This is a genomic window from Paenibacillus sp. FSL H7-689, assembly GCF_000517905.1.
In the GTDB taxonomy this organism is placed as follows: domain Bacteria; phylum Bacillota; class Bacilli; order Paenibacillales; family Paenibacillaceae; genus Paenibacillus; species Paenibacillus amylolyticus.
Window position 1 is genome coordinate 173015 of the sequence record NZ_ASPU01000015.1, and the last position, 57671, is coordinate 230685.

Below are 57671 nucleotides of genomic sequence, written 5' to 3' on the forward strand. Positions count from 1 at the left end.
ATCAACAAATTATTGTACCCACTGATCTCAAAGCCAAAATCGATAACAAAGACAGCTTTTTTGTTTATTTCTTTGCTTCCGATTGCTCGCACTGCCGTGCAACAACACCTCAGTTGATGCCGCTGGTTGACAGTGAAGGTATTGAGCTTCCGCAGTTCAATCTGCGTGAATTCGAAGCAGGATGGACCGATTACAATATCGAGTTCACGCCTACACTCGTCTATTATGAGGCTGGTGTCGAGAAAGACCGTATGGTTGGTGGACTGAAAGAGAATGGCAGTGACCAAGGCTACACACTGGATGATTACAAACAATTTTTCCAAAAATATAAAGGCAGTGCCGCTCCTTCGGCAAGCTAACTGATAGATCCGTTTCCACAAGTATCTACAAACAGGCTCTTGTATCACCAGACACTGTTCTGTTGAAGGACAGGCTGTGCCACCTGCAATCATTCATCTGAATATGAGGCAACATTCAAAAACACCCCGATCGTTCCCTTTACAGGAATCGTCGGGGTGTTTCATATACATGGAACTTCATATCCATGGGATGCTCATTTGAATGTTAACGCTGATTACGGTTCAACTTTTACTCTGATCCATCGCCTTCATCTTCTCTTCGTATATTCGCCCTCTGGTAGGACTCCGGCGCTGCGGAATATTTGGTTTTAGCTCAAGCGATCTTCTAGATATCTCTTGTTCTAAGACCTCATCAACAATTCGTATGGACAAATCCCTATAAGTCACAGACTGAGCGTCAGGCTCAGACAGTTGCTTCACGATTGCCTTTACTTCCTGTACCAAAATCCCAAGCTCAATGCCCAGAGTCGTAGCAGGATAAGGTTCCAGAAGATCAAGTGAGCTCTGTAACATCATCGTTCCTCCGCGGAGATTGCCATTCCTGAAGTGGTATAAACCAACTGCAATTTGCAACAACCCTTTATAGAGAGAATCCCGGTTACGTTCAAGCCACAATTCTTCCAACACCTCATGGCACTCGAAATAATCCTGATCCCGATTGAAGTAGATTAAATAGTCAACGTACAGTGGCTCATAGATGCTCATCCGGGTTTTCGCCCTTTCTGGCGTTGTTCAGAAGTTTCTTCACGTCATCCAGCAAGTCTTTGAGCCCTTCCATATCATGCCGTTCCCAGTAATCGTTAAATCGCTTCTGTGCTTCAATTGCTTCACTGACAAGGTGGTAGAAGTATAATTGATGAATGATATTCAATGTTCTTGACACGATATTGGAATCATCCTCAAATGCCTTCTGCGCCTCCAAAATCTGTAGACGAATAGCAGACATCTCGTTGTCCAGTATAAACGCGGCCTCAGCCGTTTTTTTCAGCCTGGTTCTCATCTCATCAGGTAACCCTTCCCGAAACTTGTAACTCAGCGAATGTTCAATGGTAGCCCAGAAGTTCATGGCAAGTGTCCGGATCTGTATCTCGGCCAAAACTTTCTTTTGTCCCAGAGCCGTCTGAACGGGATACTCAATAATCATATGGAAGCTACGATAGCCGCTCTCTTTGAAATTCGTAATGTAATCTTTCTCAATGAGTACCGTGAGATCCTTACGACCTCGAATATACTCGGCAACCCGACGGATATCATCCACGAACTGGCACATAATGCGGATACCTGCAATATCCTCAATGCCTGTTTCCACGTCATCAAGCGACACATTCAGTCGTCTGGATTTCTCCAGAATACTGGATATTTTTTTGACACGACCGGTAACGAATTCAATCGGGGCATACTCTTCCCGTTTCTTCAGTTCCGCTCGCATTGTCTTAAACTTGACTTTCAATTCCTCTACCGCTTGTTCATAAGGAAGTAAAAATGTACCCCAGTCTCTACCGTCCATGCTTATGCCTCCTGTCTCTATAGCGTCCCCTGTTCTATTCCATTATACATGATGTTTGGTGGGGGGAAGAGTCCCGAACCATTTTACGCTCTTCCCATGCTTCTATATTTTCATTCCGGGGATTCACATTCCTTCTTAACGATGCTCCGCACCAACCGCTTCGGAGATATGACGATAACCGTCCTTGCGCAGCAACTCACGCAGTCCGGCATGAATGCGCCGATTCACCTCAGGTCCTTCATAGATCAATGCTGTATATATTTCGACCAAGCTTGCTCCGGCTTTAATTTTCTCGTATGCATCCTCACTTGTGAAAATGCCACCTGAACCGATAATCGGAAGTTTGCCTTCGGTCTGGCGATAGATCTGGCGAATAATCTCCGTCGAACGATCACGTAGAGGTTTACCGCTCAGACCGCCTGTTTCCTTCGCATGTTGGTGGGAAAGTCCTGTACGACTGATGGTTGTGTTCGTTGCAATAATACCAGCAACACCGCTGTCTGCAATTGTGCGAACCATATATTCAAGTTCCTGATCATTCACATCCGGTGCAATCTTCACCAGAACGGATTTGGTCGCTCCGCCCGCTCGTGCATGCTGCACGTTCATCTCGTTCATAACCGCAGCGAGCAGTTCCTTCAATTCATTCCCATGTTGCAGATTACGCAAATCCGGTGTATTTGGTGAACTGATATTAACCACGAACAGATCAGCATAATCGTATAGTGCCTGAATGCACTTCGAATAGTCCAAGTGAGCTTCCTCATTAGAAGTTGCCTTATTCTTGCCGATGTTAACAGCCACTGGAATACGCCGATCCTGTAGACGTGCCAATTCACCTGCCATGGCTTCCGCACCAAGATTGTTAAAGCCCATTCGGTTCACCAACGCCTCATCTGGAGGCAAACGGAACAGCCGTGGTTGATCGTTACCTGGTTGTGCAAGTGGTGTCACGGTTCCCACTTCCATGAATCCAAATCCGATGGAAGAAAAGCCCGTTACGGCCTGCCCGTTTTTGTCCAGACCCGCAGCCAGACCAACAGGTGTAGGGAAATGACACCCAAACATGTCAACAGCCAGATCAGACGTTTCCCGAACGCCGTACATCACACGCAGTCCGGAAGGAACCGGACGGATGCTACCCACGCCACTAAGGCCGCCAATAATCAGATGATGGGCCTGTTCAGGGTCCATTTTGAACAACAAAGGTTTAGCAAGACTTCTGTATAACAAATCACTCACTCCGTTCTGGTCCGGTACGCCAAAAAGCCGTTGTCCGTCTTTTCATATGTAAAAAAACACTCTACTCACAAGTTTATCTGTTTCTTATTAAAAAGGAAAGTAGTTTGCGCATAGACAGCACAAATCGAATAATACAAAATGCTCACAAGAAATCCACCCGCCCACTGGAAATGACGAGTTGAATTCTTTACAATGAGAGCATGGTTACTCTACACCAGTTCTATTCCAAATAAGGAGGAATAACTCATGGCTCCCAAACGTAAACCACCTGCATTACAGCAAAAGAAAGAAGAAGTGAATCGCAAAGCCATTGCATGGACAGCAGCCAGTGTAGGCGGCTTGATCATCATCATTGGTGCTCTTATCATTATTGCCAACATGTAGATGATTCAGGCTGAATCCATCTGATTCTACATATCAAACAGATCAATTCAGCCAGTGATACGTTTTGTTCGGATTATTCTGCTTTGGAACAAGCGTATGCTGATAACGCTGCTTTGCTTCTGGAACAAGCGTCAGATCTGGCAGTACATCTTCTCCAATGCGTACCGGAGTGCCTTGCGGAGCAAGAGCGAATAACTCTTCTACATCTCCTGTGCGCATTCTCACACATCCAAGGGACTCATCCAGTCCGATACTGTCTGGCTCGTTGGTCCCGTGGATGGCATAATTCGTATTCGAGAGCTGCATACCTCTGCTTCCGAACTCCCCGTTCGAGCGCCCATTCGGATTGACCACTTTATCTGTAATGACAAATGAACCCTCCGGTGTTCGATCACCGCCAAGTCCCACATCATACATACGAATAATGGTATCCCCACTGATTAATGCAAGTTTATGTTTATCCTTATCAATGACAATCTCCAGCGGTTCCTGCAAAAAAGGCAGACCTCCCAGCGTATCTGCAAAAGCGGCATTTTTGCTTTGAGACGAATTCGAAGTCGTTGAACCATTCTCTTTACCACTCGAATCGTTCTTTCCTTCCTGTACCTTTCCTTGATGCAAAGCTAGCAGCTTCGGAAACATCTCGGTCATCCCTGACGCAGTCTCTCCCAGAATATTGTTCGGAAATGGCTGAGCCATTTGCGTTACACTCTTGGGCCAAGCGTCATTTTTTTTGCGATAGGCAACGATTGCACTTGATAATGATGCAGCTGCTTCCTGCTTGGCGGTCCACGCCAAGGCCATCTTTTTAATTTTCGGTGTAATTTCAGGAGGTTCACAGTTACATTGCTTGGCATCATAACTCTGTGCAGTTAATTTCCCGCTTGTATTGGTTTGTACTATGTATTTCACAGGCATATTTCGCTTCCATAAAGACCAGTCATCTGAGGTTTGCATACCCAGTACAGCAGAGGTCTCTACTTTTGGGCCAGACCCGGACCAGGCAGCTGCGAGCGCAGCCTCGCCATGATTACCTCCACCAAATGCCGCAGCAGTGAACACATTGCTTGGCGCAATGGATGCAGTTCCAACCTGTTTATCCGCTTCTACAGGCGCTTCGATGTCATCTGTGGATTCCAGTGCTGCTGACAGTGCGTCGGCCGCTTCCCGACTGAAACCCGGAGCGTCCGCAGGTGGCAGACCCGCCAGCACAAGCAGCATGAGCAACGTAAGCCACATTTTGCGTCTACGTTGTTTTTTCTCTTTTTGCTCAGACATTTCCACCAGTTTATCCTGATAGTCTACCCAGATGTCCGCAGGAGCTTTACTGCGTTCAAATGCCTCATAAACCTCGCCCGCTTGCTGAAAACAATAATTGGCTTTGGCCTCCTGTCCTTCGCCCAAGTACTCCTTTCCGAGCAAGTACCAAGCCATTTTATTCTCGGGATGTTTCTTGACATATGTTCTTAGATGAGTATTTTGCATCCGATCCTCCACTATTTCGCCTTTTTCCGTATATCATTATATATCGGCATAACCAGGCGTTGAATCCATAGGACTTGAGTACCCGGTGGAAAAAAAGGGGGTTCGACAATGTTCGTCCTTGATCCATAGTCAGATAATCACAGTTAAATGAATGCAAAAAAAGCACCTTCCTTTGTCGTTAAGACAAAAGAAAGTGCTCTATGTTCATGTGAGAAATACTTAGCCTTCTTTATTGAAAGGCTCGTCCGCTACTTTGATTGAATCTGTAGGGCAGCCATCGCATGCATCCTGCATATCGTCAAACAAGTCGTCTGGAATAGCCTTGACACCATGGTTAGCATCGCCGTCAAAGATAACTTCAGCCAAACCTTCATCATCATAATCGTAGATGTCTGGAGCTGTTGCTCCACAAGCGCCACATGCGATACATGTGTCTTTTTCAACCCAAGTATATTTACTCATTTACATTCTCTCCTCCTAAAATTCAAAACGTACAGTGTTTTTATCTAGAAACATATTAATACAAAGTAAGGATAATTACAAACATTTTGCAACCACAAGTCTCTATTATCCCTTATTTAATCAAGACTTTGCAAGTTATCTTTTTGCAGGGAAGTACCGCGCACTTTATGATTACGAAGCATCACGGAAGGATCGTCTCCAAGCATGCCTGCGGTCACAACAGCATTCTCACCAAATTTATCACGTAACTGATCCATAATCCGAATCAGATTGTCCTTCTTGGGCTTCTGCTCATATTCGAACAAGTCCATCTGTACAGCGGATTCTTCTCTTGGAATCAGGTTTTGAAGTGTCACACCCAGCATGCGTACAGGTTTGCCACTACCCCAATGCTTATCAAATAGTTTACAGGCCTCACGGTAAATGACCGTTGCATCCTCCGTAGGAACTTCCATTAGACGTGATCGGGTGATTGTCTTCATATCCGGTGTCCGGATTGTAATCTGAATACCCTGGCTGAACATTTCGTGCTTGCGCAACCTTCTGGCTACCTGGTCACTTATATTGAGGAACACCCGATGAATCTCATTCATATCCGATACATCCGCCGGTAAAGTGGTTGTATGCCCAATGGATTTATTGGCCTCACGTTCCGCGTGAACTGCGGAATGGTTAATGCCATTTGCGGAATTTTTGAGCCATGCTCCATTAACTCCAAATAGTTCGGTCAACATGTTCTCATCCGACTTGGCCAATTGACCAATCGTTTCAATGCCCAGTTTTTTCAACTTTTCGGCCGTTTTTTTGCCAATGCCAAACATCTCGTTGCATGGTCTGTGCCAAAGAATCCGGGGTACATCCCTCATGCGTAAAATGGAGATACCGTTCGGTTTTTTCAGATCCGAAGCCATTTTCGCCAGTAATTTGTTGGGTGCAATGCCAATGGAACATGGCAGCCCCAATTCATCCTTGATTCTACGCTGAATACTCTCCGCAATCTCCATTGGATTCCCGAATTGCCTTGAACCTGTAATATCAAGATAACATTCATCAATGGATGTCGCCTCAAGTTGAGGGGTATAACTATACGCAATCTGCATGAACGCTCTTGAATATTGACGATATAAATGGAAATCAGGACGAATCACAATGAGATCAGGACACTTTTTCATGGCTTGGTGGACAACCATACCTGTTGAGATGCCTCGATTACGAGCGGCATATGAGCAGGTTACAATTACACCCTTTCGCAGTTCACTGCTGCCCGCAACGGCCGTTGCTTTTCCTCTATATAAATCTGGTTCCTCGGCTTCATGTACAGAGCAGTAGAAAGCATTCATATCGACATGCAGAATCACCCGTCCGGCTGCAGGGTAATATTGATCCACATTTGCTGGAGGATTGCCGTCTGAAGACATCATGAACCCCGCCCTTTCTTGCACACTAATTAATGAAACGAATTTCTTTCTTCTATAGTATATCAAACCCGTTATGTTAATTCAGTCATGAGCATTTATTTTCTGCGAGATCTGATCAGAGACCGAATAATTAACCAGCCTACACTCACAAAAAGTATCAAAGTGATCAGAGCAATAATCGTATTTTCCCATAAAAAAGTCAAAATCGCCCCTCCTTTTCTTCAATATATTCCAATTAAAACTCAATAATAGATTATAACATACATCCGGATTATGATTAACATCCTTCTTTTTTCTCTAAAATCCGTTAATTGTTACTTGAAACTGCGATTTCTATGTAGCATTTGGCTATAATGGTGCTATAATAATTAATTATACAAATTGACGACTTTAGGACAAATCAGCGCACCCAGTTTAACACAGTGTAGCGTTGCCGAATCGAAGGATTCGTCCACTAACGTACTTAACAGCTTTTCCTAACTTACAATCCAAACTTTTAAAAGAGCGCTTTATCTCAAAGGAGGATCTTCATGTCAAAGGCCATTTCCATCTTCGATACGACTTTACGTGACGGCACACAAGGGGAGGGTGTCAGCTTATCGGCAGACGACAAACTCAAAATTGCCAAGAAGCTTGATGACCTGGGTGTCCATTATATTGAAGGCGGAATTCCCGGCAGCAACACCAAGGACATTGAGTTTTTCAAAAGAGTCAAGGAATTGAACCTGAACGCAAAGGTTGTTGCTTTTGGCAGTACCCGCCGAAAAGGCAGCGTTGCTAGTGAAGACGCCAACCTGAAGCGCATAATCGAATCTGGTGCTCAGGCTGCAACTTTGGTCGGTAAATCATGGGACTTCCATGTGCATACCGCTTTGCAGACTACATTGGAAGAAAACTTGTCCATGATCTATGATTCCATCGCCTATCTGAAACAGAATGGTATGGAAGTGATCTTTGATGCAGAACACTTCTTTGACGGATTCAAACATAATCCAGAGTATGCTCAAGCGGTCTTGACCAAGGCCCACGAAGCTGGAGCGGACTGGCTCGTTATGTGTGATACCAACGGCGGGACGATGCCAAACGAGGTACACGAGATCGTATCCACACTGCATAGAAGCCTGCCTCACGCACATCTCGGGATCCATACACATAATGATTGTGAACTGGCTGTGGCCAACACACTCAGCGCTGTACAAGCTGGAGCCCGTCAGGTTCAAGGAACGATGAACGGTTATGGAGAGCGTTGCGGTAACGCCAATCTGGCGTCCATCATTCCGAATTTGCAACTGAAGCTTGGCTATGAATGTGTTACGGAAGATTCAATGAGACAACTTACAAACGTGGCTCGTTATGTCAGCGAAATTGCTAATGTGAATATGCCAATTAATCAACCTTATGTTGGTAATGCTGCTTTTGCTCACAAAGGTGGCATTCACGTCTCTGCCATCCTGCGAGATTCCCGTACTTATGAACACATCGTGCCTGAACTGGTCGGCAACAAACAGCGTGTGCTGGTTTCAGAGCTTGCTGGACAGAGCAACATTGTGTCCAAAGCACAGGAATTGGGTCTTGAGTTCGATCCAAGCAGTGCCAATTCACGTCAGATTATTGAGAAAATCAAAGATCTGGAGCATCAGGGTTACCAGTTCGAAGGTGCAGATGCCTCGCTCGAATTGTTAATTCGTGAAGCGAATGGTGACATGAAAGAATTGTTCACTTTCGAATCATTCAAAATGCTTGTAGAGAAAACGGCAGGAAAATCCGTTGTTTCTGAAGCTTTTGTCAAACTTAATGTGGCTGGAACAAGTGTCTATACCGCTGCTGAAGGAAACGGTCCGGTTAATGCACTCGATAACGCGCTTCGGAAAGCGTTGGTACAATACTTCCCTTCACTTGCCAACATGCACCTGTCAGACTACAAAGTACGTGTACTGGATGAGAAGGATGCCACAGCTGCCAAAGTGCGTGTACTGATCGAATCCAAAAACACCGAAAACACATGGAACACTGTTGGTGTATCCGAGAACGTGATTGAAGCAAGTTGGGAAGCTCTCGTGCACAGTTTCCGCTACGCGTTACTTCAAGAAAAATTGCAGGATGAGCCGGGTACACTCCCTATTCCTGCTCATGGGATAAGCAACCACTAAAGTGCATGTTCAAAAAAGCGTTTTTTGAACAACCTCTTAACGCTTATTTCCCGGAAAATATAAAGAAGCCTCTGTACCCATGATTCATGGATGCAAAGGCTTCTTTGTTTACATGAAAATTAATTCGCAATTAACTTTTTAATCTTACGTTCCAACTCTTTCTCGGGTAATATGCCCAGAACAATCTCCTGTATAACTCCTCTGGAGTCAATCAGAACATTCGTTGGAAAAGCCACCCCATTGTATTGAGCATACACAGTCCCCTTCTCATCCAAGGGAATAGGGAATGTCAGTTGGTACTCATCCACAAAAGCTTTGGCATCCTTGAGTTTATCGTATGACGTTACATTAACCCCATACATGTCAAGCTTATCCTTGTATTTCGCAGACATTCTGTTCAGCTCTGGAGCTTCCTGCTTACACGGCTCACACCAGGATGCCCAGAAACTGACAAACGTGGCCTTATCTTTGGCACCGCCCACACTGTACGTCTTCCCATCCATTGCTGTCAGAGAAAAAGCAGGCGCCAGGAGACCCGCACGAGGTCCCGTCTCTGTAGGCATGGGTTCTTCCTGCTTAAAGACGGCTGCAATGCCGTCACCCGCATTCTGGGCCAGTGCAATACCAACCAGCAAGACAACACCAAGGAGTATGTATATGTTTCGTTTCATAACCCGCCACCCTTTTATATAATTAGCATATTGAAACTGAAACCGTAATTTCTGCACATGCTAAGTGTTTATCACGCTCTATTATAGTTCACCAGAACATGATTCCCAAATGTTCTCTTTATTATTGTACCCTTTTCCTTTAAAATTTTACAATCCGCATCACAGAAAATAAAATGAAAAAGGACTCCTGCCATAGCAGGAGCCAAAGAGAGAGGGGTGAATACAAATGGCAGCACTTCACGGGCAGCAAAACGCCTTCTACATCCCTTCTTCCGTAGAACAAGAGATGTCAAAGCACATGTTCCTTTCGCTACCACAAGAAGCCTGCGGGGTTATGCTGGGTGAAACCGCAGCGGGCGGTATACGAATCAGTCGGTTTCAGCCCATTCGTAACGTAGCACCTGACCCGCTGCACCATTTTACTCTGGACGATGCCGAATGGATTCGGTGCGTATTCTCCGAGCCCAAGCTCATCGGTATCTTCCATTCTCATCCCCAGACCAGGCCTGTTCCTTCCTTAGAGGACTTGCAAGCTCTTCCGGCCTTCGCCGGTTTGCTTCAGATGTACCTCATCGGCTCACCCCACCTTACAAGCGGGTCGCGATCTCATATGCATCTGAACGGTTATCGGATTGAATCTTCGAAGGAATCGCAGGATCCGGCACAACACGTTGTGCCTTCATACAATCTGCTTCCCGTTCCGTTATGCGTGACTTAGCTGGGTATACAAATCACCCAAAGTCTCCACATTTTTACGAGTCATGTCCTCCAAGTAGCAGGACCATAACTGTGCAGTCATTTTTGAATCTTCCAGTGCATGGTGACGTCCATAGATCGGAATCCCTCTGGATTCCAGCAATTCATCCAAACCATACCCCGGCCTGCTTGGTTCAAGCCAGCGGGCCAACATCATCGTATCGATTAAACGATGTGTCAGCCTTACCTTTGAAGTCCGCCACAGAGCTGCATTCAGAAAAGCTCGGTCATGCGCACTTGCGTGTGCAATCAGAACATTTCCACCTACAAAAGACATGAAATCATGCAGCCCTTCCAGCAAAGTCGGTGCGTCCAACGTCATCTCCTGTGTAATACCTGTAAGTTCAGTAATATGTTCCGGAACTGCGGTCTTGGACTGCACCACCGTATAAAACTGTTCTCCTTCCAGTACCACACCTCCATGTATACGTACCGCACCAAATGAGATAATCTCATCCCCGTGCTGGGGCGAAAATCCCGTCGTTTCCAGATCAAATACAACTGCGTCCAGCTCATTTAGAGGTGTATGCAGAACCTCAGGTCTGCGCTGTTCTCTCATCATAGAGCGGATAAACGCCATGTGTTGCGCCGTAGGGGCTCCCATAATGGAAGCGATGGCGGAAGGAACCCCTCCCTGACGCAGCGAATTCCAGAATCCTGTATTGCCCCTTGCCGGCTCTCTCATAGACGTCTCCTTTCTGCAAAACGCAACTGTCTTTGCAAAGCACGATGCACTCGTCGTACCAACCCGAGCGTATCCCTGAGCTCATAATGAATCTGTTTTTGTTTCATCTGTTTCTCATCCAGAAACCCACTGCTATGTTGCAAATCCCCTTGGATGACAACCGGTGTACTTCTGCGAAATTTCAAAGCGGCTAAGAAGGCCCGCTGGCATGCATCCAGTAATGTAAATGGAACAGCTTCAAGTGAACTCAGTCTCTCCATTCTTTTTAACGTAGATGACTCCTTGATCCCATGTTGCAAAGCCAAATAACGTGCACTGTTCACCAGCGGAATGTACAAACCATACTTGACATCAAATCCGCCTGCATGTTCACCAAATCGTTCTGTGACCACACGTCCGAGTACATTTAATGTAGCTTTATGTTTAACCGTATTGCGAAGAACTGCATCCGAAAGTTCAGGAACCAGTCTGAACTGTTCATAAAAACTCGTGATCCATTCCTCCGCCAGACTTTGCTCACCTGCAACAAAACGCATGTCTGAAGCAATAATCAGATTACGAACGGGCTCCCAATTCAGATCCGAGCTCCAATCTGCTAATTGTTGCTTCCATGACGCCAGCGTTTTTCTCCAGAGTGGCTCAGAGCACATGACTTTGCCTTCGCACTTGGCGTAACCAAGCTCTTCTAACATATCCGTCATTCGCAGTCCGAGCTGAGCAAAATATTCCTCTTTACCTTCTTGTGGAGTATCGCTAATGATCATGCCATTATCCTGATCACTCCATAACGTTGCTTCTTCCCTGCCGGAACTGCCAAATACGATAAAGGCATAGGGGACGGGAGGTTGGCCGAAGCCTTCCTCAACCATCCCCTGAATGCATAACTCTACTGCTTTCCGTGCAATCCGGTCATGCAGTTCATTTACCGTTTGGTACCACTCGATCGGCGACAAGGAAGCGGACAACAATTCCTGGAGCTCGTTCTGTAATATTACACGTGCCTGGCGCAGTTCTTGAGAAGACACCGCACCATCGATTCCCTGATAAGACCAGGAATAGTTTGTATACGAGATGGGTTCCATCATGTCCAGCCTCCTTGAAGCATGATTCAGCATCATTCACCTCAGGAGCTGAACGTACCACCATTGGATTTAGAATCTACATTTTTCATTTGTTCAGGGTATCCGTAAGTACCGTGCTCACTGATATCCAGACCCATTGTTTCTTCTTCTTCAGTAACACGGATGCCCATGATCGCTTTCATTCCGCCCAGAATAATGAAGGACATTACCAGTACGAAGGCAAAAGCACCTGCCAGACCGAGAAGCTGTACGCCCAATTGGTGGAATCCACCGCCATAGAACAGACCCGCTTGACCTACACCAGCATTCTCGGCAAGTTCAGGAGTAGCGAACAAACCTGTGGAGATCGCACCCCACATACCAGCAATACCATGTACGGAGAAAGCGTAGATTGGATCGTCAATTCCTTTACGATCGAAGTACTGTGCTGTGAAGAATGTGATGATACCCGCCAGAGCACCGATAACCAGGGCTGCCCAAGGTTCAACGAATGCACATGCTCCTGTAATCGCAACGAGTGCCGCAAGCACACCGTTTAACATGCTAGGAATATCAGACTTCCCAAGTACTGCCCATGAGATCAACAGCGCAGCAACACCACCGGCTGCAGCAGCTACGTTAGTAGTTAATGCAACATAACCGAAGAATCCATCTCCCATGGCAGACAATGTACTACCTGGGTTGAATCCGAACCAACCGATCCAGAGGATAATAACCCCGAGTACGGAATACACTTGGTTGTGACCTGGAATGATGTTAGGTTTGCCGTCTTTGTTATATTTACCAATACGTGGTTTCAACAAGATCGTCGCTACCAATGCTGCAGTCGCACCAGTCAAGTGAACAACCGTCGATCCTGCAAAGTCTTGCATACCCAGCTCAGCCAACCAGCCGCCGCCCCATACCCAGTGAGCAACAACCGGATACATGATAATGGTATAAAGTGTACCGAATACAATATATACGCTCATTTTTGCACGTTCAGCCATACCACCGCAGGCAATGGCCAGAGATACCGCCGCAAAAGCGAGGTGGAAAACGAATTTAATAGTCAGTGGAACATCGGAGAAAGCCAGTGATTCGAAGGAAGCAGCCATCTTGTCACCGCTCAGGAAAAATCCTGTTGTTCCAAAGAAGCTGTTACCATTACCGAAACCAAGACCGAAACCCAAAGCCCAGAAGGCAATAACTGAAATTCCCAATGTCAGGATGGTCTTACCCGCAATGTGTCCTGCATTCTTCATTCGTGTTGAACCCGCTTCAAGTAAAGCAAATCCCCCTTGCATCAAGAACACGAGTACAACAGCCAGAAACGTAAAGGCTGAGTTCAAACCACTTTGAAGTTCAATGTTAGTCGGACCCTCCGCAGCCGCAAATGCGCTAACCGGAAAAGCGAACAAAGTAAGCATTACTAACATGGAAACCAACCATTTCTTTCTCATATACCCCACTCCCTCTTATGTTAAGTTTCTTCACATAACGTGAAACTCTTAATGTCATTATAAGCAGAAGAGAGGAAAGTTGACAAGAGTATTTTCATCAAAACTGAAAATTATTTCTGGGAATAAAGTCTTACGTCTTTTTCTTGCACTTAAGTACATAATCACATTCTATGAGTACATAGATATAGAAATGCAGCATGCTGATTGTCAAAGCATAACGTTTGACTGTACGGTTAAAGATCATGTATCATACTTATTAGTAAGAAAATTGGGCGTAGTCTAGAAATTCACAAGTGGAAACTACAATTCCCTACATTTGAACTTGCAAGCGAGGTGAATATCATTGGGGATATGAAACTTTTTCGGATTGGCGAACTTGCCAAGACCGCTGGTGTTAGTGAACGGACGATTGATTATTACACAAAGCTTGGACTAATCGCTCCCGAAGAACGTACACAAAAAAATTATCGTCTCTATAGTAATGAAACTTTAACGAGGCTTGAACGTATTGTACAGATGAAACAAGAGAAGTATAGTCTCGACGAGATTAAACAATCTCTTGAGAAGTGGCGTCTGGTTAGTACAGAAGAACAAGTTGCCAGTAAATTGACAACATTGGAACTTCACGTACAACAACTTGAGCGAGAGGTTAACGAACTCAAACCGCTACTTGGAGAGATGAAACCTGTACAAGCACGTAAAATGATGGCAGGACTCCTCACCAAAAGTGCCGGTACAATGGAGGCACTAAAAATCTTGCTTGAGAACACCATGATGTAGCTTATTCATAGAAAGCGGAGGAATGAATATGAGTTTTAATAACGGTATGTTCGTATTGATCATTATCGCCTTTTTGCTCTCTTTATGGGCGCAATTTCGCGTTAAAGGTACGTTTAGACGTTGGTCGGAGGTACCGAACCAGAACGGAATGACTGGTTATGATGCCGCTCGCCAGATGCTTGATGCTAACGGCCTGCATGATGTTCCAATTGAACCTGTACGCGGTACACTCTCTGATCACTATGATCCAATCAATCGGGTTGTACGTTTATCAGAACCAGTATATTACGAAAACTCAATCTCAGCTGTTTCGGTAGCGTGTCACGAAGTTGGCCACGCCATTCAGCATAAAGAAAGTTATCCGATGCTGGCACTGCGTCACCGGATCTTCCCAATTGTGAACTTTGCATCCGGATTAGCCCCATTCCTGTTAATTGCAGGATTCATCTTCAACGCCATGAACCTTGTAGGTATCGGTATCATCTTCTTCTCCGTAACTGTAGCATTCCAACTCATTACTTTACCGGTTGAGTTCAATGCAAGTAATCGCGCCAGAGAGATTATGGTATCCGAAGGGTACATCCGTAATGAAGAAGAAAAAGGTGTTGCAAAAGTTCTGAATGCCGCAGCCTTGACTTACGTTGCTGCAGCGTTGATCTCACTGCTTGAGTTGATTCGTTACATCGGAATCTTCAACAGCCGCGATTAATTGGATACCTAATACAACAAAAAACAATACCCCACCGTTAATCGGATGGGGTATTGTTTTGTTGTAAACCGAAATAATCAAGCAAGAATGAACGAAAGGACTGAGCAACCAGCGGCAGTTTATCATGCGCACGATGAATTAACCCGATAGTTCGCGTTACTTTTGGATGAGAGATAGCCACATGTGCCGGTTGCAAAGGGTTCGTCTGGAATAACGCCATCTCAGGCAGCAGACTGACCCCCATGCCCGCAGCGACCAATCCGCGGATGGTGTCGGTCTCTTCCCCTTCAAAAGCGATCTTGGGTGTAAAACCAGCTTCCAGACAGGCATGCCACACAATAGGACGAAGAGAATAACCTTTGCTAAACAATACAAATTTATCATCCTTGAGTTGTTCAAGCGCAATTGTCTCTTCACCAGCTAACGGGTGATTGGGAGGAAGGATGGCATGTAATTCTTCCGTGAGTACAATATCGCCATCTACTTGATCATGCTTCTCTGGAAAAGGAGAAATGAATGCCAAGTCTACCTCTCCCGATAACACATCCCGAATCAGTGTAGGGAACATCCCCTGCTTGAATCTGAATTTCACGTTAGGGTAGCGCTGACGGAAAGCAGCCACCACGGAAGGAATGAGATGAATCCCCAGGCTATGCGGAAACCCAATTCGAATCTCTCCATGCTCCGGGTCCAGAAACTCATGAACTTCCCCGACTGCCTTGTCCAAATCTTTCAAGATACCTTCAATTCGTTTGCAAAAAAGCTGCCCCACTGCAGTCAACTGCAGGTTTCGTCCCTTTTGCATAAAAAGGTCCACGCCCAGTTCTTCTTCCAGCTGATGAATCTGACGACTCACCGCCGACTGTGCCACATGCAACTCTTCAGCAGCCTGTGTTACATGTTCCTTCTGTGCCACTTTCAAAAAGTAATGCAACTGTCTTAATTCCACTCGCCTGATCGCTCCAATCTGTTATACCCTACTTATCCTTGACTGTATTCCATCTTGAGAACGTTCTGACTACCGCTTTAAGCTGCGGGGTTTCCACAATCTGATCAACAGTCCGTAAATAAAGAATCCACCCAACAATCCACCAAGGTGAGCCATCCAGTTGATGCCTGACATGGCGAAGGAGAATATGATCCCGAACAAAAGCAATGTGTACATCGTTTTGCGCGAAGCCTCGTCCATCATCGTTCGCTGGAACAGCGCTACATACAGGAATGCACCATAGACGGCATAGATCGCTCCTGAAGCACCTACCGAGATGGTAATACTCCCAACCGAGTTGTACCACGCAACAGCAAGAATATTACCCAATACACCGCCACCCAGGTACAATACACCATACCTTACCGACCCGAGCAACCGCTCCATCGGTGGAGCAAATACGATTAACGCAAAGCTGTTAAACAATAAATGACTGAAGCCCGCATGCAGGAACATGGATGTAATGTAACGCCACCATTCATGCGCGAACAGTTCATGATTCGTAAGTGCCCCGAATTTCAGCAGCACCATGTTGTTCGTTGATCCACCGTTCACCGTTAACACAATAAACATGACTACATTGGCAATTAAAAAAAGCGACGTCAAAGGGAAATACTTCAAATAACCTTTCCAGTTCTCATAGCGAATAAATATCATAAATTTCTTCTTTCACTCCACCCTGTTCAGATCGGACTCACATCTCTGATCCATCGTAATGGTACATGCCCGAATTGGACAATGCCTTTCATAAAAGATTATAATGGATTTTGGCACGGATCACCAATTTATAAGGAGGAACATTATTATGACACAAGAACGTACAGGCGCAGCCACATTTAAAGGCAACCCTATTACATTGATCGGACCCGAACTGAAAGTGGGCGATCAAGCACCTGATTTTACACTGAGCAAAAACCTGGTTGAGGATGCTTCCCTGAAAGACTTCGCAGGCAAAATCAAATTAATCAGCGTTGTTCCTTCCCTGGATACTGGCGTATGCGATGCGCAAACTCGTCGTTTCAACGTGGAAGCTGGAGAACTCGGAGACAATGTTGTTGTCTTGACAGTAAGCGTTGACCTTCCGTTTGCTCAGGCTCGTTGGTGTGGAGCAGCTGGTGTTGACCGCGTAGTTACATTGTCAGACTACAAAACACGTTCTTTCGGTGAAGACTACGGCGTTCTGATCAAAGAATTCCAACTCGACATGCGCTCCATTTTTGTTTTGGATGCCGAAGACCGGATTACATATGTGGAGTATTTGCCTGAAATGACAGACTCCCCTAACTTCGAACAAGCGATTGCTGCTGTAAAAGCTTTGCTGTAGAAGTTATCATACGTTCAGAACAAAAGCGAGGAAGGTTAACCTTCACTCGCTTTTTGTTATTTATCATCTATTTCAATCATTTGCTTTATACTTGCTTAGCTTTTTATCCAGTACAGAGAATAAGTTCATAATCGTGCGATAATTGGAACCCAAGTCTCCAAGTGAACCACGTGAAGCTGAATACATATCCACCGCACTGCGAACAGGACTTACTGAGATAATGGAAACTGTAATATCCATCGTCCGTCCAAAGGTAGTCCGCTTCTCCAGAATAACTTCTCCAACAGAAGGCACTTCATGCAGCACTTTATAACCCGGAATCTTTTTGAGTGTCGAAGAGACCTCTTCCCAGGCTCTGTCTTTGGATAAGTTATAATACCGTGTTTTTAATTTGGGATCCTTGGCTCGATCGCTGGTCCCCTCCATGCTGCGGATGATACCGACGAGCGTTCTCTTTAAGGTCAAGACCCTTCCTCCTTTGATTGTAACCGTTCCATTTATGTATCTTAGTGTAACATTGTTCAAGTAGTAACAAAAGGGCAAGCATCATATTTATCATAAAACCAATCAAAAACATTCATCACAACTTAAAAACACCCTGAAATTCCTTTTGTAGAGGAAAAGTCAGGGTGCTGTACATGAAGATTTAGGAACCCGCCTATGCCGTCCGGCTACATTGTCTTATGAACCTGCTTGGCAGGTGGGTGACCGCAAAAATGCTTTTTGAAGTCCCCATGTCGTATAGACAGGGCTTTTCAGCAACATTCTGTGTTGATCTCCCGAAGACATCATCATTGGTTCAAAACAACGAATAACCGAAACGTACATCGCAGGATGTACAATTATTATATCCCTAACTGTGTAAAAAGTAAATGGCGATTCATCATGTTTTATTTTTGCAATGTAATGTTTTTGTCGTCTGATGGCTCAGGTGTTTCACCATTCTCTGCTGATTGTTCAGCCAGCGCAGCAGCTTCCTCTTCTTCCTTCTTGAGTTGCATCTTCTCCATCTGCTCCTGCATCTTGTTGAAGGTTGCGTAGAAGTTAAAGAAAGCGAACCAAGCAATGATGCTGATAATGAAGAAAACAAACAAGACCGGATAACGGAAACCGATGTAGAACAGCAATCCACTTCCCAGCAATGTGGAAAATACACGGAATGGTCTGATCAGCGTAAGCAATACCGCGTTTTTGATAATGAGTCCGATGGACATATGATAATGTACAACCATCGAGAAAAAGTTAAAGAGTGATACAAATAACAAGAGAAGCAGTACTAACATGATGATTCCCACGAGCTGCATATTGCGGAACTGAGTCATGTACACTGTATAATCCAGATACATAATCGCGAATAGCAGTGTGTAAAAAATACCCCCAATTAAACTTTGCTTGTAGTTTTCCTTGTAACCTACAAAGAAAGTACGGAAGATCGGTACATCCGTATCGCCCATATTCCATTTACGAACAACCGTAAACAGCGCCGAAGTCGCCGGGAACAGTGTAAGCGGTGCCACAATAGCTATAGCCCAGTTCATTTGCAATGATTCGTTTGCGAGGTTCTGCTGCATCACGAGCAGTTTCATAATCAAGAAAAACAAGAACGGAGACGAACAAATAGCCCACAACAGATTGGTTGCGGCCAGTCTCGTAATCCACTCTGTAAGCCGGTAGATCCCACCCATAGCTCCTTTAAATTCCAAACATTTCTCCTCCTCTGCAGCCTTGCGAATTACCTGAAGTCTAATATTAATATACCTTATTATAGATAGGAAAAGCCAGTACTTCCCGAAAAGAGATCGTCATTGTCCTTAGCTAGCGCTTCTGGCCGCTTATGATAGTAAAATAAAATGATGCAGTCACTTTGAAAATAAAAAAATGGAGCAGTTGCCCGCTCCATTTTTCAGATCATACGTTTATATTACTCGAAAGAAGAATCTTTCGCTGGACGACGTCCTTCGTTACTGCTTGGACGCGGTTTGCGGTCACGGTTGTAACCACCTTCTCTGCTTCCACCGCCAGTGCCAGTGCTGCTGCCGCTGTTACGATCACGGTTGTAACCGCCACGTCCGCCGCCACTGCTGTTGCGATCGCGGTTGTAACCACCACCACTGCCGCCGCTACCACTTGTGCGGTTACCGCTGTAACCCGATGGTTTACGTCCGCCAGAGCGAACATCCGGTTTACGACGTTTTGCACGGATTGGATCTTCAGGAGTCAGATCAACTTGAGCATCTTTCTTGTCACCTGTCAGGAGCTTCAGTGCAGCCGACAACAGTTGAACAGAATCATATTGCTCAAGCATTTGAATCGCAATACCTTTGTATTCGTTCAGTTCGCCTGATTGTACGATTTCCAGCAAACGCTCTGCTGTCAAACGTTGTTTACCTTCAACCGCTTCTGCCATTGTTGGCAGTGGTTTACGTGGAATACGGTGACGTGTTACACGCTCGATGAAGTGCAAGTGATCAATCTCACGCGGTGTAACGAAGGACCAAGCAGCACCCTCTTTACCCGCACGACCTGTACGACCGATACGGTGAACATAGCTCTCCGGATCTTGCGGAAGGTCAAAGTTAACAACGTGAGTTACGCCAGATACGTCGAGACCACGTGCAGCCACGTCTGTTGCAACGAGTACGTCAATGCTGCCGTCACGGAACTTACGCATTACCGCATCACGTTGATTCTGGGACAAGTCACCATGAAGACCGTCTGCAGAATATCCACGTTTTTGCAAAGCTTCAGCCAATTCGTCAACACGACGTTTTGTACGTCCGAATACAATCGCCAGTTCAGGAGATTCCATATCCAACAAACGGCTCAATGCTTCGAATTTTTGACGCTCAGGTACTTCGATATAGGATTGGTCAATCAATGGTGCACTAACATGTTTCGGAATCACAGAAATGTGTTCAGGATTGTTCAAGAATTGTTGTGCCAATTTTTGAATGTTAGGAGGCATTGTTGCTGAGAACAGCATAGTTTGGCGCTCGTCTGGAACTTGTTTCAGGATGGATTGGATATCCTCCATGAAACCCATGTCGAGCATTTCATCTGCTTCATCCAGTACAACAGTTTGTACATCATCTAGTTTGATTGTTTTGCGGTTGATGTGGTCAAGGAGACGTCCAGGTGTACCAATGATGATCTGTGGTTTTCTTTTCAGTGCACGGATTTGACGCACGATATCTTGTCCGCCGTAGATTGGCAGGGAGCGAAGACCTTTGAAGCGAGTGAGTTTTTCGATCTCTTCAGCAACTTGAATTGCAAGTTCACGTGTAGGTGCCATAATAAGGGCGCGGATTTTCTCGTCACTTTTTGAGATTTTGCTGATCAACGGAATACCGAATGCAGCTGTTTTACCCGTACCTGTTTGAGCTTGACCAATCAAATCTCTGCCTTCGAGTGCCAAAGGAATCGCTTTGGATTGGATCGGTGTTGCTTCTTCAAACCCGAGCTCAGTGATGGCTTGCAGCACCAGTGGTTCAAGATTGAAATCTGTAAAGTTTAAATTTGTCAAAATTATTCATGCTCCTTTTATATGGTGGACATGGTGGACAATCCACTTTGTTGTCTGTATTCTTAAGTAGCGTTAATATTTATAGGGTATCCCAACGGGACGAATTATTTTCACTAACGAATATAATTCCATGAATGGGTCCCCAACATAAGACTAAAACTACATACATGTGTTTGAAACATTTCAAAATTTTATTGCTCCATTTAGGAAAAGTTTCCTACTCAAGAATATCCACAAATTATTATATCACAAAACAATTCAAGATTACCAGCAATCTGGTTTTAAATATAAATGAGGTGATTAAATTGCCCAAAATAATTTGGCACTCTTTAGTGATCATTTTGGGTGCTGCAGCTATTGCCTGCGGCTTCAACTGGTTTTTGGTCCCCCATCAGCTTTTAAGCGGCGGGGTGTCCGGTATTTCAATGCTTCTGGGTTATTTTACAACGTTGAATCTTAGTATAATGTATTTTGTTCTTAACATTCCCCTGCTCATTGCAGGTTGGTTTATTCTTGGACGACGCTTCATTACATTAAGTATTCTTTCGGTAGCAGCCACTTCCTGGTTCATTGCGCTTCTGCCTGTTTTTGCTGTGGCTACAGACCCTTTACTTAGTTCTGTATTTGGCGGTGTGCTTATTGGAATGGGTACTGGCGTTTCCTTCCGAGTCGGTGGCTCCACAGGAGGACTCGACATTGTTGGGTCCATTTTCACGCGTAAACGAGACTTTCCGATTGGTACAGTAATGGCCGGTATGAACGGTACGATCATTATGCTTGCAGGATACCTGAGTGACAATTGGAATACAGCCTTGGCCTCGATGGTATCCATCTACATTACAGGAAAAGTGCTTGATCTGATCCATATCAGTCACGTCAAAGTAACACTGTACATTATTACAAACGAAACCGAAGCCATGTTAAAAAAATTACTTGTTCGGCCTCGTGGAGTTACCAAAATTAAGACTCAGGGAGCCTACACGGATATTGAGAAGGACATGCTCATGACCGTTACCACCCGCTACGAGTTGGTTGAAATTAAACGTATTATCAAGGATACAGATCCAAACGCTTTTGTTAACATTGTGGAAACGGTTGGTGTTATGGGTTCTTTTCGCAGAAGTTGAGACACCTGTACGGTTAACAATTCACAACATTGTGGTATAATAACGGTGTACGGCTCCTAAATATGTTGTATAGCAGGTTCAACCCTTCAATTTCACAGGCCATATGCTTTCCCGAATCGCGCCGAATGACTTACCATTTTGGAATTCGAGTAGGAAAGGGTGATTATTGTGGATATGGAAACGGTAAAACTGTTTGAGATTGTCAACAGATGGTGCCCGGAAATGCTCCCTTTCTTGAAACCGAATGAACTCGACTCACTGATTGTCCTCCGGGATGGGCTGGGCATCCTGGAACAGGGAGACGCAATGGAAATCATTCAGTACAGTATTTGTGAGCATCAAAATGAGATTTACATTCAATAATTTTTTTCAGATTGATCACGCCGCTTCTTGCAGGGGATTTCCTCAGCAGGAAGCGGTTTTCATTTTTTCCATGTGTTTCATTACTTGATTAATATGGTTAAAAGCCCAGAGGCTTTAATGTATAATTCATACATGGAATGCACACATAAGGGAGTGGAAATGAATGAACATGTTTTGGGCTTTAATGGCTATGGCCTTTGGAAGCTTTGGTGGTGCCCCCGCAGTGGCGGACCAGGGAACCCCTCAATTCCAATCGTTAACCAACAGTTTTAACACCGCAATTATCCAATCTCAAAAAGATCAGGTTGTTATTGATGCCGATAACCCACCTGCCAAAATTGATCCTCAACCTGATGCACCCGTGGTCAAAGGTATCTATGTAACGGCCTACAGTGCCGGCGGTGCACGTATGAAAGAATTGCTGGAACTGACCGACAGTACAGAACTGAATGCCATGGTCATTGATATCAAAGACGATCTCGGATACATAACTTATCCCACAGAAAACAAAGCGCTTCAGAAAATGGGTAAATCGCAACCTTTTATCCGGGATATCGATGCCTTGATGAAACGATTGCAAAAACATGAGGTCTACCCGATTGCACGTGTCGTTGTATTCAAAGATACGATTCTTGCCAAGAAAAATCCGGAGCTCTCCTTCCGCAACAAGGATGGATCTGTATGGGCAAATGGCAAAGGCGACAGCTTTGTGAATCCGTACAGCAAGGAAGTATGGGACTATAACATTGAGATTGCAAAGGAAGCTGCCAAGCTTGGATTTAAAGAGATTCAATTTGACTACGTTCGTTTCCCGGAAGGTTTCGAAACTCGAGCCGATGTACTGAAATATACCAAATCTGACAAGTCACGCGTCGATGTTGTGGCTGAATTCGTGCAATATGCACGCAAGGAGTTGGCCCCGCTAGGTGTTCGTGTCTCGGTTGATATTTTCGGTTATGCCGCTTCTGTACCTGCGGCTGAAGGCATTGGACAGGATTTTGTTAAAATATCCGAAAATGTGGATGTCATCTCACCGATGGTATACCCTAGTCACTATTCTACTGGCTGGTATGGGGTCAAGGACCCTGACAAAGATCCTTACACAACCATCAAGGGTTCAATGGAAGATACACACAAGAAACTGGACCCTACCAAAGAACTCAAACCTGTCATTCGTCCGTGGATCCAGGACTTCACAGCAAGCTGGCTGGGCAGTGGGCATTATGTCAAGTATGGCAAGAAACAAGTGGAAGACCAGATTAGAGCGATGAAAGACATGGATGTGCATGAATATCTGCTCTGGAATGCGTCCAACCGTTATACATCAGGTGTACAATATAAGTAATCCGCACTCTTTCATACTTCTCATTTCATCCAACCTCGTTCTGCTTGAAGCGGAGCGAGGTTTTTTGGTGTTCATTTTTCTCTGTACACCCCTACTCTGCTTTCTGTCCCTATTCAAATTGATCAAAATCCACTACAATAAATAGCTGTCCAGATATGACACTTGGATGACATCTCTTCAGAATAGCGAGGCACTGCCAGTGAACATGAACACAACGAGTTTTTCCCAAAAAGTGAAGCAATTCCTGATTATATTTTTGCCCATCTTCACCACTCAAATCGCCCTCTCTGCCATGTCGTTCTTCGACACGAATATGTCAGGCAAGTTTTCTCCGGCCGACCTTGCAGGAGTTGCAATCGGCACAAGTCTGTGGATGCCAGTTCAAACTGGACTAAGCGGGATTCTGATCGGTATTACACCTGTCGTTTCCCATCTGTTAGGTTCCAAACGTAATGATCAGATCGGGTATAACGTCATCCAGGCGTTGTATCTCGGGATCGCTGTCAGTCTCATCGTGATCGGAGCCGGGGCGTTGTTACTTGGCCCTATACTGAACGGAATGCCTCTGGAGCCCAGGGTTGCCCAAGTTGCCTTCTATTTTTTGTGCGCACTTGCTTTTGGCATTATCCCACTCTTCGGATATACAGTGCTGCGCAGCTTCATGGATGCACTTGGCCAGACACGGACTACGATGTTTATTACGTTAGTTTCCCTGCCCGTTAACATCTTTCTAAATTATCTGCTAATATTCGGCCGCTGGGGTTTTCCACAATTAGGCGGTGTTGGTGCTGGTGTTGCTACAGCATGTACATACTGGCTGATCTTTCTTATTAGTCTCTTTTTTGTCCATCGGGTCGAACCTTTCGCCCAGTATGGCATTTTCCGTCAATGGACCCGGGTATCATTGTCCAAATGGAAAGAGTTACTCAAGATTGGAGTGCCCATCGGATTCGCGACTTTTTTCGAAACGTCCATCTTCGCTGCTGTGACTTTAATGATGAGCCGTTTCGATACCACAACAATTGCTGCCCACCAGGCGGCGCTGAATTTCGCTTCTACGCTCTACATGCTGCCTGTGAGCATATGTATGGCTCTTACGATCCTTGTGGGCTATGAGGCAGGTGCGGGGCGTCTGAGAGATGCCAGACAATACAGTCTGCTTGGAATTGGTGGTGCCATCGGCCTTTCACTGCTGACAGCGATCGTGTTGATTGTATTCGGCGAACAGATTGCAGGCGTGTATTCAAACGATCGAGAGGTCATTGCACTTACGCAGCATTTCCTCATCTACGCCATTTTCTTTCAGATATCGGATGCGATTGCTACACCGACCCAAGGAGCATTGCGTGGCTACAAAGATGTTAATCCGGCACTGATCATTACGTTCATAGCGTATTGGATTATTGGGTTGCCTGTAGGTTATCTAACTGCTACGTATACTTCACTCGGCGCCTTTGGATATTGGATCGGCCTTATTGCCGGCCTTGCCGTAGGAGCAACAGCGCTTCTCTGGAGACTCTTCCTGGTACAAAAACAAGCCGCACTCCGCAAGGCGTAACATTGATATACTCACTCCGTGAAACAACAAAAAGAGCACAATCCACGTTAAAGCGGGATTGTGCTCTTTGCGTATGAATCGAATTATTGGGACAAACGTTGTGCAAGCTCGTAAGTCACCATATCGAAATCTTTTTTTGTGTTAACCACTTTATCAATATCCGTCAGGGTAAGTTCACCCTTGATAATGCCACAACCTTTGTCTGTCTCGCCTGCAATCAGACTGCGAACAGCGAAGTCGCCAAGACGGCTTGCCAGGTTACGGTCGAAAGGTGTTGGCGTACCCCCACGCTGAATGTGACCCAGTACGGTTACACGTGGCTCATACGTTGGGCAACGTTCCATCAGTTCTTTTGCTACATCCTCACCTTTGCCTACGCCTTCTGCAACGATGATAATACTGTGACGTTTGCCATGTGCAAAGTTAGCTTTCATCCGATCAGCCACTTCGTCCATGTCAAATGGAACTTCTGGGACAAGAATCGTTTCAGCACCCGAAGCAAGTCCGGCATGCAGAGCGATATCCCCACAGTGACGACCCATAACTTCCACGATGGAAGAACGTTCGTGTGAAGACATCGTATCACGTAATTTGTTTACTGCATCAACTACTATGCTTACAGCTGTATCAAATCCGATGGTATAGTCGGTGAATGAAACATCGTTATCAATCGTTCCTGGCAGACCCATGGTGTTAATGCCCAGCTTGCTGAGTTTATTCGCTCCGTTGTAGGAACCATCCCCACCGATAACAACCAGACCGTCAATGCCACGCGCACGCAGAATGTCCGCACCTTTTTGCTGACCTTCAGCGGTATAGAACTCCTTGCAACGTGCCGATTGAAGAACCGTTCCCCCACGTTGGATGATATCCCCTACACTCCGCAAATCCATTGGGAAAATGTCATTATTCAAAAGACCCTGGTATCCACGTTGAACTCCAAATACTTCGAGACCGTGAAACAGTCCGCTACGAACAACCGCACGAACAGCCGCGTTCATCCCCTGTGAATCACCACCGCTCGTTAATACTGCGATTTTCTTTACTGCTGTCATGATGTTTCTTCCTCCTCTAGTTTCACTTCAGGCTCCGCAATATCACACCTGACTTACATATTTTTCCGTATCCAGCGACTGAAAATGAAGAAAAATATTCTTGTGATCGGACTATTTTTCAGCAGACGTTTGGATACAACGCGAACTTCCTGTTGTTCGCTGACTTTGGGATCAGACAGGTAAATGGCTATCAGTCCTTCGATGATCATCCGGTGAAAGGAGCTTCCCGGAATCTTCTGTACATCGCTGCGTGCCATCTCCACAATAAAAGCAATTCGGTCCAGCATTGTCTCCACATTCTCATAATAGTTGCAGAAGTTGAGATCTCCCCCGATGCGGTCCTCATCCTGATCAATTAAATAATCGAGCATAATGTGCAATGCGCATACATGTGGGAAATAGGCCGTGTGGATCGAGGCCGCTTGCTCTTCAGTCAACTGATCGTCACTCGCAGCCAGAAACAGCATGAAAACGCCCAGTGTAGAGCCAGTTGCAGCAGCAAATTCGTTCCAACGAAACTGAGGTGTGCGATGACGATGCTCCGACCACCATTCGAGCAGTGCCGTTTCTCTCAGTTCCGGCTTGATATGCTTATATACCTGCAGGTCCGTGTATAGGCCTGCCAGATCCTGAATTTGGGGCTTGGCGGACGTATAGCCTGGTAACTGACGGGTCAGTTCCTGACATGTGGTCACCAGATTCCGCAGATATCCACCGTCATCCTGCTCCTCACGGAGGGCATAATAATTGACGGGAATTGCTTCGGGATCTACCGCATCAAGCATGGATTGATGGAGAAGACGAAAGTCATCCGGGTCCATCGACGTGCTGCGGTCGCACAGATTGTCCAAATAATCACTAATAGTTTGATATGAAACGATCAGCGGAATCAGAATGTGTCTGTTTGGCAAATCAGCCAATGCGTAGACGGTTCCGCCTTCACAGTGAAACTGTTTATCCTTCAGACTGGCAAGTGCCTGTGTACGCAATTCCTCATTCGGAATCGCCTCAGCTTGAGCACGCCATCCATTCAGTGCCTTCCGTGTTTCCGGAATGGTGTATTTGTACACCCCTCTCATCAATGCCAGCGGTCCACGCGGATATTGATGACGTTTTCGATTTGATTGGCTCAAAATAAATGTGCCTCCACTTGGTTGAATACGTATTAGAGCGATTTTTAACCATTCCTATTATAATATGATCCCCTTAATTGTACAAATGATCTGCCGCATATTCCGCATAAAAAATCGCATCCGCGCCCAAAGCTTTGTGATATACTAGGCATATTTCATCCATCAAAGGAGTCGTTGACATGTCGTCAAGTGAATCACTTTCGTGGAGACGGTTATTTTCTTTTTTTGTGCCACTTGGCATTTCCGCCTCTCTCGTCACCATTTCTCACGTCATCATAAACAGCACATTAGCACGTTCCGCTCATCCCGAGACGGTTATTGCCAGCTATGCCATCGCCGGTAGCTTGTTAACCCTCACGGAACGCCCCTCCACCCTGCTACGGCAAACCTGTTCCGCACTGGTTCGCGATCGCCTTTCCTTTCAGGCCCTCACGTTTGTGACCAAAATATTTCTTGCTTGTGTGCTTCTCATTGGGTTTCTTATCGTATACTCTCCCGTTGGTACCGGGGTGTTCAAATACTTGTTTGGTGTAAGTCCGGATCTGCTGAACAAAGTCATCGACGTATATGAAATTCTCATGTATGTAAGTATCTTTTCAGTGATCCGCAACATCTATCAGGGGATCATCATTACGAATAACCGCACCAAGTGGTTAACCATCGGGATGGTATTCCGTTTAGCCGGTATGTACGGCCTATCCCTCTATTTCATATACACAGACAGCATTGACAGTGGACGTGTAGGCGCTATCATTTTTGCTGCTGGCATGATGATTGAAGCGCTCGTCAGCTTTCTGGAGGGAAACAGCATCAAGCGCAAGATGCCAGCCAAGCTTGAGGATCATCCCGTCGAGAGCAAGGGAGACGTATTTCGCTTTTATAAGCCGCTGCTGTTATCCAGCTTTGTAGCGCTGTTCATAGGACCGGTTATTAACATCGTACTTGGCAAAACGACCGGGATCGCACTAGCCATTTCATCCTTTGCCATAGCAAGCAGTCTGATGCAGTTGATGCTAAGCTTCTTTACATACATCCATCAGATCGTGCTGAATTTCTACCTTGTGGACGCCAAACTGGTACGAAAATTCGCACTTGTCACCGGATTTATTCCGTTTGCGATGATGGTGTCGATTGCCTATACCCCCTTGGGACCATGGGTACTCGAAAATGTAATGAGCGTTCAGGGCGAACTTTTGCAACAAAGTCTGTGGACACTGCGTGCGTTCGTCTTATTTCCGCTGATCTTCCCTTTTCTGGATTTCAGCAATGGCCTCATTCTGCTTCGCGGTCAGACAAAAACGATGTTTCGTTCGCAAACGGCGAATGCAATCTGCACGGTAATTGTGCTGCTTATACTGGTTAGTATTTTTCCTGCGTGGAACGGCATGATTGGCGCTGTTGCCCAATCCCTTGGCCTGCTCGCCGAACTCATCATTGTCTGGCTCGTTATCCGACGCACGAAGCAAGAACCTACGATGTCCGTGCCGAAAGCCCGTAAATCAACATCCCTGAAAGGGTAATAAAATCATTGAATTGTTATCAGGATTGGAGTCTCTCATCATGAAATTAAGTCACAACGCCCGCCCGGATCAGAACTGGCTTCGGGCTCTCATGTTCACCATCTTTGGTTCCACCGTCCTGGTGGTATCCTACTTCCAGCTTTACTTCAGTCATCTGGGTTTCAGTCGGGCTGAGATTGGATATCTCTACGGAATTGGCCCCCTCATCTCTGTGTTCTCCAATATGTTCTGGAGCATGGCCAGCGACCGTTACCAAACGGTACGCAAAGTGATGATCATTCTGCTTGGTGGTCAATTGATCACAGGGATCATGCTCGCCAATGCAACAACTTTCGGTCAGGTATTTGTACTCGTGACCCTGTTTTACTTTTTCTATTATCCGGTCTATCCACTCTCCGATACGATGGCTATTACAACGGCCAGCAAGTACGGCCGAAATTTCACTTCCATTCGAGTCTTCGGCTCGATCGGTTATGCCTTCTTTGCATTAAGTATCGGGTATTTCCTTGGATCTTTTGGTCCAGCATGGACGATTTGGGTCTGCGTTGGTCTTGCTGCAACTACACTATTGATCAGTTTTCAATTGAAGGATCAACCTTCGGGAAGCAGTAGCAAAATGGATCTATCGGGGTTATGGGCTATTTTGAAACGCAGAGATGTGCTCACCTTTTTTGGCTGTGTATTTTTGCTTGCCATGGGACATCGCATGAACGAAGCATTTCTTACCATCACGCTAAAAGATCTGGGTGCCAGCGAGGGGCTGATCGGCTGGTCTTTGCTGATCTCTTCCGTAAGTGAAATCCCCATATTTCTACTGCTCAGCAAGTATGGAAACCGTTATAAAGAACTGCCGCTAATTGCTTTTGCTGCACTGATGTATACGGTTCGTTTGCTTCTCATGTCCATCTCCGGTACACCTGCAACTGTCGTTGCAATTCAGACGATGCACAGTGTTACCTTTGGTATTTTCTACGTTACGGCGGTCCGCTATATCATTCGCCTAGTTCCAGACGGTTACAGAGCTACGGGTATGGCTTTGTTCACCATTGTCTGGTCCAGTGCTTCGGGACTTCTTAGTGGAACGTTGGGCGGGCTGCTGCTGGAACATGCAGGCAGACAATCCTTTTATCTCACCGCTATGGCTTTCTCCCTGGCTGCACTGATCGGTTTCGGATTAAAGTTATGGTCCAGCATGACCAATCGTGTCTCCTGAACACAAAGGGAACATACACCGTATTCAACCGTTATTTACACTGAAAATTCTCAGAATCAAAAAAAGCACAGCCTCCCTTGGGGGACTGTGCTTAGGTTCTTAATATTCAGCTATAAATTTATAATATATAAGAAGTCCGTTAGCCGGATAAATTCTTACAGTTTGTTTACGTTAGCTGCTTGAGGACCACGGTTTCCATCAGTGATTTCGAATTCTACCGCTTGACCTTCTTCCAATGTTTTGAAGCCATCTCCTTGGATTGCGGAGAAATGTACGAATACGTCCTCGCCGCCTTCAACTGAAATAAAGCCATAGCCTTTTTCTGCGTTAAACCATTTAACTGTACCTTTCAAATGAAAAACCTCCTAAAAATATCGCCATCTATGGCGAATACCCTTATTATACTGTATGGGCTTCCATTTTGCAATTTATCTTTCCATAAATGTCGAAAAAATTTGCTTTGAATCGTAGGGTACGGTATCATTTTACCAAAACCGTTAGTTTGGAGACTACCTATGATAAAAAAACATGAAATATACAAAACAGACAAGTGGAATATGATGACCGTAGAAGTTCAAGGCAAATATCTCGTACTGCGAGAAATTTCGGAAGAGTGGGGCGAAGAATGCCATACTTTCCTAAGTCGTCCTGCATTAATGCACTGGGCTGAACGCCGTTTTCCAAAAGCAGATTTTGAGAACCGTGAGGATGAATGGCGTCAATTGATGGCTGCCTTCAAAGGGGTCTAACCCATGCAGCTTGACTCAAGCAATGTTGTCATCTTTATTATCCTTGCCTTCTCTCTTGGTATTGTGCTTATTCTGGGACGCAATTCCATCCCGGATCGATTAAGACGGGGAATGGCGCTTATTGCTACCCTGCTCATTTGTTTCGCCTTTTTCCTGATCGTTTATTTTCTGTATAACATGGGAGCCTAATCACGGGGACCCAGATGCTCAAATATTTCAACGTGCCTAAGGTCATACTATACGAGATTATTCGTATCGTAAGGAGGAAGGCCGTTGAAATACCAGAAATCGCTATCTGTTATCCTGGTACTTAGTCTGATTCCTTCGTCTCTCTCCGCACAGGCAAGCGAGACGAAGGCAGCTTCGTCCATACATTCATCAGATCATCAAAGGAGGATTTCCATGAGTCAATTATTGAAACGTTCCGAGGTGCCGGCTGAACATAGCTGGAAACTGGAAGATTTATTTGCCGATCAGAAAGCCTGGGATCAAGAATATGAAGAAGTATCGTCTTTGACCAAGAAGGCCTCCGAATTCCAAGGCAAACTGAATCAACCTGATGTACTCAAATCTTGCTTCGAATTCGAAGATGAGATCAGCCTCAAAATAGAACGCCTCTTTGTGTACGCACGTATGCATCAAGATGAAGACACAGCGAATCCTACATATCAAAACCTGTCCCAAAAAGCCCAGAAATTAGGCGTACGGGTTGGTGAAGCACTTTCTTTTGTCACACCGGAGATTCTTTCCCTGCCGGATGATCAGTTGGACGCATTTATTGCGAACGAAAAACTTTCTGCTTATACATTTACGCTGGAAGAGATGAAACGCGAAAAAGCCCACGTTCTTAGCCAAGCAGAAGAGGCTTTGCTTGCACAGGTAGGCAACCTTTCACAAGCACCACAGACAATCTTCAGCATGCTGAATAACGCCGATCTCAAGTTCCCAAGAATCAAGGATGAACATGGTAACGAAGTTGAGCTGACACACGGCAGCTACATTCAGTTCCTGGAGAACCCTAACCGTGAAGTTCGCGAACGTGCCTTCAAAGCGGTATACGAAACCTATGCCAAACAGAAGAACACAATTGCGGCTGCCTTGAATGCAAATGTAACCAAAAATATGTTCTATGCTAATGTTCGGAAGTACCCTTCCGTGATGGAAATGTCCCTATATGGAGATAACATCCCAACGGATGTGTATACCAATCTGGTAGACACCATTCACGAGAGCCTTCCGTTATTGCATCGTTATATGGACCTGCGCAAAAAGTTGCTGGGTGTGGATCAATTGCACATGTACGATCTGTTCGCTCCACTCGTAGACGAATACAAAATGGATATTACCTATGAGGAAGCGAAACAAACGGTTAAAGACGGTCTGAAACCACTCGGCAAGGACTATGCCGACGCATTGCAGACTGGATATGATAACCGCTGGATCGATATATATGAGAATGAAAATAAACGTTCAGGCGCATATGCCTGGGGCGCTTACGGTACTCACCCGTATGTCTTGTTGAATCACAAAGATAACCTAAACAGTATGTTCACACTCGCACATGAAATGGGTCACGCTCTGCATTCACATTACTCGGATACAACACTTCCGTATCGTGATGCACAGTACACCATCTTCCTGGCTGAAGTTGCATCCACAACCAACGAAGCGTTGCTGATGGATTATTTGCTTAACAAATCAACAGATCCAAAGGAAAAATTGTATCTGTTGACCTATTATGCCGACCAATTCCGTACAACGGTATTCCGTCAGACCATGTTTGCTGAATTCGAGAAAATCATTCATGAACGTGCGGAACAAGGTGACGCATTAACACCACAATTGTTATCCGAGATCTATTATGATCTGAACGTTAAATATCACGGAGAAGGCATGGCTGTTGACAAAGAAATTGAAATGGAATGGGCTCGTATTCCCCACTTCTATAACAGCTTCTACGTTTACAAATATGCTACAGGCTTCTCCGCAGCAACAAGCTTTTCCAAGCAAATCCTGGAAGAAGGCCAACCGGCTGTTGACCGTTATCTTGGCTTCCTGAAGAGCGGTGGCAGTGATTACTCCATCAACATTCTGAAAAAAGCAGGTGTGGATATGTCTACACCACAGCCAATTCGTGAAGCTATGAGTGTCTTCAAGGAATTGATTGAACAGATGGAGCAACTAACCAAATAAGGTTGTCTTTCCATGTGACCTGCATCCCTTGCCCGTTTGGGCAGGGGATTTTATCATCATTACAAGATGCAACATACCCGAATATGGGTAATGCATATCTAGTTCTCAATTGTTCAACAAGGAGGCAACACCATGAAAATGCAATGGGCACTCATAGCAGGTCTTGTTTTTGCACTGCTCACGGGAATCTTTGCGGTTATTAATGTGGATTCCGTACAAGTCAACCTGTTATTTAACACGGTACAAATCCCGCTGATCTTGCTGATTCTCGGCTGTACCCTGATCGGTGGAATTATTGTAGGGTCATATGGCATCTATCGCCAATACAGACTGCAACGTGAGAATAAACAATTGAAATTGCGTGTATCTGAATTGGAAAGTTCCGCGACAAGCAAATCAACGTTGGATTCTTTCAAATCGATGGATTCGCTTGACTCAAATGAATCCGACAGCCTATTGGAGAATGATTCGATCCAGAGTCAGCGCAAAGGAAACCCTACGGGAACACTGTAACCAATCAGAGACAGCCTGCTGGCGAGTCAGGAATGGTAGTATCACATTCTCTCCCCCAGACAGGCTGTATTTTGTTTCACACCATACCCACGATCCGAGGAGGCAATTACACAATGAGTTTTACAATTGATGAATCTTACGTTCTGTCTTTTCTGAAAAAATTGTTGGATACACCAAGCCCAAGTGGTTACACACATCATATTATCGAGATGATCCGGAAGGAAGCAGCCGCACTGGGCATCGCCTGTGAGCTGAATAACAAGGGCGGTGCGGTGCTTACATTGCCCGGACAGGACACTTCCAAGACAATCGCTTTAAGCGCTCACGTGGATACGCTAGGGGCCATGGTACGCTCAATTACATCCTACGGCACATTGAAGCTTACCTCTGTCGGTGGATTCTCGATGCAAAGTATCGAAAACGAATATTGCAACATCCATACTCGGGATGGAAAAACATACACAGGCACCATCCTCTCCCTTCATCCGTCTGTCCACGTTTATCCGGATGCACGTACCTTTGAACGGTCCGAGAGCCATATGGAAGTTCGAATCGATGAGGTCGTCTCCTCCAAGGAAGATGTGTTGAAACTCGGGATCTCTGTCGGCGACTTTATCTCCTTTGATGCTCGCGCAGTCATCACGCCGAGTGGTTATATCAAATCACGTCATCTGGACGACAAAGCCAGCGTGGCTGCCCTCTTTGGCATCCTGGAGTCTGCACATCGTGAAGGCTGGAAACCATTACATAACGTCTCTCTGCTGATCTCGAACTATGAAGAAGTTGGACATGGAGCATCCTATATCCCTGCGGAAATCAGTGAAATGATCGCTGTAGACATGGGAGCTATGGGTGATGACCTGAGCTGTAAAGAAACCGACGTTTCCATATGTGCCAAAGATTCTTCTGGCCCGTATGATTACGATATGACCAGCCGTCTCATTGAACTGGCCAAACAAGATGGAATGGATTACGTCGTCGACATTTATCCCCACTATGGCTCAGATGGCAGTGCAGCATTACGCGGAGGAAACAATATCCGAGCAGCACTGATCGGTCCTGGAGTTCACGCATCTCATTCCATGGAGCGTACGCATAAGGATGCTGTCCTGAATACGGCACGATTGCTCGCAGCCTACATTACAACCAAGTAAAACAGAATCATTGATCTACATTATCATGGATAACATCCACATGTTCGTCTAAGCAGAAGGCCCCTTCCAAGCACAACAATTCAGTGTGCTTGGAAGGGGCCTTTGTTGTCATATCTTTTAATCTGCCTGTTCGACATATGCATGATACTTACGATCCAATATCTCTAACTCTGCCTTATGGTCACGCATTTCATTTCTTAACACATGCATGGTTTTCCGAACCGCACTCAGTCCATCCTTCACCTGACGTTCGGCTTTGCGAATTTTGTCCTGAACCATCCAGTCCACGAAGAGGTTATCGAAGAAATAGTCTGCGAATGAAAGCAGACTTCCCAGATGCAGATCGGCGTGTACTGCCATCTCTACATCCTCCAGTTCCTTCTGAAAACGTCGTAGACGCTTACCTGCATCCATGATGGCGACCTGAGCGTCATCCATTCTTCCTCGCTTGATATGTGTGGAGATGACTCCACCGCCCATCATGTCATACACACCCCAATTACCTGCCGAAGACAAAGCCTTCTCCGCACGTTCAAGGGCATAGAGCAGATATTCCCCCTCCCGGAAAGCTTCATCCAGTTCCTGAAGCTCACTCGCCAGATGTTCCCGATTCTCAGCCATGTGTTGCAATTCCGCATCCTGGTCCAGCAGACGACCTTCCTTCTTCCCCCACAGAGCGTTGTAGTCGCTCTGCCAGTACTGATACTGCCGCCCGCCCTCCAACTCCTGCTCCACATGAATTCGTTGCTCCTGTACGTCTTGTAACATGCGACAAGCGGTGTCGTATGCAGCCTTGCTCTCCATCAGTTCCAGCTCTTCCTTCTCCAGACGCTCTGTCTTCTTGCCAATCAGTTGATAGAAAAATGCCGACAATGTCATACTGTTCAGTCGATCAACGTCCTTCTGCTCCTTCTGGAGATGCTCCAGCCGACGTTTTACCTTTGCTTCCCATTCGCTTTCCTCCGTTTGAAGCTTCTCCAGACGCTTGGTCCATTTCTCGTAAATTCTCCCCTTTTCCTTGAGCACTGCCAACTGTTGATTAATTTCCTTATACATAAGTGTGGTGTTCTCTCCCTTCTATGGAATTCTTTACTTATACAACGTAATGAACATACAGAACGTTTCACATAAAAGCGCAAATTCGCAGACAAAAAATCGCCCTTTCCTCCAATGCGACATAAAGTCACTATGGAAGAAAGGGCGATGTTTAGTTATAAATCAAGACTTGCTCTGTTCAATCTGCTCTGCAAGTTCATTCAGAACGGTCCAGCGTTCCATCAATTCATCCAGATGACGCTCAGCCTCAACCTGCTCCGCCATCAACTCCTGCAGACGGGCAGAATCACTAAACGACTCTTCCATCTCTTTGTTAATCCGGACAAGATTGGCTTCAGCCTTCTCAATATTTTCATCAATCTGGTCGTATTCACGTTGCTCCTTGAAGCTGAATTTCAACTTCGGTTTAGCCGCTGACGCAGCAGGCGTCGTTTTCTCCGATGACTGCTTCACCTTCGCCGCTCCTGTATCACTTTCCTGAGTAACTCCAGGTGCATTTTTCAGCATCCATTCCGCATACTCACTGTAGTCGCCGACGTGTACACGTACAGCACCGTTGCCCTCAAAAGACAGCACTTTATCCACAGTACGATCAAGGAAATAGCGATCATGGGATACCACAAAAACAACACCCGGAAAATCATCCAGATAGTCTTCAAGTACAGCGAGTGTCTGGATGTCCAGATCATTCGTCGGCTCATCCAGGAGCAATACATTCGGCGCAGCCATCAGCACACGCAGCAGATACAGGCGACGCTTCTCTCCACCAGAAAGACGCGAGATTGGCGTCCACTGGGATGCCGGGGTAAACAGGAACCGCTCCAGCATCTGGGATGCTGTAATCAGAGAGTCATCGGCTGTTTTCACATTCTCGGCCACTTCCTTAATATACTCTATGACACGAAGAGATTCGTCCATCTCCTGATGTTCCTGTGTGAAGTAACCCAGATTGACCGTAGGACCGACGTCAACCACACCTGCATCGGGTTCCAGCTTGCCAGATATCATCTGAAGCAACGTGGACTTACCACTACCGTTCGGTCCGACAATCCCTACCCGATCTCCAGGTACGGCAATATAACTCAGATCTTCGATCAGCGTGCGGCCACCCACGGATTTGGAAAGATGCTCGATCTCCAGAATCTTTTTACCCAAACGAGTGGAGCCAACCGATACTTCCAATGAACCCGAGCGCTGGACTCCTTGTTGGTCTTTGAGTTGTTCGAAGCGATCAATTCTCGCTTTTTGTTTCGTTGTCCGTGCCTTGGCACCACGACGAATCCATGCAAGCTCCGTCCGAAGCAAGTTCTTACGCTTCTGTTCCGAGGAAGCTTCCCGTTCTTCGCGCTCCGCCTTAAGTTCCAGAAAGCGTGTATAGTTGGCTTCATATCGGAACAAACGTCCATGATCCAATTCCAGCATGACATTCGCCACTCGATCCAGGAAATACCGATCATGCGTAATCATAAGCAGTGCGCCGCGGCGCTTCTGCAAGTACTGCTCCAACCAAACGACTGAATCATTATCAATATGGTTCGTCGGCTCATCCAGAATGAGCAGTTCACAAGGATGAATCAGCGCAGCAGCAAGTGCTACCCTTTTGCGTTGTCCACCAGACAATGTGCCCATCAGTGCATCGAATTGACGAATACCCAGTTTGGACAAAATGCTCTTCGCTTCACTCTCCATCTGCCAGAGCTGAAGCTGCTCCATTTGCTGATTCAAACGTAATAACCGCTCTTGCAACGCTGGATCGGACGAATTCAGTTCCAATAATTCCATCGTTTCCGTATATTCACGCACGGTTTTCATTTCCATGCTGTCACCTTCGAATACTTGTTGCAGTACCGTATTATCCGGATTGAAGTCCGGATTCTGCGCCAGGAACTGAATACGTACGTCATTACCGATCGAGATCTGTCCCGCGTCTGCAGGTTCCATACCCGATATCACACGCAAAAACGTGGATTTACCGGTTCCATTTACCCCAACGACACCAATCTTGTCCTGATCAGCCATACCAAATGAAGCATCCTTGAACAATATTTTTTCGCCATAACTTTTTGCAATTTGCTCTACCGTCATTATGTTCATTGCTCGTACCCACTTCTCTGTAAATTAAAATTCAATATTACGTACATCCGCGCACTTACTTTAAACTTGTAAAAAAGAACGGCATCCGTCCAGAAACAATGCTGCTGCAAAAGCAATTCGTTTGTTCAGATGTTCCTCATTAAACTCCGGATTTAACATGATATCCATCTTCAGCCGGTCCAGAATTCCGATATATGCTTCAGCGAGCAATACAGGCTCAGGTACACTTGCACTTTCCAATACCTCACACACCATACTCATGTATTGATTCATGAATGCCTTCATGAATTTCATCAGATCCGGATCATTATTGGGTGCCATAAAAAAGAGCTTGGTATGATTGCGACGCTCATAATAATACGTAAGGTGGGTCTTGGCTATTGCTCCAAGTTTATCACCTGTGTTCTCATACGAGTTCAAAGCATATTCAAGACGGCTGATAAAACTGTTACAATCCCGCTTGGATACTGCGATAAATAATTGTTCCTTGCTTTTGAAATATAAATAAATGGTGCCTTTTGCGATGCCGGCTTCGTCTGCAATATCAGACATTTTGGTCTCATAAAAACCTTTCGAGCCAAAAATACCATAGGCCGCATCCAAAATAGCCTCCGATTTGTCTCCCTGTACAGTGCTCAAAATGTATTCCCCCCTACAACGCCAAAATGTTACCTAAACCAATCGCCACACATCCGCCGATCACCGAGCTAAGCACGTTCACCAGGTCGTTACTCATCCATGCCCAGCCACGAGCCCGAACCGTTGGATGCCCGCAATGTTCATGTACCTCAACTTCACGGCCACACACAGTACAACGATACATCATCTGCACCGTTGCGCCCAGATAGGAATCGGCAAAAGCCCCTGCCAACCCGCCTGCAAGACCGACAAAAGTCCAACTAAACAGACTAAGCCCTTCTATCCCGGCGATCCAGGAAAACAAGAATGCTCCCGCACCAATCAGAGCCCCGCCTACGGCTGCAGCCACGGTGCCAAGAAGTGAAACACCTCCTGAAGCACCTGGCGTAAGTACCTTCCACGTGAGAACAGAGCGCGGCGGCTTGCGACTGAGACTCCCAATTTCGGTTGCCCATGTATCCGATGTAACGGTAGCCATTACACCAATGAAAGCATACACCCACGCCGGATGTGGAAATATCCAGTATCCCAGACATAGGAACATGCCCATTCCACCATTAGCCATCACTTGTCCGGCATCCCGATTTCCTGACTTGGCATAGGATTTCTCCAGCTCCTGCTTCCGATCTTTACGAAACCTGGAGAGCAACGTTGAAGTAATGAAAAACAACAATAACGTGCCAAACCAGAACAGGTTACCCGCTCCGTAATATATCGTTCCCATCATGATGGCTGCCAGGCAGCCAGACAAGGTTAGCGACTTTTTCGCATAGGCAGCACCTGCCACCATAGAAGCGCATACGGCGCCAATAATCCAATCCATAATATCTCCTGCATGCAGCGTATGTACAGCCCGCATGACGTTTATTGTATTTTTGAAATTCAATTATACCACGGTTTGATCCCAATGCCGAAACTCCTTACGCCAGCACACAAAAAACCTGTTTTGGCCTCGTGTAGAAGTGCCAAAACAGGTTATCGATCAAACGTTAAAACAAGATACCATCCCTCTTCAAGTAACGTCTGGAATTCAATGTTCCTATGTCTTAATTTAGACCCGCTTCGCTCCGCCAATGACCCCATATCGGTAGAGTACTTTGCGACCAAACCAGTTGAACAAACGATCCGTCAGAAATCCCATAAAACCCAGGGAAATCAGTCCGACAAAGATCCAATCTGTTCGGAAAAAGAGTCTGGAGTTCCAGATTAAGTAACCCACTCCCTCATTGGAGGCAATCATCTCAGCACCGATTATGGCCATATACGAGGTCCCCATCGCCAGTCGCACACCCGTGAAGATATACGGGGTTGTCGCCGGAACAATCACATGCAGCAGAATCTGCCGTTCACTGGCTCCCATACTGCGGGCCGACCGGATTTTGTCCTCTTCGACGGAGAGTACACCTGTCAGTGTATTCAATACAACAATGAAGAAGGTTGCGTACATAATGAGCGCGATCTTGGATTGCTCACCAATTCCGAACCACACCAGAAATAAGGTAATAAAGGCGATCGGCGGGATAAAACGTATAAAGTTAAGGAACGGTTCCGCGAACAGCCGGATGAGATGAACTTTACCAATAATCAGCCCTACCGGAATAGCAATGATGCTTCCGAGTACCCAGCCTGCCAGTACACGAGTGAAGCTGATTCCGATATACTCCATTAGCGTACCGTCAGCAATCAGTTCGCGTGCTCCCAGGATCGTGTGCCACGGACCAGGGATTACGTCAGGCCCATAGATGAGGGCACCAAGCTGCCAGATTAAGATGACCGTTACCCATAGAAGCGGGATAGACACCCATTTTTTCTCCAACCATTTCATCTTACATATCACCTCAGTTATTCTTCAAAGTGGCCTTGAATTCGGTCATACAGGGTGTTGAACTCAGACGAGGCGATGTTCCTCGGGTAAGGTAAGTTGTTGTGGTAAATATCCGTTATATTCGAAGATGGACCTACAGACATAATGCCTATGCGCTCACCAAGCAATAACGCCTCCTGAATATCGTGTGTGACAAAGATAACGGTTTTATGTGTTTCTTTCCAAATATTCACCAGTTCTTTCTGCATGGTGCGTCTCGTCATGGCGTCCAGCGCACCGAATGGCTCATCCATCAGCAAGATCGCCGAGTCATTCGCAAGTACCCGGGCCAATTGAACCCGCTGCTTCATACCACCTGATAGTTCTTTTGGAAATTTCCCCTCATGAGCACTCAGTCCAACAAGCTGGATGTATCGATCAGAGATCTCACGTCGTTGTGTCTTAGTCACCTTGGACATTCGAAGTCCGAATTCAACATTTTCCCTCACAGTTAGCCATGGAAAGAGAGAAGAATCCGCCTGCTGGAATACCATTGCCCGATCCCTGCCCGGTCTGTCGATCTCCTTGTTATCCACCTTGAGCTGTCCGCCCGACTTGGAGATAAAACCCGCAATCATATTCAGCAGCGTTGACTTGCCACACCCACTGGGACCAAGCAGGACAAAGAACTCTCCTCCCTTGATAACCAGATCGACATCCTTAATGATATAATGCACATCCCCATTGGTCGGGGCATGATACGTTTTCCGAAGCTGTTCAATATGAATGGTATGCTGAGTTGCAGGTAAGGACATAACGGACACCTCCCATTTGAATATAAATTATTTACTATATGTCACTTTATCCGGCAGAGCCTGCTGGAGAGAAGTCAGATCGAGTTTGGAGTCGAGATCAAAATCCTGTTCGATGATTCCAGTGTCCACCATATATTGCTTCTGACCTGCCAAACTATCATAAGTAGCCTGCGTAAATCCAACTTCCCATGGATTGATCGGAAGGTCTTTCAACGTGGCATCTTTAGGCTGTTTGGTCTCTTTATACATCAGATCCGCAACTTCTTCAGGATGCGCTTGAGCATACGTGGATGCTTCATCCAGCGCCGCAAGGAAGTCACTTATCTTTTCAGGGTTTGCCTGGATGAATTCATTACTCGATACCAGTCCCATACCAAGGCGTATAGGGGTCTGAGACATATCCGTCAGCTGGTGTACTCCTTCGAGTGCATCGAATTTATCGGTTAACGCGGAACCTATGACCCAAGCGGCATCAAGGTCTCCCTGTTTCAGTGCGATGTAGGCCTCATCAAAAGCCCCCTGACCAATTTGCGTCACATCACTCAGCGCCACCCCCTGATCTTTCAAATATTCATCCCATAGATATGGAATAAATGTGCCTCGAATGAAACTCACTTTCTTGCCCTTCAAATCCGCTCCACTCTGAATATCATCCCTTGCATACAGCTTCCAGGCGGCTGCCGCTTCATCCGTAGTCTGGCCTGCAGAAGCGATGACTGAATATTCCCCTTTAGACAAAGCATTTAATACAGGGAAGTCCGCCCCGTACGCAATATCTACCTGTTTGATAAATAGTGCATTTACACCTTCAGCCGGTGAGCCAAACGTAATACTCTCTGCATCAATGCCCCGGTTTTCAAAAAAACCTTTGGCAATAGCTACCCTGAATGTTGGGTTCGTACTTGTATCTGCGATTCGAATTTTTACATTAACGGTATTCTTGCCGGTAGCGTCTTTTGCTCCAGATCCTGCTGCGTTTGAACTGCATCCGGATAATAGGAGTGCCGTAGCCAGAAATAATATCAATATGCCGGTTACTATGGATGGTTTTCTCACAATATACACCCCATTCGATCTAGTCATGATTCTTGACGCCTAGCCGCCTGACTTGCCTTCATCCGACGTTGCCACACAGGCTGCACCCTCCACAAATGGAAGAGTTGTCTCTACGCTCACGATGGATGCAGAACCTTTGGGTGCTGCTCCCGGGACCCTGTAGGTGGAGACATCAATGGCTTCGATGGCAACTTCCTGCGGCTTCTCTAACTGTGGAACCCACTGATAAGGAACTCGATATGAGCGATAGACCATATTGGTATTCCGCCCATCTGTGTACGGGGAGACATACTCCCAGACCAGCTCATGCTCCGCTGTGACTTCAAACAATCTGCCATTGGAACCCTCGGTTATTAGGGTGTTGCCGTTAGGTAAACGCTGGGCGGAACTGATGTATGGGCTATAAAATTTATAAGAATCCGTCGGAACCGAGAAACCTGCTTCTGCCGAGGTATACTGCCAGACAATCTCCAGAGTGACCGGGTTAATCTCCAGTACACGGGAGTGATCCCGAATCGCATGTTTCAATCCAAATGGAGAAGCCGGATTTGGAAGGCCGTAACCTGCCCAGCCGCCATTGTCGAATACGAGCAAGTTGCCTTCACCCGGTAGACCTTGGGGAATGATATGTGCATGATGCTGCCCGATAATTGTACCGATGTGTTTCACTTCAGGTGAAGTATAGTCTGGCCCTAATCTCCACACGATCTTTCCACTCTGTCTGTCTGTAATGGCAATAATGTTGGCCTCTCTGGCATCCCAGATAATATTGTCGGGGTGAAACCGTTCGTCTCCTTCTTCATAGAAACGGTTGGGTCCGACATAAGAAGCAGAATTAATATGTAACCAGTCACCAACACCACCACCCAGATGACCGAAAGAACGTGTATTCGGATCACGGAACAGGACATTTCGAGCGGCTTCATCAAAACCTAATTCTTCAAAATGTTCGTTAGGCAGCCACTCCCAGATTACCTTCCCCTCCCAATCCACTTCGATAATGGCATCATCAAGCAATGGCTTATCTGAAATTTGCGGGTTACTCACATTTTTGTGTGCCAGAATAAGTGTTTTACCACTCTTCGTCTTTGGCGCAAGGCCAGGTGCATAATAACCTACCGGATTCCCCTCACGCTGATAATCATGATGCTGGCGGGCATACCATAGTGGCTCATACCCCGGATCTTCGATGTGTTCGTAGCTATTGTATTTCCATACAATGTTGCCGTCCCAATCCACTTGGACCAGATCGACATTATCCTGAATACCGAACTTCGGATCTCTCCGACCCGTGCTGCCCAGCACGTAGCCGCCAGGTAATATTTTGGCCGGAAAACCTAACAATCCTTTCCACAGGTGAACCTCCTTGCCATTCATATCGATCAATACTACGCCTTCTTCACCTGCCTGATAAACGGTATAACCGCCCCAAGCCTTATCCGGATTGTATAACGTCGCTCCAGTTGGATATATTGTTGAGTGTCCCATTGATCATCTCTCCCTAGAATGTTTGTGGTATATCAAAATGTCGTTACATTGACCCAACCTCAATAACTGAGATAGTTCCTCTTCCCGGTATTGTCCCGCTGCTTCTGCTCAAGGTCACTTGTGGAGGACCGATTATGTTCTTGTATCCCGTTGCTCTCCGCCAATTCCAGCACCGTGTCCGAGAATCCCTCCAGATTCGCTACTACCAGCTCGTAGAATTGACTTTGCTGCTCCAGTTCCTCACTCGTAAATCCCTCAAACAGAAGCGTGATACATCGGGCACCGATGTTGCTGTTTCTCGCATACATCTCCCGCCCGCTGGATGTGATGTCCAGTAAAACCGTCCGGCGATCGTCTTCCTTTCGTCTGCGGATGGTGAGTCCCTTTTTTTCCAACTTATCGGTTAGAGCAGTAATGGCACCGGATGTAAAGTCCAACTGTTCTGCCAGATCTCCAAGCCGCTGTTCTCCCTCACGAATGATTTTGTGCAGGATAAGCATGCCTGGCAGGCTGATACCTTCTACAGAGATGCGATCCCGCTCTTTGACGAATCGTCTGACCATTTTGCGAAATAACCAATCCGTCCGCTCCAACGCTTCCCAGTCTCTATCGCTCATTTCATAACCTCCTTGATCGTTTGAAGCTTCAATAAAGATACAAAAAAAGGCCCCCGAGGACATTCCTTAGAGGAGTAGTCCCGGGAGCCTTTGGTGGTCCAATCAGCTCAATGCAGTTTTCAGTTCAAATTAGTTCACTGTTCATTTAATGAGTATTAAAATAATTGAGATTATCATATAACCAACTAACCCAACCTGTCAAGTGTGAATTGTATTAGTGATCTTTTCTTGTTGCGGTCGTTCTCCGCTAGGTTGAAATTACTTATCCTGTTTTAAGTTTCACTTCAGGTTTCCCGTTTACACTATTCTCAGATCGAAACATCTAAAACTACATCAACGACAAGCTACGATTCAGTTCGTACTCAACTACAGAAATGAGGATTATCCATATGAATATGAAAAGAGTCATTATTATAGGCACAATGATTGTCACTATGTCCTTCGCTGGAACAGCATGGGGCCAATCCGCCATCTCTCCCATACCTACTGCTAAATGGTCCATCGTTGACTTGGACACTCGTGAGGGAAGCAGTGATGAGCTGCTCGACGCTCTGAATCAGGCTTCAGAAGTTGATCTGTATCAGGAACTGTACAACGGCAAGTCGCTGAGGACGATTACGGAAGAAAACAACGGGAATTTGGATGAGGTCATTGCTATACAAGTAAGGCAGCTCAAGGAACAGTTGGATGAACGGCTCGCAAGTGGAAGTATCAGCTCGGAGCAACATGCTGCACAACAAGCTGAACTGGAAGAGTTGGTCACGCGGAGTGCAAACACAGCATACAGCTTGGCCTAAATTAGTAGCGTATCCGTACGATGAAGATATAAACCTATATCCACGATAACACAGCAAAAAGGAGCGTATTCACGCCCCTTTCTTGTACCCTACTCACCTCAAGCAGGTATGATGTGTAATCCTTATTGCGCTGCCCCAATCGTGCAGGCACCCAAGGATTCGCCGTCCCATGCCAGTTCGAGCACATCTCCTGCTTGTGTTGGTCCAACACCTTCCGGTGTTCCTGTAAAAATGACATCGCCCGGCCCCAGGCCGTAATGGTGACCTACATAATCCATAATATCCTGTAAACTGAAGATCATGTTACGAATGTTACCACGCTGGACTTCCTCACCATTTTTGGTCAATGTAAAGTCTTTCTCAAGTAAAGCTACCGCACCCGGGAATGCCTGAAATGCAGTAACCGGAGCGGAATTTCTGAACCCTTTGGCCGCTGTCCACGGGTGGCCTTTTTTCTTAATCACGGTCTGTACGTCACGTAACGTAAAATCAATACCAAACGCATACGCATCCACCAGCTCATCTACCGCCATACCTGGCTCATAACTCCGGCCGATTTGCACGACCAGTTCAGCTTCATAGTGAACTTCACCCTTGCTAGCAGGCAATTCAAGCGTTTCACCATTCAGGGGCACGACTGCATGAGAAGGTTTCATAAAGATCATTGGTTCATCCGGAACCGCGTTACCCAATTCTTCCGCATGAAGTTTATAATTGCGTCCTACACAGTATACATTGCGAATGTTAGTCAACATGGGTATATTACCACCTTTATCGGATTCATTAGTGCATATAGTAAAGTTAAGGTCTGAAAAATCGGCTACTTGTCTCCTGAAATGCCAGCTCCCACACGTCAGGACGGTTCGTACATAACATCAGTTCTGGATCAACTGCCGCCAGTTTCTTCATAATGGTCTTGTCATCCACTGTCCAAGCCATCACCCGAATGCCTGCACTCCGCATCTCGTTCATTAAGGATTTGTCTACATTGGTGTATCCAATCGAGAGGAATGTACAATTCATCTGCCGCAGCGCGGTTAACAGGTCACCTGGTCGTGCATCGATAATTAGCCCCGTCTGGATCTCCGGTGCAAGTTTCTTCACTTCGATCAGTGCGGCTGGTTCAAATGAGGTGATCACAACATCATTTTGCATATGTCTTTTTCTCACTTCATGTATAACAGCCGCAGGCAGACCCGGGTACATGTCTCCCTGCGTTTTCAGTTCAATGTTCAAACGCACTCTGCCGCACGAGCGATCTAACAATTCACTTAGCGCCGGAATCCGTTCTCCTTTGTAAGACCTGTTTTTCCATGCTCCGGCATCCAGACGTTGCAGATCAGCCCAATCAATTTCCCGAACCAGGCCCTTGCCATCCGTCGTGCGATCCACAGTAAAATCATGAATGACCACTGGTACACCATCACGCGACAACTGCACATCCAGCTCCATCCACTGAACTTCAGGTCGCTCCATGGCCATCAGGAATGCAGCCATCGTATTCTCTGGTGCAATAGAAGAAAATCCACGGTGTGCTACACAAAGGTTGTTCATTCGATTCCCTCCTCAAAAAGGTTTTTAATTAGGCGAAGCGACTCCATTCCCATCATATCGAATACCCGGGGAGAGCTTTGCCATCTGTTCCAACAGCAGTTTGTTCGCCTCATCAATCATTGGAATGGCCTGACCTAACCCGGCCTCATAAGGGATAACTTTCATGCTGCAAGCTGCATCTTGACTACAGCGAGCCTGAAATACCGCCGTTTTCCACGTCTCTTCGGTTGTTGATCTGGAGAAAATGAAATTTCCCGTACTGTATGCAATCCACTTCCCCTTATAGTACTCCAACCCTTGCAACACATGAGGATGACCACCTATGACCAGATCAGCGCCAGCATCTACAAACTCATGAGCCAATCGGGTCTGGTCACTATTTGGAGTACTTACACGTTCTTCTCCCCAATGTGCAACCACGATCACCAGATCAGCCTTCTTACGTGCCTCCTGGATCGCTTTGACTGCTCCTGTGGAATCATAGGCTTCAGCCACGCCAGCCCGATTGCCTTCAGCCTTCCAACTCGTTTCCGGTACAACTCGGGAGAACCCAAGCAATGCAATTTTCATGCCTTTGCGTTCCAGATATGCTGGTGCATAGGCCTCATCCCTGTTCATACCTGCCCCGGTGTGAGCTATGCCATATTCCTTAAGATAAGTTAACGTATCCACCAAGCCCTCTACGCCCTGATCCAGAATATGATTGTTTGCCAAATTGACAGCATCAAAACCGGCTGAAGCCATTGCCGCCAATGCTTTGGGCGATGATTTGTAGACATAGGTTTTATCAGTTGCACTGGTACCACCACGAGTTATTGGTGTCTCCAGGTTACCGATGGTAAGATCATCATCCTTGAATAATCTGCCGAGTTTGGCAAAGGGATAATCATAACCGTTCTTATCCAGCAGTTCAGCAACTTTGCCCGAGAATTGAATATCACCCACAAAGTTAATCGTGACATCCTTCGCTGAATTGGAAGGTTTCGACGTCCCTGATTGCTGATCCACACCTGCATTTCCCTTTGTGCCGGACGGTGTCGAATCTGCCGTAGGTTTTTTCGTTCCGGATTCTACTTTCTCACTATTGGTATTGCTTGAAGTGTCAGGTGTCGCTACTCCAGATGTCTTATCTGCATCCTCTGTTGTCTCTTCATCCGTAGCTTCGGGCTCTTCTTCCGAAGTCTCATCGGATTCCGATTCTGGAGAACTTACTTGATCCCCGCCTTTGGCATCATCTCCAATGGAAGGCTGATCCTGATCGACGATTTCTTGTTTCACTGGCTGGTCTGCCTGTTGCTGACGTGTATTAATAACATAAAAAATGCCTATCAGACCAATTGCCATGATCAATACAAGATTAACTGTCCAGATGATTCTATCGCGGGTGCGCTTTCTTTTTTTTCTCTCTACACTTCGATCTGATCTTGGGGGATACATAAGCAACTCCTCTTCTTCACAGCCATACATACCATTATATCAGGCATATTCTGGATTTCCATCATTCATTGGAACTGTATCGATTGAAAGGGTATGAACTCAGTTAGCTTCCAGATCTTCACATAAAAAAAGCCATCTCTCCAGTAGATAATTCTACGTTTGAGACAGCTCTCTTGCTGTACTTAATCTGCTGCAAGCTCTTGTGTAGCCTGAACAGACATTTCCTTCGCTTGTCTGATGCAATCAGGCAAGCCAACGCCCTCATAACCTGCACCTGCAATGTACACACCCGGTAATTTGCTGCCAAGCTCCTCACGGAGGGCGGCAATATGTTGGAGGTGTCCCACCGGATACTGTGGCATGGATTTACGTAGCCTTGTAATCTCGGAGAAAATCGGCACCGCTTCGATACCCATGGTCTCTCTCAGATCCTTGAGAACGAGATTCGTCAGCGCTTCATCCGGAAGCTCTACGTTCTGTTCGTCACCGGAGCGACCAACATAACAGCGAAGCAGCACCTTATCATCCGGGCTCGTATGCAGCCATTTCGTCGATGTCCACGTGCAAGCCGTAATATTGCGACCCTCTTTCCGCGGAACGAGGAAACCCGACCCGTCGAATACATGCTCCACCTCTTTTTTCTCAAAAGCGAGCACTACATTGGCTACAGACACATAGTTAATCGCATCCAGTGCCGCTGTGTCCACGTGAGGCTTCAACAGCTCAGACGCAACATACGTTGGCACAGTAACCACTACATCATCGGCTTCAAGCATTTCGCCATTATCCAGTTCAACACGGTATCTGGTTTGTGCTGCATCAAGACGTTGCAGTGACTTCACCGCGGTGTTCAGACGTTGGTCCACATCCTGCAACTCATGGACGAGTGCATGAACAAGACTCTGGAGTCCCTGACGAAAGTTCAAAAAAGCACTTCGTTTTGTTCCGGTATGCGTCTCAGCCGGTTTGCGGCCTGTCATCATGCCCCGGATCAAGCTGCCGTAATCGCGTTCTACTTCTCCGAACTGCGGGAAGGTAGCCTGGAGGCTCAATCGTCGCATGTCACCTGCATAGATTCCCGCGAGCAACGGTTCCGTCAAGTTCTCCAGCACTTCTGCTCCAAGACGGCGTTCAATCATATAACCGAGCGATTCATCCTCTGTTGTACGACGCGGCGGGATGACAAAATCCATCAACGCCCGCAGTTTGCCTGCCGGAGAGACCAGACCACTTCTCAAGAATGGTCTTAGTTCCGTCGGGATACCGAGAACAAGTCCTGCTGGCATAGGATGAAGCTTGCCACGCTGCATGATATACGTTTTCTTCGACTCCGGATTCTGACTGACCAATTCATGATCAATCTCCAATTCTTTAGCCAGGTCAATCATTGCTGTTTTGCGAGCCAGGAAAGAATCCGGCCCTTTTTCAATCACAAATCCATCCCGGTGCAGTGTCTCAATCATGCCTCCCATGGACGAGCTTTTCTCGACCAAAGTAATCACAGGTTCAACTCCTGCTTCCCGGTAATGCTTGCGGATATAAAATGCCGCGCTGAGGCCGGTAAGGCCACCGCCGACAACAACAACACGGCGTTTCTTATCACCCATTACTCATCCGACCCTTGCTGCCATTGGCTTATAATAACGTCGCTTAAGGTCTCCATGTATAGAGGATCGCTATTGAGAGAATCAATACGCATCAGGCGCATGTCGATCTCTTTGGCAATCGATTTGGCCTCAATATCGAGATCATAGAGCACTTCGAGATGATCCGAGACAAACCCGATTGGTGCAACAAGCACATCCTCTACCTGTTCACGAGAAAGCTCCTGTAACGTATCCAGAATATCCGGTCCAAGCCAAGGCTCAGCTGTTCGTCCGGCACTCTGCCACGTAAATTGCCAATTGGTTATGCCTACACGTGATGCAATCACTTCCGAAGTCTCCAGCAATTGTTGCGGGTATGGATCACCCATCTCCACAATACGCGCCGGCAGACTGTGCGCACTAAACAACACCTTCACATCTCCGCGTTTTGCTCCAGCTTCTTCGAACGCATCCAACTTGGCACTGACACGTGTGGACAACGCCTGAATTAACTTTGGATGCAGATGATAACTCTCAATAAAGGACATATGAACGCCCAGCTCTTCTGCTTTTTCACGCGCACGTTTGATATAACTGCCTACACTCATCGTGGAAAAATGAGGAGCCAGTACAATACCAATCGCTGTCTGAATTCCATCCTTCGCCATCTGCTCCACGCCATCCTCAATAAACGGATAGGCATGCTTCAGTCCTTGATAACAACGGAATTCCACATCAGTGCCACGCTCATCGCGGTTTAATGTCTCTTGAAGGGCCTTGACCTGATTGTCTGTGTTCTCCCGAAGTGGGAAAACACCGCCAACAATGGCTTCATAACGATCCGTCAGTTCTTTCAATTGCTCTGGTTCAGGCGGACGTCCTCTGCGGATATGTGTGTAATACGCTTCAACACTCTCCATATTTTCCGGTGTGCCATACGACATCACCAGTACACCTACAGTATTAGTCATTGGTTACCGTCACCCCACTCTTCATTGCTTCGGCAGAATATTCATGAATATACGCCGTTAGTTCTCTGAGCTTTTCTAGCGATGCTTCAGGAAATAATCCGTGTCCGAGGTTGAATATATAACCCGGCTCCTTGATTCCTTCGTCAATAATCACTTTGGCTTGCTCTTTAATCAGTTCCATCGGGGCAGTCAGCAAATATGGGTCCAGGTTACCCTGTACTGCAAATTTGCCGCCAAGACGTTGACGCCCTTCCGAAATGGATACTCTCCAGTCCAGTCCAATCACATCGGCTTGCAAATTATGCAGTGCTGGCAACAACTCACCGGATGCAACACCAGGGAAATAAATCTTCGGTACATTCAAATCCGATAATTCGGTAAAGATACGGGTAATCGTAGGCAACACATATGTTCTGAAGTCTTTGGGAGAAAGTGCTCCAACCCAGCTGTCAAACAACTGGAATGCCTTACCGCCATTCGCAATATGCGCACGGACATATGTAATAACCATATCACCAAGCTTCTGCATCAACTTGTGCCACACCTCAGGCTCGCTGTACATCATCGTTTTGGTGCGGATATAACCTTTCGAAGGTCGTCCTTCAATCAGATAACTCGCAATCGTGAATGGTGCGCCCGCAAACGTAATAAGAGGCACATCAAGCTCCTTATCCAGAATTCGAATGGTTTCCAGAATATGTGACAGATCTCCTTCTACGTCGATGGGACGCAACCGATCCACATCTGCAGCGGACCGAATAGGATTATCGATAACTGGACCAATATTTTTTACAATGTCAAAATCAATGCCCAGAGAGGCAACCGGATTCATAATATCGGAATACAAAATAGCCGCATCTACACCAAGTTTGCGTACCGGCATGAGTGTAACTTCAGCCGCCAGCTCGGGTTGTTTGCAGATTTCTAACAAGGAGTACTTTTCTTTAATTTTGCGATATTCAGGATCGTAACGCCCAGCTTGACGCATGTACCATACCGGAACACGGTCTACCTGTTGTTTGAAACTTGCCCGAATCAGTCGATCATTATAGCTCATGTAAGAAGCCTCCAATAGTTTTTGGACTCATAATTACCATTATGCCCTTTTTAAACAGCCGTAACAACCACATGCAGATGCGTTCTACGTGACAATACTATGACATTCCTTACACCCATCCCTCATATGCCAATTATGTTATAATGAAAGAATGGTGTTTTTTTGAGAATTACAGAAATATCTTTGAAAGGAAGTGAAAGCACTTTGAAAACGTGGAAAGTAAACCTCATTGTGCTTTGGTTCGGACAATTTTTGGTCAATTCGGGCATGACCATGATTACCCCATTTTTGTCTCTTTATCTCGCAAGAGATCTGGGCGTTGTTGGCGAACATGAAATTGGCATATGGGCGGGATTTATTTTTGCAGCCAATTTCCTCACCTCATTTTTGTTCCAACCCCTCTGGGGTAAGTTATCAGACAAGTATGGCCGTAAAGTTATGCTGCTGCGGTCGGGATTCGGGATGGCCATCGTAATTGCCCTTATGGGTCTGGCACAGAATCCTTGGCAGCTTCTCTTATTGCGTTTGCTTAACGGTACCATCTCCGGTTTCAATCCTGCAGCTGTTGCACTGATATCGGGTACCACTCCGAAAGACCGCATGGGTTTTGCCATGGGAATCAGTCAGTCCGGGCAGGTTGCCGGCACCATCCTGGGTCCACTCATTGGTGGATTGTTAGCGGATGCGGTAGGCTTCCGCCCCATTTTCTACATTACAGGTGGACTGATCTTTGTTGCTTCCATGCTTGCCATGTTCCTGGTGAGAGAGAAGTTTGACCGTCAAGAAGCAGCCAAACTACCGGCACAATCCGTATTATCCGGTCTGAAGGAATTGAACAAGTCACCTCAACTGCCCGCACTGTTTGCTGTGACGTTTCTGTTGCAGTTTGCGATGATCAGCCCCATGTCACTCTTGCCGCTGTATGTGCAAAAATTGCATGCTTCGGATGTAAATGTGGCCTTCTGGGCAGGACTTGTCGGTGCAGTTACGGGACTATCCAATATGGCCATGTCTCCGATTCTCGGGAAGCTGAGTGACCGGATTGGTCCTCACAAGGTGCTGACGTTCTCTCTCATAGGAACAGGACTCATGCTTATTCCGCAGGCATTTGTTCAGACCGTGTGGCAGCTCATTCTTGTTCGTTTCATGATGGGTGTGTTCATGGGTGGCTTGCTTCCGAGCGTTAATGCCCTGATCCGTTCCTATACATCCGATAGCATGATCAGCCGTGCATTCAGTTTTAATACGAGTACTCTGGCGCTGGGCAACATGCTTGGAGCGATCATTGGAGGATTTATGGCAGGATTCATCGGGATCGAAGGTCTGTTTATCGTCTCTGGCGGACTGTTACTACTCAATATGGTTTGGGTCCGATTCAAATTGTATAACAAACCTGCTTCTATTCCGGAATCCTGATTCCCTATCATTTCTTAAATAGTCCATCTTAATTTTTCATTTGAAAAAGCCGCTTCCAGCGCCTAATTGGCCTGAGAGCGGCTTTTGTCATTCATGCGCCATTCATCATTTATTTATTAGATTGAATTCTATCGGATAATGTTTCACACCAAATACAAAAGCACTTTGTATCGGTTGCAGAGCCGTTCCAGACACAAGTTGAATGTTTCCCATGTGCTGAAGCAATGTATGAAGAACTACCCTTGCCTCCAATCGAGCGAGTGGTGCACCCAAACAAAAATGAATGCCAAAACCAAAGCCCATATGCCTGTTAGGTTTGCGATCAGAGATGAAGTTTTCCGGGTTTTCAAATTGGGCACTGTCCCGATTGGCTGCTCCAACCCAGGAAATCACCTGCTCTCCAGCTTGAATCGTCTGACCATTCAACTCTACAGTTTCCTTGGCGACCCGCCCAATCGCCACAATTGGCGGATAATATCTCAACGTCTCTTCAATCGCAGAAGTAATCCGCTCAGGATGTTCGCGCAACTCCTGTTGTAGCTCGGGTTGTTCAGACAGAATACGAACCGCATTGGTAATCAGGTTGGTTGTTGTTTCATTACCGGCAGCAAGTAAGAGAATACAGAAGCCTACCATTTCATCTGAAGTCAATTGCTGACCATCAATCTCCGCAGCAAGCAGTAATGAGATCAGATCATCTTTTGGCTGCAACCGACGTTCTTCCATAATGCCAGTGAAATAGATATGCAACTCCTGCATATTTCTTTTTTTCTCCTCCAATAACTCCTGGAAAGCCTGATCACTATCGTCACGCGCGCCTTTCACCAACACATCAGACCAGTCTTTGAACTTTTGACGATCCGCCGCAGGGACTCCGATCAATTCCGCAATGACAATGACGGGCAGTGGTGTTGCAAGGTCATCAATAAGTTCCATATGTCCTTCTGACAGGTGTGGAGCAATTAACTCATCTGTGATTTCCTGAATACGCGGAGCCAATGCTTCAATTGCCTTGGGTGTAAACGCCTGATTCACCAGATCACGCAGCTGTTTGTGTTTGGGAGGGTCTGTCGTCAACATGCTCGTATTGGCACGATCACGTGCAGAAGAGAATAGTTTCGGATTTTTCAGAACGTACTTCACATCTTCATAACCAAAAACATCCCAACATTCTCGATGCTCATCATAGCGGACTGGAGTGTTATCACGAAGTTCTGCATACACCTTGAAGGGAGATATCCTCTCTTCCAAAGTCTCCAGTTCCCGAATCGGAATGTAATTTGCATACTTTCTCGGTGCCTGTTTCATCGTTTCTCCTCCAATCAATATTATATATTTATTTACATATGTTGATCACCCCTATTATAAACATAACTCTATAACGAAACCACTCTTTAGACCGTAATTGAGCCCCATTACCTAATATGCGTTACTATCATCCTCTCATTCTGTTACCTACTTCTGATATGAGTCCCAATTCGACATTTTTTTATTAAAATGCTTCATTTTATCAGGACAAAAGACTCATTATGTAATGTTAACTAACATTAGAAGGGCTTATTTTCCTTCAAAATTACTAAAACCAGCTCTTATATATCTCTAGCAAAATGAATATTCTTTCGTAATTCCTCATAAATAATCACTTTACTCTCATTATCTACGAATGTAATCGATTACTCTACCATTATCTACGTTTGTCATATTAATTAACATGAAATACAATAAATTTGAAATGGTATACATATTCTTCTTAACAAACTTAACATCACACTTACTTGAAGGAGAGTGCTATTCATGAGTAAAACATCCAATCTTCGTCCCTGGGCCGTATGGAGTACCGCAGCTTTAACAGCATTGACCATCTCGTTGTCCCCCATTGGAACCTACGCCGCGCACGCAGCTACGGTAGAGGTGAAAGGCACAACAGGTGCTGTTCAGACAGCAACTACTACTCCGGCTCGCAATACTTCCATTCCTGCAATACCAGACTCTTCCAAACAATCTGCACTTCCTAATGTATTGGTGATTGGAACTGGCGGAACGATTGCCGGTCAATCCGAGGATGCCACCAGCTTCCAGAATTACAAGGCAGGTACACTTCCCATTGGAGAGATGGTAGACGCCTTACCGGATAAACAGAAGATTGCCGATGTTAGCACGCTCCAATTCGGAAACTCAGGTTCAGGTTCCTATAGCATGACCGACCTCTATGACTTGTCGCAGACCGTAGACAAAGCTCTGGCAATGTATGACAGTGTTGTCGTTACTACGGGTACAGATACTATGGAAGAAATCGCTTATTTCCTCGATATGACGGTTCAGAGTGACAAACCTGTCGTGATCACAGGCTCCATGCGTCCATGGACCGTCATCGGTTCTGACGCTCAAGCCAATCTGTACAACGCCATCAAACTTGCAGGCAGTGGTCGTACCACTTCATTTGGCACAGTACTCATGTTGAATGACACAATCCAGCTTGCTCGCGGTGTAACCAAGACAAATGATTATCGGACAGATACGTTTGAAACGCCGATGCTCGGCGCTGTAGGATATATTGATGAAGAAAATATCCGAATCTACCGTGCTCCTGCACGTGCCTTGAAACCTGAAGGCACAGCAAAGCCCGTATTTGATCTAAGTAAAATCACAAAGGCAGATCTGGCCAAAGTAGAAATTGCGATCTCGTATCAAGAAGCTGGCGGCGGAGCCATTGAAGGATTCGTGAGCAGCGGTGCCAAAGGAATTGTGACTTCCGGTACCGGAGCTGGCGGTATCTCCAGAGCTATGGGACAAGCTCGTACCAAAGCCATTGAAGAAGGTGTCATCTTTGTGACCACCACTCGGACGGGTTCAGGAAGTGTGTACGGTGGCGGCAAAGGTATCATTGCAGGCGACAACCTGAGTCCACAACAAGCTCGTGTATTATTGATGCTGGGCTTGTCCTTCAGTGATGATTTTGACACCATCAAAAAATGGTTTGAAACGTACGGAACACCTGAAGTACAAACAGAACTACTATAACGATATCTGTAAACACAAAGAAAGAGACGATACTCCCCGTGATTCAAGGTGTGTCGTCTCTTCTTTTTGTTTTCAGAAAACTCCGTACAGAATCACGATCCCCCCACAAACATAAAAGCGTGAGATCGTGCTCCATCGGAGTATTATCTTTAGGAAATATCCACTTTTACTTCACCCAGGCAAGTACCAGCCCATCGTAATCCGGCAACATGGTCGTCACCAGGCGCGGGTCACTTGCCATCTGTTCATTGAAACGACGAACAGCAAGCACGGCCGGGCCCTGCTTGTCCGGATTCAGCGTACGACCACGCAGGAAACAATTATCACCTACAATGACAGCACCTGGCCGAGCCAGCTTGATGGCATAATCAAGATATACCGGATAATTCTCCTTATCTGCATCAATAAAGAAAAAATCAAATGTGCGACCTTCCTGCTCCAATTGCTCCAGGCTGTCTGCCGCCGGGCCAATGCGGTACTCCACCTTTTCGCCAAAACCGCCTTCCTCCAGATGACCACGCGCCATTGCCGCATATTCCTCTTTCAGTTCCAGTGAAGTCAGGGTTCCATTCTCACGCAAACCACGTGCAATGCAGATCCCACTGTAACCGCCCAGCACGCCGATTTCGAGCGCAGCTTCTGCTTTGGATGTCTTCGCTAGAAAAGTGAGCAATCGTCCATATGCCGCAGCAACCGAAACTTCCGGCATGCCGTTCGAACGGATAGCCTCTTTCACTTTTAGCAAAAGGTCATCCTCTTGAAATAATTGATTTACATATTCATCAGGGGTCAGATTCACCACTAAAATCCTCCTTGGACACTTGGACTGCTTTCCATATGGATGCCAATGTTCTATAATAAATGTTTGTTATCAACACAGGCGGTTGACTGGTGTATCACCTCGAAAGAGGAATGCATATGTTCACCGCATTTCTCATTGTAAGTTTTTTCACGGAAAGCGGCAAGGCCGCACCGTTACTATACAGCAGAGAGAAGGATTTCCCTTCTCCAGCTTGAAATGGAGTTGAAATGAATCACATGGCTCAATTGCAATTGATTGCAACCTCGGCGATGGGACTCGAGGCTGTTGTTGCCCGGGAACTGAAGCAACTGGGGTATGAAGATGTTACGATCGACAATGGCCGGGTTTTCTTCACAGGAGATTATATTGATATTTGCCGTTGTAACCTGTGGCTGAGAAGTTCGGATCGCGTATTGGTGAAAATGGGTGAATTCCCTGCCACGACTTTCGACGAATTGTTTGAAGGCACCAAAGCGTTGCCTTGGGAAGAGTGGATTCCTGCCGACGGCGAATTCCCTGTAGAGGGTCGTTCTCAAAAATCCCAGTTAAGCAGTGTGCCTGCATCACAAGG

57 protein-coding genes and 1 other RNA gene (2 of these 58 running past the window's edge) are annotated in these 57671 nt (G+C 46.1%); 22 read left to right on the forward strand and 36 right to left on the reverse strand.

Annotation, left to right across the window (positions count from 1 at the left end):
* On the forward strand, positions 1–359 hold the 3' portion of the coding sequence (locus C170_RS11715) for a thioredoxin family protein (protein WP_036609632.1). Its footprint begins 190 nt before the window's first position; 359 of the gene's 549 nt are visible here — the last part of the coding sequence; its start codon lies off the left edge, out of view; the stop codon is at positions 357–359.
* 222 nt (positions 360–581) lie between these two features.
* Here the strand turns inward: C170_RS11715 and C170_RS11720 are convergent, their stop codons facing one another.
* From C170_RS11720 to C170_RS11730, 3 genes are all read right to left on the reverse strand, one after another.
* Positions 582–1064, reverse strand: coding sequence for a DUF309 domain-containing protein (locus C170_RS11720; RefSeq protein WP_036609634.1), 483 nt, complete (start codon positions 1062–1064; stop codon positions 582–584).
* Entirely contained in the window at positions 1051–1866 is an 816-nt protein-coding gene (locus tag C170_RS11725) for a GTP pyrophosphokinase (protein ID WP_036609636.1), read from the reverse strand. Before C170_RS11725 ends, C170_RS11720 begins: the two co-directional genes overlap by 14 nt.
* Positions 1867–2001: 135 nt before the next feature.
* Entirely contained in the window at positions 2002–3099 is a 1098-nt protein-coding gene (locus C170_RS11730; protein WP_017689366.1) for a quinone-dependent dihydroorotate dehydrogenase, read from the reverse strand.
* A gap of 255 nt (positions 3100–3354) precedes the next feature.
* On the opposite strand from C170_RS11730, the gene C170_RS31145 reads away from it, so the two are divergent.
* Positions 3355–3492, forward strand: a complete 138-nt coding sequence (locus C170_RS31145) for a hypothetical protein (RefSeq protein ID WP_017689367.1) — start codon at positions 3355–3357, stop codon at positions 3490–3492.
* Positions 3493–3534: 42 nt separating this feature from the next.
* On the opposite strand, the gene C170_RS11735 is transcribed toward C170_RS31145, so the two are convergent.
* The 3 genes from C170_RS11735 to C170_RS11745 all read right to left on the reverse strand — a co-directional run bounded on the left by C170_RS11735 (position 3535) and on the right by C170_RS11745 (position 6857).
* Positions 3535–4977: a L,D-transpeptidase family protein gene (locus tag C170_RS11735; RefSeq protein ID WP_036609638.1), complete on the reverse strand. Its 1443-nt coding sequence runs from the start codon at positions 4975–4977 to the stop codon at positions 3535–3537.
* Between the two features lie 219 nt (positions 4978–5196).
* Complete coding sequence (locus C170_RS11740; protein ID WP_017689369.1) at positions 5197–5439, reverse strand: ferredoxin; 243 nt, start codon at positions 5437–5439, stop codon at positions 5197–5199.
* Between the two features lie 116 nt (positions 5440–5555).
* Positions 5556–6857 carry a DNA polymerase IV gene (locus tag C170_RS11745; RefSeq protein ID WP_036609640.1) on the reverse strand — a complete coding sequence of 434 codons (1302 nt, stop codon included), beginning with the start codon at positions 6855–6857 and terminating at the stop codon, positions 5556–5558.
* Positions 6858–7387: 530 nt separating this feature from the next.
* Between C170_RS11745 and cimA the strand changes: the two genes are divergently transcribed.
* Positions 7388–9007: a citramalate synthase gene (cimA, locus tag C170_RS11750; protein WP_036609641.1), complete on the forward strand. Its 1620-nt coding sequence runs from the start codon at positions 7388–7390 to the stop codon at positions 9005–9007.
* A 119-nt stretch (positions 9008–9126) separates the two neighbouring features.
* Here the strand turns inward: cimA and C170_RS11755 are convergent, their stop codons facing one another.
* The gene (locus C170_RS11755) at positions 9127–9678 is read right to left on the reverse strand and encodes a TlpA family protein disulfide reductase (protein ID WP_036609642.1); all 552 of its coding nucleotides are present in this window, start codon (positions 9676–9678) and stop codon (positions 9127–9129) included.
* A gap of 226 nt (positions 9679–9904) precedes the next feature.
* Between C170_RS11755 and C170_RS11760 the strand changes: the two genes are divergently transcribed.
* Positions 9905–10396 carry a Mov34/MPN/PAD-1 family protein gene (locus tag C170_RS11760; protein WP_051447132.1) on the forward strand — a complete coding sequence of 164 codons (492 nt, stop codon included), beginning with the start codon at positions 9905–9907 and terminating at the stop codon, positions 10394–10396.
* Here the strand turns inward: C170_RS11760 and C170_RS11765 are convergent.
* Genes C170_RS11765 through C170_RS11775 form a run of 3 tightly spaced genes read right to left on the reverse strand, consistent with a single transcriptional unit; the run spans position 10382 to position 13643 of the window.
* Entirely contained in the window at positions 10382–11119 is a 738-nt protein-coding gene (locus tag C170_RS11765) for an exonuclease domain-containing protein (RefSeq protein ID WP_017689374.1), read from the reverse strand. The genes C170_RS11760 and C170_RS11765 overlap by 15 nt on opposite strands.
* Positions 11116–12201, reverse strand: coding sequence for a DUF294 nucleotidyltransferase-like domain-containing protein (locus C170_RS11770; RefSeq protein WP_036610937.1), 1086 nt, complete (start codon positions 12199–12201; stop codon positions 11116–11118). The genes C170_RS11765 and C170_RS11770 overlap by 4 nt, the downstream gene beginning before the upstream one ends.
* 41 nt (positions 12202–12242) lie before the next feature.
* A complete protein-coding gene (locus tag C170_RS11775) occupies positions 12243–13643 on the reverse strand; it encodes an ammonium transporter (protein ID WP_036609643.1) in 1401 nt (466 codons plus the stop codon).
* 351 nt (positions 13644–13994) lie between these two features.
* Between C170_RS11775 and C170_RS11780 the strand changes: the two genes are divergently transcribed.
* Both C170_RS11780 and C170_RS11785 read left to right on the forward strand, forming a co-directional pair.
* Positions 13995–14423: a MerR family transcriptional regulator gene (locus tag C170_RS11780; RefSeq protein WP_017689377.1), complete on the forward strand. Its 429-nt coding sequence runs from the start codon at positions 13995–13997 to the stop codon at positions 14421–14423.
* A 28-nt stretch (positions 14424–14451) separates the two neighbouring features.
* A complete protein-coding gene (locus C170_RS11785) occupies positions 14452–15132 on the forward strand; it encodes a zinc metallopeptidase (RefSeq protein WP_036609646.1) in 681 nt (226 codons plus the stop codon).
* 37 nt (positions 15133–15169) lie between these two features.
* Here C170_RS11785 and C170_RS11790 read toward each other — a convergent pair whose 3' ends face one another.
* The gene (locus tag C170_RS11790; protein ID WP_036609648.1) at positions 15170–16081 is read right to left on the reverse strand and encodes a LysR family transcriptional regulator; all 912 of its coding nucleotides are present in this window, start codon (positions 16079–16081) and stop codon (positions 15170–15172) included.
* A 69-nt stretch (positions 16082–16150) separates the two neighbouring features.
* Positions 16151–16777, reverse strand: coding sequence for a rhomboid family intramembrane serine protease (locus tag C170_RS11795; RefSeq protein ID WP_036609651.1), 627 nt, complete (start codon positions 16775–16777; stop codon positions 16151–16153).
* 148 nt (positions 16778–16925) lie between these two features.
* Between C170_RS11795 and tpx the strand changes: the two genes are divergently transcribed.
* Positions 16926–17444 (forward strand): thiol peroxidase, encoded by a 519-nt coding sequence (tpx, locus tag C170_RS11800; RefSeq protein WP_036609653.1) that lies wholly within the window; start codon positions 16926–16928, stop codon positions 17442–17444.
* 72 nt (positions 17445–17516) lie between these two features.
* On the opposite strand, the gene C170_RS11805 is transcribed toward tpx, so the two are convergent.
* From C170_RS11805 to C170_RS11815, 4 genes are all read right to left on the reverse strand, one after another.
* Positions 17517–17909 carry a DUF1499 domain-containing protein gene (locus C170_RS11805; protein ID WP_017689382.1) on the reverse strand — a complete coding sequence of 131 codons (393 nt, stop codon included), beginning with the start codon at positions 17907–17909 and terminating at the stop codon, positions 17517–17519.
* Between the two features lie 182 nt (positions 17910–18091).
* Positions 18092–18283, reverse strand: a non-coding RNA gene (gene ssrS, locus C170_RS30415) — 6S RNA.
* A gap of 51 nt (positions 18284–18334) precedes the next feature.
* Positions 18335–19147 carry a YesL family protein gene (locus C170_RS11810; RefSeq protein ID WP_036609655.1) on the reverse strand — a complete coding sequence of 271 codons (813 nt, stop codon included), beginning with the start codon at positions 19145–19147 and terminating at the stop codon, positions 18335–18337.
* A gap of 218 nt (positions 19148–19365) precedes the next feature.
* Positions 19366–20967 carry a DEAD/DEAH box helicase gene (locus tag C170_RS11815; RefSeq protein ID WP_036609657.1) on the reverse strand — a complete coding sequence of 534 codons (1602 nt, stop codon included), beginning with the start codon at positions 20965–20967 and terminating at the stop codon, positions 19366–19368.
* Between the two features lie 305 nt (positions 20968–21272).
* Here C170_RS11815 and C170_RS11820 point away from each other — a divergent pair, with 305 nt between their 5' ends.
* The 4 genes from C170_RS11820 to C170_RS11835 all read left to right on the forward strand — a co-directional run bounded on the left by C170_RS11820 (position 21273) and on the right by C170_RS11835 (position 25360).
* On the forward strand, positions 21273–22094 hold the full coding sequence (locus C170_RS11820; protein ID WP_036609659.1) for a YitT family protein: 822 nt from the start codon (positions 21273–21275) through the stop codon (positions 22092–22094).
* Between the two features lie 174 nt (positions 22095–22268).
* Positions 22269–22457 carry a hypothetical protein gene (locus C170_RS31325; RefSeq protein ID WP_029880762.1) on the forward strand — a complete coding sequence of 63 codons (189 nt, stop codon included), beginning with the start codon at positions 22269–22271 and terminating at the stop codon, positions 22455–22457.
* A 163-nt stretch (positions 22458–22620) separates the two neighbouring features.
* Entirely contained in the window at positions 22621–23802 is a 1182-nt protein-coding gene (locus C170_RS11830) for a putative glycoside hydrolase (protein WP_036609661.1), read from the forward strand.
* Between the two features lie 205 nt (positions 23803–24007).
* Complete coding sequence (locus tag C170_RS11835) at positions 24008–25360, forward strand: MATE family efflux transporter (protein ID WP_036610939.1); 1353 nt, start codon at positions 24008–24010, stop codon at positions 25358–25360.
* An 83-nt stretch (positions 25361–25443) separates the two neighbouring features.
* Here C170_RS11835 and pfkA read toward each other — a convergent pair whose 3' ends face one another.
* The gene (pfkA, locus tag C170_RS11840; protein ID WP_036609663.1) at positions 25444–26415 is read right to left on the reverse strand and encodes a 6-phosphofructokinase; all 972 of its coding nucleotides are present in this window, start codon (positions 26413–26415) and stop codon (positions 25444–25446) included.
* 53 nt (positions 26416–26468) lie between these two features.
* Positions 26469–27548, reverse strand: coding sequence for a tetraprenyl-beta-curcumene synthase family protein (locus tag C170_RS11845; RefSeq protein WP_017689390.1), 1080 nt, complete (start codon positions 27546–27548; stop codon positions 26469–26471).
* A gap of 179 nt (positions 27549–27727) precedes the next feature.
* On the opposite strand from C170_RS11845, the gene C170_RS11850 reads away from it, so the two are divergent.
* A complete protein-coding gene (locus C170_RS11850; RefSeq protein ID WP_036609665.1) occupies positions 27728–29068 on the forward strand; it encodes a multi antimicrobial extrusion protein MatE in 1341 nt (446 codons plus the stop codon).
* Between the two features lie 40 nt (positions 29069–29108).
* Positions 29109–30281 (forward strand): MFS transporter, encoded by a 1173-nt coding sequence (locus C170_RS11855; RefSeq protein WP_036609667.1) that lies wholly within the window; start codon positions 29109–29111, stop codon positions 30279–30281.
* Between the two features lie 155 nt (positions 30282–30436).
* Here the strand turns inward: C170_RS11855 and C170_RS11860 are convergent, their stop codons facing one another.
* The gene (locus C170_RS11860; protein ID WP_017689394.1) at positions 30437–30634 is read right to left on the reverse strand and encodes a cold shock domain-containing protein; all 198 of its coding nucleotides are present in this window, start codon (positions 30632–30634) and stop codon (positions 30437–30439) included.
* Between the two features lie 162 nt (positions 30635–30796).
* Here C170_RS11860 and C170_RS11865 point away from each other — a divergent pair, with 162 nt between their 5' ends.
* The 5 genes from C170_RS11865 to C170_RS11885 all read left to right on the forward strand — a co-directional run bounded on the left by C170_RS11865 (position 30797) and on the right by C170_RS11885 (position 34890).
* Positions 30797–31030, forward strand: a complete 234-nt coding sequence (locus tag C170_RS11865) for a hypothetical protein (RefSeq protein WP_017689395.1) — start codon at positions 30797–30799, stop codon at positions 31028–31030.
* A 3-nt stretch (positions 31031–31033) separates the two neighbouring features.
* Positions 31034–31219, forward strand: a complete 186-nt coding sequence (locus C170_RS11870; RefSeq protein ID WP_036609669.1) for a hypothetical protein — start codon at positions 31034–31036, stop codon at positions 31217–31219.
* A 213-nt stretch (positions 31220–31432) separates the two neighbouring features.
* A complete protein-coding gene (gene pepF, locus C170_RS11875) occupies positions 31433–33223 on the forward strand; it encodes an oligoendopeptidase F (protein WP_036609671.1) in 1791 nt (596 codons plus the stop codon).
* 132 nt (positions 33224–33355) lie between these two features.
* Complete coding sequence (locus tag C170_RS11880; RefSeq protein WP_047842377.1) at positions 33356–33736, forward strand: LapA family protein; 381 nt, start codon at positions 33356–33358, stop codon at positions 33734–33736.
* Positions 33737–33849: 113 nt separating this feature from the next.
* Positions 33850–34890, forward strand: coding sequence for a M42 family metallopeptidase (locus tag C170_RS11885; protein WP_036609673.1), 1041 nt, complete (start codon positions 33850–33852; stop codon positions 34888–34890).
* A gap of 117 nt (positions 34891–35007) precedes the next feature.
* Here the strand turns inward: C170_RS11885 and C170_RS11890 are convergent, their stop codons facing one another.
* The 9 genes from C170_RS11890 to C170_RS11930 form a co-directional block, all read right to left on the reverse strand.
* The gene (locus C170_RS11890; protein WP_036609675.1) at positions 35008–35946 is read right to left on the reverse strand and encodes a hypothetical protein; all 939 of its coding nucleotides are present in this window, start codon (positions 35944–35946) and stop codon (positions 35008–35010) included.
* Positions 35947–36108: 162 nt separating this feature from the next.
* Complete coding sequence (locus C170_RS11895; protein WP_036609678.1) at positions 36109–38040, reverse strand: ABC-F family ATP-binding cassette domain-containing protein; 1932 nt, start codon at positions 38038–38040, stop codon at positions 36109–36111.
* 60 nt (positions 38041–38100) lie between these two features.
* The gene (locus C170_RS11900) at positions 38101–38679 is read right to left on the reverse strand and encodes a TetR/AcrR family transcriptional regulator (protein ID WP_036609680.1); all 579 of its coding nucleotides are present in this window, start codon (positions 38677–38679) and stop codon (positions 38101–38103) included.
* Positions 38680–38692: 13 nt separating this feature from the next.
* Positions 38693–39502, reverse strand: a complete 810-nt coding sequence (locus C170_RS11905; protein ID WP_036609682.1) for a DUF92 domain-containing protein — start codon at positions 39500–39502, stop codon at positions 38693–38695.
* Positions 39503–39730: 228 nt separating this feature from the next.
* On the reverse strand, positions 39731–40504 hold the full coding sequence (locus C170_RS11910) for an ABC transporter permease (RefSeq protein ID WP_036609684.1): 774 nt from the start codon (positions 40502–40504) through the stop codon (positions 39731–39733).
* Between the two features lie 17 nt (positions 40505–40521).
* The gene (locus tag C170_RS11915; RefSeq protein WP_036609686.1) at positions 40522–41298 is read right to left on the reverse strand and encodes an ABC transporter ATP-binding protein; all 777 of its coding nucleotides are present in this window, start codon (positions 41296–41298) and stop codon (positions 40522–40524) included.
* A 27-nt stretch (positions 41299–41325) separates the two neighbouring features.
* Complete coding sequence (locus C170_RS11920) at positions 41326–42381, reverse strand: ABC transporter substrate-binding protein (RefSeq protein WP_051447133.1); 1056 nt, start codon at positions 42379–42381, stop codon at positions 41326–41328.
* A gap of 12 nt (positions 42382–42393) precedes the next feature.
* Positions 42394–43842: an aryl-sulfate sulfotransferase gene (locus C170_RS11925; protein WP_036609691.1), complete on the reverse strand. Its 1449-nt coding sequence runs from the start codon at positions 43840–43842 to the stop codon at positions 42394–42396.
* A 59-nt stretch (positions 43843–43901) separates the two neighbouring features.
* Entirely contained in the window at positions 43902–44459 is a 558-nt protein-coding gene (locus tag C170_RS11930; RefSeq protein WP_036609693.1) for a MarR family winged helix-turn-helix transcriptional regulator, read from the reverse strand.
* A gap of 389 nt (positions 44460–44848) precedes the next feature.
* Here C170_RS11930 and C170_RS11935 point away from each other — a divergent pair, with 389 nt between their 5' ends.
* On the forward strand, positions 44849–45256 hold the full coding sequence (locus tag C170_RS11935) for a hypothetical protein (RefSeq protein ID WP_036609695.1): 408 nt from the start codon (positions 44849–44851) through the stop codon (positions 45254–45256).
* A gap of 122 nt (positions 45257–45378) precedes the next feature.
* On the opposite strand, the gene C170_RS11940 is transcribed toward C170_RS11935, so the two are convergent.
* The 6 genes from C170_RS11940 to hemE all read right to left on the reverse strand — a co-directional run bounded on the left by C170_RS11940 (position 45379) and on the right by hemE (position 51861).
* Positions 45379–46011, reverse strand: coding sequence for a fumarylacetoacetate hydrolase family protein (locus C170_RS11940; RefSeq protein ID WP_036609697.1), 633 nt, complete (start codon positions 46009–46011; stop codon positions 45379–45381).
* 46 nt (positions 46012–46057) lie between these two features.
* Complete coding sequence (locus C170_RS11945; protein WP_036609699.1) at positions 46058–46810, reverse strand: glycerophosphodiester phosphodiesterase; 753 nt, start codon at positions 46808–46810, stop codon at positions 46058–46060.
* A 24-nt stretch (positions 46811–46834) separates the two neighbouring features.
* Entirely contained in the window at positions 46835–48247 is a 1413-nt protein-coding gene (locus C170_RS11950) for a CapA family protein (protein WP_036609701.1), read from the reverse strand.
* A gap of 182 nt (positions 48248–48429) precedes the next feature.
* Positions 48430–49854 carry a protoporphyrinogen oxidase gene (hemY, locus tag C170_RS11955; RefSeq protein ID WP_036609703.1) on the reverse strand — a complete coding sequence of 475 codons (1425 nt, stop codon included), beginning with the start codon at positions 49852–49854 and terminating at the stop codon, positions 48430–48432.
* Positions 49854–50804 carry a ferrochelatase gene (gene hemH, locus C170_RS11960; RefSeq protein WP_036609705.1) on the reverse strand — a complete coding sequence of 317 codons (951 nt, stop codon included), beginning with the start codon at positions 50802–50804 and terminating at the stop codon, positions 49854–49856. Before hemH ends, hemY begins: the two co-directional genes overlap by 1 nt.
* Positions 50797–51861: a uroporphyrinogen decarboxylase gene (gene hemE, locus C170_RS11965; protein ID WP_036609707.1), complete on the reverse strand. Its 1065-nt coding sequence runs from the start codon at positions 51859–51861 to the stop codon at positions 50797–50799. Before hemE ends, hemH begins: the two co-directional genes overlap by 8 nt.
* A 204-nt stretch (positions 51862–52065) precedes the next feature.
* Between hemE and C170_RS11970 the strand changes: the two genes are divergently transcribed.
* Positions 52066–53277 carry an MFS transporter gene (locus tag C170_RS11970; RefSeq protein WP_036609709.1) on the forward strand — a complete coding sequence of 404 codons (1212 nt, stop codon included), beginning with the start codon at positions 52066–52068 and terminating at the stop codon, positions 53275–53277.
* Positions 53278–53382: 105 nt separating this feature from the next.
* Here C170_RS11970 and C170_RS11975 read toward each other — a convergent pair whose 3' ends face one another.
* Positions 53383–54585, reverse strand: coding sequence for a cytochrome P450 (locus C170_RS11975; RefSeq protein ID WP_036609711.1), 1203 nt, complete (start codon positions 54583–54585; stop codon positions 53383–53385).
* Positions 54586–55071: 486 nt separating this feature from the next.
* Here C170_RS11975 and C170_RS11980 point away from each other — a divergent pair, with 486 nt between their 5' ends.
* Entirely contained in the window at positions 55072–56298 is a 1227-nt protein-coding gene (locus tag C170_RS11980; RefSeq protein WP_036609713.1) for an asparaginase, read from the forward strand.
* Between the two features lie 166 nt (positions 56299–56464).
* Here C170_RS11980 and C170_RS11985 read toward each other — a convergent pair whose 3' ends face one another.
* Positions 56465–57097, reverse strand: a complete 633-nt coding sequence (locus tag C170_RS11985) for an O-methyltransferase (protein ID WP_036610944.1) — start codon at positions 57095–57097, stop codon at positions 56465–56467.
* Positions 57098–57336: 239 nt separating this feature from the next.
* On the opposite strand from C170_RS11985, the gene C170_RS11990 reads away from it, so the two are divergent.
* A protein-coding gene (locus C170_RS11990; protein WP_036609715.1) for a THUMP domain-containing class I SAM-dependent RNA methyltransferase crosses the window boundary here: on the forward strand, positions 57337–57671 show its start. 820 nt of this gene lie beyond the right edge of the window; the window shows 335 of its 1155 coding nt (coding positions 1–335); it begins with the start codon at positions 57337–57339; its stop codon lies beyond the right edge, outside the window.

Bases quoted from the DNA above. Each gene is read 5' to 3' on its own strand.
- C170_RS11880 (WP_047842377.1), top strand. From the start codon at position 33,356: ATGAAAATGCAATGGGCACTCATAGCAGGTCTTGTTTTTGCACTGCTC.
- C170_RS11945 (WP_036609699.1), bottom strand. From the start codon at position 46,810: ATGAACAACCTTTGTGTAGCACACCGTGGATTTTCTTCTATTGCACCA.
- cimA (WP_036609641.1), top strand. From the start codon at position 7,388: ATGTCAAAGGCCATTTCCATCTTCGATACGACTTTACGTGACGGCACA.
- C170_RS11755 (WP_036609642.1), bottom strand. From the start codon at position 9,678: ATGAAACGAAACATATACATACTCCTTGGTGTTGTCTTGCTGGTTGGT.
- C170_RS11950 (WP_036609701.1), bottom strand. From the start codon at position 48,247: ATGTATCCCCCAAGATCAGATCGAAGTGTAGAGAGAAAAAAAAGAAAG.
- C170_RS11980 (WP_036609713.1), top strand. From the start codon at position 55,072: ATGAGTAAAACATCCAATCTTCGTCCCTGGGCCGTATGGAGTACCGCA.
- C170_RS11930 (WP_036609693.1), bottom strand. From the start codon at position 44,459: ATGAGCGATAGAGACTGGGAAGCGTTGGAGCGGACGGATTGGTTATTT.
- C170_RS11795 (WP_036609651.1), bottom strand. From the start codon at position 16,777: ATGATATTTATTCGCTATGAGAACTGGAAAGGTTATTTGAAGTATTTC.
- C170_RS11910 (WP_036609684.1), bottom strand. From the start codon at position 40,504: ATGAAATGGTTGGAGAAAAAATGGGTGTCTATCCCGCTTCTATGGGTA.
- C170_RS11935 (WP_036609695.1), top strand. From the start codon at position 44,849: ATGAATATGAAAAGAGTCATTATTATAGGCACAATGATTGTCACTATG.
- C170_RS11855 (WP_036609667.1), top strand. From the start codon at position 29,109: ATGAAATTAAGTCACAACGCCCGCCCGGATCAGAACTGGCTTCGGGCT.
- C170_RS11725 (WP_036609636.1), bottom strand. From the start codon at position 1,866: ATGGACGGTAGAGACTGGGGTACATTTTTACTTCCTTATGAACAAGCG.
- C170_RS11835 (WP_036610939.1), top strand. From the start codon at position 24,008: ATGAACACAACGAGTTTTTCCCAAAAAGTGAAGCAATTCCTGATTATA.
- hemH (WP_036609705.1), bottom strand. From the start codon at position 50,804: ATGACTAATACTGTAGGTGTACTGGTGATGTCGTATGGCACACCGGAA.
- C170_RS11850 (WP_036609665.1), top strand. From the start codon at position 27,728: ATGTCGTCAAGTGAATCACTTTCGTGGAGACGGTTATTTTCTTTTTTT.
- hemE (WP_036609707.1), bottom strand. From the start codon at position 51,861: ATGAGCTATAATGATCGACTGATTCGGGCAAGTTTCAAACAACAGGTA.
- C170_RS11905 (WP_036609682.1), bottom strand. From the start codon at position 39,502: ATGGATTGGATTATTGGCGCCGTATGCGCTTCTATGGTGGCAGGTGCT.
- hemY (WP_036609703.1), bottom strand. From the start codon at position 49,854: ATGGGTGATAAGAAACGCCGTGTTGTTGTTGTCGGCGGTGGCCTTACC.
- C170_RS11940 (WP_036609697.1), bottom strand. From the start codon at position 46,011: ATGTTGACTAACATTCGCAATGTATACTGTGTAGGACGCAATTATAAA.
- C170_RS11895 (WP_036609678.1), bottom strand. From the start codon at position 38,040: ATGAACATAATGACGGTAGAGCAAATTGCAAAAAGTTATGGCGAAAAA.
- C170_RS11720 (WP_036609634.1), bottom strand. From the start codon at position 1,064: ATGAGCATCTATGAGCCACTGTACGTTGACTATTTAATCTACTTCAAT.
- C170_RS31325 (WP_029880762.1), top strand. From the start codon at position 22,269: ATGGAAACGGTAAAACTGTTTGAGATTGTCAACAGATGGTGCCCGGAA.
- C170_RS11915 (WP_036609686.1), bottom strand. From the start codon at position 41,298: ATGTCCTTACCTGCAACTCAGCATACCATTCATATTGAACAGCTTCGG.
- C170_RS11775 (WP_036609643.1), bottom strand. From the start codon at position 13,643: ATGAGAAAGAAATGGTTGGTTTCCATGTTAGTAATGCTTACTTTGTTC.
- C170_RS11865 (WP_017689395.1), top strand. From the start codon at position 30,797: ATGATAAAAAAACATGAAATATACAAAACAGACAAGTGGAATATGATG.
- C170_RS11920 (WP_051447133.1), bottom strand. From the start codon at position 42,381: ATGACTAGATCGAATGGGGTGTATATTGTGAGAAAACCATCCATAGTA.
- C170_RS11765 (WP_017689374.1), bottom strand. From the start codon at position 11,119: ATGAGAGAGCCGGCAAGGGGCAATACAGGATTCTGGAATTCGCTGCGT.
- C170_RS11770 (WP_036610937.1), bottom strand. From the start codon at position 12,201: ATGGAACCCATCTCGTATACAAACTATTCCTGGTCTTATCAGGGAATC.
- C170_RS11745 (WP_036609640.1), bottom strand. From the start codon at position 6,857: ATGTCTTCAGACGGCAATCCTCCAGCAAATGTGGATCAATATTACCCT.
- C170_RS11890 (WP_036609675.1), bottom strand. From the start codon at position 35,946: ATGTATAAGGAAATTAATCAACAGTTGGCAGTGCTCAAGGAAAAGGGG.
- C170_RS11785 (WP_036609646.1), top strand. From the start codon at position 14,452: ATGAGTTTTAATAACGGTATGTTCGTATTGATCATTATCGCCTTTTTG.
- C170_RS31145 (WP_017689367.1), top strand. From the start codon at position 3,355: ATGGCTCCCAAACGTAAACCACCTGCATTACAGCAAAAGAAAGAAGAA.
- C170_RS11885 (WP_036609673.1), top strand. From the start codon at position 33,850: ATGAGTTTTACAATTGATGAATCTTACGTTCTGTCTTTTCTGAAAAAA.
- pepF (WP_036609671.1), top strand. From the start codon at position 31,433: ATGAGTCAATTATTGAAACGTTCCGAGGTGCCGGCTGAACATAGCTGG.
- C170_RS11975 (WP_036609711.1), bottom strand. From the start codon at position 54,585: ATGAAACAGGCACCGAGAAAGTATGCAAATTACATTCCGATTCGGGAA.
- C170_RS11870 (WP_036609669.1), top strand. From the start codon at position 31,034: ATGCAGCTTGACTCAAGCAATGTTGTCATCTTTATTATCCTTGCCTTC.
- C170_RS11760 (WP_051447132.1), top strand. From the start codon at position 9,905: ATGGCAGCACTTCACGGGCAGCAAAACGCCTTCTACATCCCTTCTTCC.
- C170_RS11830 (WP_036609661.1), top strand. From the start codon at position 22,621: ATGAACATGTTTTGGGCTTTAATGGCTATGGCCTTTGGAAGCTTTGGT.
- C170_RS11780 (WP_017689377.1), top strand. From the start codon at position 13,995: ATGAAACTTTTTCGGATTGGCGAACTTGCCAAGACCGCTGGTGTTAGT.
- C170_RS11740 (WP_017689369.1), bottom strand. From the start codon at position 5,439: ATGAGTAAATATACTTGGGTTGAAAAAGACACATGTATCGCATGTGGC.
- tpx (WP_036609653.1), top strand. From the start codon at position 16,926: ATGACACAAGAACGTACAGGCGCAGCCACATTTAAAGGCAACCCTATT.
- pfkA (WP_036609663.1), bottom strand. From the start codon at position 26,415: ATGACAGCAGTAAAGAAAATCGCAGTATTAACGAGCGGTGGTGATTCA.
- C170_RS11925 (WP_036609691.1), bottom strand. From the start codon at position 43,842: ATGGGACACTCAACAATATATCCAACTGGAGCGACGTTATACAATCCG.
- C170_RS11735 (WP_036609638.1), bottom strand. From the start codon at position 4,977: ATGCAAAATACTCATCTAAGAACATATGTCAAGAAACATCCCGAGAAT.